The organism is bacterium, assembly GCA_035380285.1.
In the GTDB taxonomy this organism is placed as follows: Bacteria; Auribacterota; Erginobacteria; order Erginobacterales; family DAOSXE01; genus DAOSXE01.
On record DAOSXE010000018.1, the window covers coordinates 1 to 57,671 of the forward strand.

45 protein-coding genes (1 of these 45 running past the window's edge) are annotated in these 57,671 nt (G+C 68.2%); 18 read left to right on the forward strand and 27 right to left on the reverse strand.

Annotation, left to right across the window (positions count from 1 at the left end):
- On the forward strand, window positions 1-260 hold a 260-nt coding region (locus PLZ73_08035; GenBank protein HOO77821.1), incomplete at its 5' end, for a VCBS repeat-containing protein.
- A 7-nt stretch (window positions 261-267) separates the two neighbouring features.
- Window positions 268-1,743 carry a hypothetical protein gene (locus PLZ73_08040; GenBank protein ID HOO77822.1) on the forward strand — a complete coding sequence of 492 codons (1,476 nt, stop codon included), beginning with the start codon at window positions 268-270 and terminating at the stop codon, window positions 1,741-1,743.
- A 10-nt stretch (window positions 1,744-1,753) separates the two neighbouring features.
- On the opposite strand, the gene PLZ73_08045 is transcribed toward PLZ73_08040, so the two are convergent.
- Window positions 1,754-3,244 carry an amidohydrolase family protein gene (locus tag PLZ73_08045; protein ID HOO77823.1) on the reverse strand — a complete coding sequence of 497 codons (1,491 nt, stop codon included), beginning with the start codon at window positions 3,242-3,244 and terminating at the stop codon, window positions 1,754-1,756.
- A gap of 166 nt (window positions 3,245-3,410) precedes the next feature.
- Between PLZ73_08045 and PLZ73_08050 the strand changes: the two genes are divergently transcribed.
- On the forward strand, window positions 3,411-4,568 hold the full coding sequence (locus PLZ73_08050; protein ID HOO77824.1) for a hypothetical protein: 1,158 nt from the start codon (window positions 3,411-3,413) through the stop codon (window positions 4,566-4,568).
- Between the two features lie 549 nt (window positions 4,569-5,117).
- Here PLZ73_08050 and PLZ73_08055 read toward each other — a convergent pair.
- From PLZ73_08055 to PLZ73_08070, 4 genes are all read right to left on the reverse strand, one after another.
- Window positions 5,118-6,242, reverse strand: coding sequence for an NAD(P)/FAD-dependent oxidoreductase (locus tag PLZ73_08055; protein HOO77825.1), 1,125 nt, complete (start codon window positions 6,240-6,242; stop codon window positions 5,118-5,120).
- On the reverse strand, window positions 6,229-6,762 hold the full coding sequence (locus tag PLZ73_08060) for a cupin domain-containing protein (GenBank protein ID HOO77826.1): 534 nt from the start codon (window positions 6,760-6,762) through the stop codon (window positions 6,229-6,231). The genes PLZ73_08055 and PLZ73_08060 overlap by 14 nt, the downstream gene beginning before the upstream one ends.
- Before the next feature lie 98 nt (window positions 6,763-6,860).
- Complete coding sequence (locus PLZ73_08065; protein ID HOO77827.1) at window positions 6,861-7,481, reverse strand: hypothetical protein; 621 nt, start codon at window positions 7,479-7,481, stop codon at window positions 6,861-6,863.
- Window positions 7,478-8,917 (reverse strand): radical SAM protein, encoded by a 1,440-nt coding sequence (locus PLZ73_08070; protein ID HOO77828.1) that lies wholly within the window; start codon window positions 8,915-8,917, stop codon window positions 7,478-7,480. The genes PLZ73_08065 and PLZ73_08070 overlap by 4 nt, the downstream gene beginning before the upstream one ends.
- 99 nt (window positions 8,918-9,016) lie before the next feature.
- Between PLZ73_08070 and galE the strand changes: the two genes are divergently transcribed.
- Both galE and PLZ73_08080 read left to right on the forward strand, forming a co-directional pair.
- Complete coding sequence (gene galE, locus PLZ73_08075; GenBank protein ID HOO77829.1) at window positions 9,017-10,042, forward strand: UDP-glucose 4-epimerase GalE; 1,026 nt, start codon at window positions 9,017-9,019, stop codon at window positions 10,040-10,042.
- Window positions 10,039-11,073 carry a DHH family phosphoesterase gene (locus tag PLZ73_08080; GenBank protein ID HOO77830.1) on the forward strand — a complete coding sequence of 345 codons (1,035 nt, stop codon included), beginning with the start codon at window positions 10,039-10,041 and terminating at the stop codon, window positions 11,071-11,073. Before galE ends, PLZ73_08080 begins: the two co-directional genes overlap by 4 nt.
- 37 nt (window positions 11,074-11,110) lie before the next feature.
- On the opposite strand, the gene PLZ73_08085 is transcribed toward PLZ73_08080, so the two are convergent.
- Entirely contained in the window at window positions 11,111-12,208 is a 1,098-nt protein-coding gene (locus PLZ73_08085) for an MBL fold metallo-hydrolase (GenBank protein ID HOO77831.1), read from the reverse strand.
- Between the two features lie 99 nt (window positions 12,209-12,307).
- Here PLZ73_08085 and PLZ73_08090 point away from each other — a divergent pair, with 99 nt between their 5' ends.
- Complete coding sequence (locus PLZ73_08090; GenBank protein ID HOO77832.1) at window positions 12,308-13,534, forward strand: M28 family peptidase; 1,227 nt, start codon at window positions 12,308-12,310, stop codon at window positions 13,532-13,534.
- 15 nt (window positions 13,535-13,549) lie between these two features.
- On the opposite strand, the gene PLZ73_08095 is transcribed toward PLZ73_08090, so the two are convergent.
- From PLZ73_08095 to PLZ73_08105, 3 genes are read right to left on the reverse strand one after another with little or no spacing between them, the layout of a single operon-like run.
- Window positions 13,550-15,805: an ATP-dependent RecD-like DNA helicase gene (locus PLZ73_08095; protein ID HOO77833.1), complete on the reverse strand. Its 2,256-nt coding sequence runs from the start codon at window positions 15,803-15,805 to the stop codon at window positions 13,550-13,552.
- Between the two features lie 4 nt (window positions 15,806-15,809).
- Complete coding sequence (locus PLZ73_08100) at window positions 15,810-16,691, reverse strand: ABC transporter ATP-binding protein (GenBank protein HOO77834.1); 882 nt, start codon at window positions 16,689-16,691, stop codon at window positions 15,810-15,812.
- The gene (locus tag PLZ73_08105) at window positions 16,688-17,527 is read right to left on the reverse strand and encodes an ABC transporter permease subunit (GenBank protein HOO77835.1); all 840 of its coding nucleotides are present in this window, start codon (window positions 17,525-17,527) and stop codon (window positions 16,688-16,690) included. The genes PLZ73_08100 and PLZ73_08105 overlap by 4 nt, the downstream gene beginning before the upstream one ends.
- Before the next feature lie 114 nt (window positions 17,528-17,641).
- On the opposite strand from PLZ73_08105, the gene PLZ73_08110 reads away from it, so the two are divergent.
- The 8 genes from PLZ73_08110 (at window position 17,642) to fabD (ending at window position 26,312) form a co-directional block, all read left to right on the forward strand.
- Window positions 17,642-18,847, forward strand: coding sequence for an amidohydrolase family protein (locus tag PLZ73_08110; GenBank protein ID HOO77836.1), 1,206 nt, complete (start codon window positions 17,642-17,644; stop codon window positions 18,845-18,847).
- 28 nt (window positions 18,848-18,875) lie between these two features.
- Window positions 18,876-20,264 carry a tetratricopeptide repeat protein gene (locus tag PLZ73_08115; protein HOO77837.1) on the forward strand — a complete coding sequence of 463 codons (1,389 nt, stop codon included), beginning with the start codon at window positions 18,876-18,878 and terminating at the stop codon, window positions 20,262-20,264.
- Between the two features lies 1 nt (window position 20,265).
- Complete coding sequence (locus tag PLZ73_08120) at window positions 20,266-21,237, forward strand: omptin family outer membrane protease (GenBank protein ID HOO77838.1); 972 nt, start codon at window positions 20,266-20,268, stop codon at window positions 21,235-21,237.
- A gap of 98 nt (window positions 21,238-21,335) precedes the next feature.
- The gene (locus PLZ73_08125; GenBank protein HOO77839.1) at window positions 21,336-22,160 is read left to right on the forward strand and encodes a cyclase family protein; all 825 of its coding nucleotides are present in this window, start codon (window positions 21,336-21,338) and stop codon (window positions 22,158-22,160) included.
- A 49-nt stretch (window positions 22,161-22,209) separates the two neighbouring features.
- Entirely contained in the window at window positions 22,210-24,000 is a 1,791-nt protein-coding gene (locus PLZ73_08130) for a tetratricopeptide repeat protein (GenBank protein HOO77840.1), read from the forward strand.
- Between the two features lie 69 nt (window positions 24,001-24,069).
- Window positions 24,070-24,813 carry a nucleoside phosphorylase gene (locus PLZ73_08135; protein ID HOO77841.1) on the forward strand — a complete coding sequence of 248 codons (744 nt, stop codon included), beginning with the start codon at window positions 24,070-24,072 and terminating at the stop codon, window positions 24,811-24,813.
- A 2-nt stretch (window positions 24,814-24,815) separates the two neighbouring features.
- The gene (locus tag PLZ73_08140; GenBank protein HOO77842.1) at window positions 24,816-25,286 is read left to right on the forward strand and encodes a hypothetical protein; all 471 of its coding nucleotides are present in this window, start codon (window positions 24,816-24,818) and stop codon (window positions 25,284-25,286) included.
- Window positions 25,287-25,379: 93 nt separating this feature from the next.
- Window positions 25,380-26,312, forward strand: a complete 933-nt coding sequence (gene fabD, locus PLZ73_08145) for an ACP S-malonyltransferase (protein ID HOO77843.1) — start codon at window positions 25,380-25,382, stop codon at window positions 26,310-26,312.
- 4 nt (window positions 26,313-26,316) lie between these two features.
- Here fabD and PLZ73_08150 read toward each other — a convergent pair whose 3' ends face one another.
- The 14 genes from PLZ73_08150 to PLZ73_08215 form a co-directional block, all read right to left on the reverse strand.
- Window positions 26,317-28,377: an ATP-dependent DNA helicase gene (locus PLZ73_08150; GenBank protein HOO77844.1), complete on the reverse strand. Its 2,061-nt coding sequence runs from the start codon at window positions 28,375-28,377 to the stop codon at window positions 26,317-26,319.
- A 3-nt stretch (window positions 28,378-28,380) separates the two neighbouring features.
- Window positions 28,381-30,030, reverse strand: a complete 1,650-nt coding sequence (locus tag PLZ73_08155; protein ID HOO77845.1) for an AarF/UbiB family protein — start codon at window positions 30,028-30,030, stop codon at window positions 28,381-28,383.
- 155 nt (window positions 30,031-30,185) lie between these two features.
- A complete protein-coding gene (locus tag PLZ73_08160; protein HOO77846.1) occupies window positions 30,186-31,652 on the reverse strand; it encodes a pyridoxal-phosphate dependent enzyme in 1,467 nt (488 codons plus the stop codon).
- A gap of 123 nt (window positions 31,653-31,775) precedes the next feature.
- Window positions 31,776-32,780 carry a BMP family ABC transporter substrate-binding protein gene (locus PLZ73_08165; protein ID HOO77847.1) on the reverse strand — a complete coding sequence of 335 codons (1,005 nt, stop codon included), beginning with the start codon at window positions 32,778-32,780 and terminating at the stop codon, window positions 31,776-31,778.
- A complete protein-coding gene (locus PLZ73_08170) occupies window positions 32,777-33,916 on the reverse strand; it encodes a glycosyltransferase family 1 protein (GenBank protein ID HOO77848.1) in 1,140 nt (379 codons plus the stop codon). Before PLZ73_08170 ends, PLZ73_08165 begins: the two co-directional genes overlap by 4 nt.
- Window positions 33,917-33,927: 11 nt before the next feature.
- Window positions 33,928-34,968: a glycosyltransferase family 2 protein gene (locus PLZ73_08175; GenBank protein HOO77849.1), complete on the reverse strand. Its 1,041-nt coding sequence runs from the start codon at window positions 34,966-34,968 to the stop codon at window positions 33,928-33,930.
- Window positions 34,969-35,061: 93 nt separating this feature from the next.
- The gene (locus PLZ73_08180) at window positions 35,062-36,390 is read right to left on the reverse strand and encodes a hypothetical protein (GenBank protein HOO77850.1); all 1,329 of its coding nucleotides are present in this window, start codon (window positions 36,388-36,390) and stop codon (window positions 35,062-35,064) included.
- 10 nt (window positions 36,391-36,400) lie between these two features.
- Window positions 36,401-37,984, reverse strand: a complete 1,584-nt coding sequence (locus PLZ73_08185) for a bacterial transcriptional activator domain-containing protein (protein ID HOO77851.1) — start codon at window positions 37,982-37,984, stop codon at window positions 36,401-36,403.
- A gap of 8 nt (window positions 37,985-37,992) precedes the next feature.
- The gene (locus PLZ73_08190; GenBank protein HOO77852.1) at window positions 37,993-39,429 is read right to left on the reverse strand and encodes a sugar transferase; all 1,437 of its coding nucleotides are present in this window, start codon (window positions 39,427-39,429) and stop codon (window positions 37,993-37,995) included.
- Entirely contained in the window at window positions 39,426-40,760 is a 1,335-nt protein-coding gene (locus tag PLZ73_08195) for an O-antigen ligase family protein (protein ID HOO77853.1), read from the reverse strand. Before PLZ73_08195 ends, PLZ73_08190 begins: the two co-directional genes overlap by 4 nt.
- Window positions 40,741-41,505: a WecB/TagA/CpsF family glycosyltransferase gene (locus tag PLZ73_08200; protein ID HOO77854.1), complete on the reverse strand. Its 765-nt coding sequence runs from the start codon at window positions 41,503-41,505 to the stop codon at window positions 40,741-40,743. Before PLZ73_08200 ends, PLZ73_08195 begins: the two co-directional genes overlap by 20 nt.
- Complete coding sequence (locus tag PLZ73_08205) at window positions 41,502-42,632, reverse strand: glycosyltransferase (protein HOO77855.1); 1,131 nt, start codon at window positions 42,630-42,632, stop codon at window positions 41,502-41,504. Before PLZ73_08205 ends, PLZ73_08200 begins: the two co-directional genes overlap by 4 nt.
- A gap of 19 nt (window positions 42,633-42,651) precedes the next feature.
- Window positions 42,652-44,151 carry an oligosaccharide flippase family protein gene (locus PLZ73_08210; GenBank protein HOO77856.1) on the reverse strand — a complete coding sequence of 500 codons (1,500 nt, stop codon included), beginning with the start codon at window positions 44,149-44,151 and terminating at the stop codon, window positions 42,652-42,654.
- Between the two features lie 22 nt (window positions 44,152-44,173).
- Window positions 44,174-45,736, reverse strand: coding sequence for an alkaline phosphatase family protein (locus PLZ73_08215; protein ID HOO77857.1), 1,563 nt, complete (start codon window positions 45,734-45,736; stop codon window positions 44,174-44,176).
- Window positions 45,737-45,852: 116 nt separating this feature from the next.
- Between PLZ73_08215 and PLZ73_08220 the strand changes: the two genes are divergently transcribed.
- From PLZ73_08220 to PLZ73_08235, 4 genes are all read left to right on the forward strand, one after another.
- Window positions 45,853-47,274 (forward strand): sulfatase, encoded by a 1,422-nt coding sequence (locus PLZ73_08220; protein ID HOO77858.1) that lies wholly within the window; start codon window positions 45,853-45,855, stop codon window positions 47,272-47,274.
- Between the two features lie 155 nt (window positions 47,275-47,429).
- Window positions 47,430-48,209 carry a class I SAM-dependent methyltransferase gene (locus PLZ73_08225; protein ID HOO77859.1) on the forward strand — a complete coding sequence of 260 codons (780 nt, stop codon included), beginning with the start codon at window positions 47,430-47,432 and terminating at the stop codon, window positions 48,207-48,209.
- On the forward strand, window positions 48,206-50,272 hold the full coding sequence (locus PLZ73_08230; GenBank protein ID HOO77860.1) for a tetratricopeptide repeat protein: 2,067 nt from the start codon (window positions 48,206-48,208) through the stop codon (window positions 50,270-50,272). The genes PLZ73_08225 and PLZ73_08230 overlap by 4 nt, the downstream gene beginning before the upstream one ends.
- Window positions 50,262-52,631 carry a sulfatase gene (locus PLZ73_08235; protein ID HOO77861.1) on the forward strand — a complete coding sequence of 790 codons (2,370 nt, stop codon included), beginning with the start codon at window positions 50,262-50,264 and terminating at the stop codon, window positions 52,629-52,631. Before PLZ73_08230 ends, PLZ73_08235 begins: the two co-directional genes overlap by 11 nt.
- Window positions 52,632-52,644: 13 nt before the next feature.
- On the opposite strand, the gene PLZ73_08240 is transcribed toward PLZ73_08235, so the two are convergent.
- The 4 genes in view from PLZ73_08240 to PLZ73_08255 are tightly spaced (at most 60 nt apart) and all read right to left on the reverse strand, a layout consistent with a single transcriptional unit that may run on beyond the window.
- Window positions 52,645-54,264 (reverse strand): glycosyltransferase family 39 protein, encoded by a 1,620-nt coding sequence (locus PLZ73_08240; GenBank protein HOO77862.1) that lies wholly within the window; start codon window positions 54,262-54,264, stop codon window positions 52,645-52,647.
- Window positions 54,265-54,323: 59 nt separating this feature from the next.
- Window positions 54,324-56,075, reverse strand: coding sequence for a tetratricopeptide repeat protein (locus tag PLZ73_08245; GenBank protein ID HOO77863.1), 1,752 nt, complete (start codon window positions 56,073-56,075; stop codon window positions 54,324-54,326).
- Between the two features lie 60 nt (window positions 56,076-56,135).
- A complete protein-coding gene (locus tag PLZ73_08250) occupies window positions 56,136-57,659 on the reverse strand; it encodes a glycosyltransferase family 39 protein (GenBank protein HOO77864.1) in 1,524 nt (507 codons plus the stop codon).
- On the reverse strand, window positions 57,656-57,671 hold the final stretch of the coding sequence (locus tag PLZ73_08255) for a class I SAM-dependent methyltransferase (protein ID HOO77865.1). It continues 710 nt past the right edge of the window; 16 of the gene's 726 nt are visible here — the last part of the coding sequence; the start codon falls outside the window, past its right edge — the gene reads right to left on this strand; it ends in the stop codon at window positions 57,656-57,658. The genes PLZ73_08250 and PLZ73_08255 overlap by 4 nt, the downstream gene beginning before the upstream one ends.

Here is a 57,671-nt window from a genome sequence, read left to right on the forward strand (position 1 = left end):
ACGGCGACGGCACCACCGACCTCACCGTCTACCGCTCCTCCCTGGCCCGCTGGCTTATCTTCGGCGCCGGGTTCGTCCGCTGGGGCGTGGTCGGAGGCACCGACATCCCGGCCACCGGCGACTTCTTCCTGGACGGCAGCAACGACCCCACCATCTTCCGGCAGGGCCGCGGCCGCTGGTTCATCTACGACCCCGCCTCCCCCGAGCGCTACGACATCGGCGCCCCCGGCGACATCCCCATGACCGGGAAGAGCTACTGACCGGCTGATGGGAAGAACCGGAGCCCTGCTGCTGGGGGCCGCGCTTGTGGCCTGGGCCGGATGCACGTCCGGCCCGGGCCCCGGCTCGGAGTTGAATTTCTCGAGCGTCATCGGCGGAAGCGCCGATGACGGGGCCTTGGGAGTCGCCCGCGGGCCCGGAAATCTGGTCTGCCTGGTCGGGGCCACGGCTTCGCTCGACTTTCCCACCCTGAACAGCCTGTCCGGGTTCGGATCCGACGAGGGGCGGATCTCCAAGAACGGGTTCGTCACGCTCCTCGATCCCGCCTCCGGACGGATCATTTTTTCCTCGGCCCTGGGCGGCCGGAGGATCGACGAAGTCCAGGACTGCGTTTTCGCCCCCGACGGTTCGATCTATGTCACCGGCAAGACCATCTCCACCGATTTTCCCACCCTGGAGCCGTTTCAGGCGGCTCAGGCCGGGCGCGGGGACGCGTTCCTGGCCCGGTTCGCCGGCGACGGGACCCTCCTCGCTTCTTCGTACCTGGGGGGGACCCGCTGCGAAAACCTCCGTTCACCGGGAAGCATCGACCTGGGGCCCGACGGGACCGTCTATATCGCCGGGACCACGGCCTCGGGCGATTTCCCCACCGTCAACCCGGGCGATCTCGACGGACGCGGTTCCGACGCTTTTCTCGCCCTCGTCTCGGTCGACGGGCGACGCCTTCTCCGCTCCGGCCGCATCGGGGGAAAAGCCATGGATTTCTGCTTCGACATGGCCCTGGACCCCGAAGGGAGACCGTGCCTGGTCGGGCAGACCGCTTCCACGGATTTTCCCACCGCCGGCGGAGGAATGCCCTTTACCGGCACATCCGGCTATACCGACGCTTTCGTCATCCTCCTCGACTCCCGGGGCGAACATGCGCTCTACTCCGGGTTCCTGGGGGGGAGCGCCTGGGACTTCGGCCACGCCGTCGGCTTCGACGGCCGGGGGGACGTCTACGTCGGCGGTCTCACCACCTCGCCCGATTTCCCCACCCGAAACGCCTTCGACGGAAGCTACGGCGGGGGCGAATACGCCGGGGACGTCTTCCTGACCCGCATCCGCCCCTCGACCGGGGAGATCCTCTCCTCCACCTTTTTCGGGGGGACCAAGAGCGAACCCGCGGAGGCGCCGCTGCGGCTGGACGTGACTCCCGAAGGCCGGACGGTCCTGGCCGCCGCCACCGACTCGGACGATATCCCCATCCGCCGGCCGCTCCAGGCCCGGTTGGCGGGCGCGTCCGACCTGGTGGTCGCGGTCTTCGCCCCCGGAGCCGAAACCCTGGAGTTTTCCACTTACCTGGGGGGGGAAAGCTACGACTTTCCCCGGGCGGTGCGGTGGGACGGCCCCAATCTGCTGGTGGCCGGGAATACGCTCTCTCCCGACTTCCCCACCCGGGGGCCGCTGCAGCGGGGCCCGGGCGCCGACGGAGAGATCGGCGACGCTTTCATAAGCGGAATAACCGTGCCCCCCGGAGAATAACGCCCCCCGGTCAGGCCTCCTCGCCCGCGCCCCTGACGCCGGTGGCCTTGATTTCGGGACGGGTACCGGCGTACTCCATGAGCAGGCGGGACAGGAGCATCACTTCGGCCTTGATCTTCTCCTCGTCCTGGACCACGAACCGGTAATCGTCCTTGAGCAGGCGCCCGTTGGCGATCACCCAGCGGACCTCGCTCCCGTCCGCCGCCCAGATCAGGTTCTCGACCACGTTGTCGACCCGGGTCGGAGTCAGGTTGGGGCGGTCGAGGTCGACGAGGACCACGTCGGCGTCGCGACCGGGTTCGAGGGAGCCGGCGTTGATCCCCAGGAAACGGGCGGGTAGAACCGTGATCATTTCCAAGACCTGCTGGGCGGGCAGGAGACGGGCGTTCTGGTTGAGCGCTTTTTGGTACTGCGACGCCAGTTTGGCGGCGGAGAGGATGTTCTGGTTGTCGGCGGAGCCGGAGCCGTCGGTCGAGATCACCACCGGGATGCCCTTGGCCATCATCTCGATCACCGGGGGCATCCCCGAGCCCAGGATGGTGTTGGCCAGGGGGTTGTGCACGACCTTGGTCCCGGTCCCCGCCAATATCTCCAGGTCCACGGGGGTGCAGTTGACCTGATGGGCGAGAATAGTGTTGGGATCGAGGACGCCCGCTTCGTGGAGGTACTGGACCGGGCTGGCCAGGTACTGGGAGTAAAACCAGCGGGTGGTGTTGGGTTCTTCCGAACTGTGCATGTGAAAAATGGTGTCGTGGGCGTCGGCCCACTCTTTCTGCGCCCGTACCATCTCGGCGCTGTTGGAAAACGCCTGGTCGGGACCGGGGCAGACGCGGACCCGGGGCCGGTCCCCCAGAAATTCCAGGTATTCGTCCAAACGGCGCACGGCGGTTTCGGGTGTGTCCAGAATCCGGGGATCGTAGTTGCGGTCCTGGCTCCCCACCGCGACGGTGAGCTTGGTTCCCACCGCGTCCGCCGCCAGGACCATGTCCCTGACGTGGTACTTGCTGAAGTTGCACTGGTGGTTCATGGCGCTGGTGATGCCGTAATAGACGTCGTCGAGGAGGGCCTTGTTGAAGGTGACCAGGTTGGCCGATTTGCCGAAGGTCTTGGCCAGGCCTTCGGCTTCCTCGGTCAGAAACCCGGTGAAGAGGTTGACGGCGTGGTCCAGCCAGGAAGTCAGGGGCTGGTCCTTGGCCAGGCCGATGATGGGGGGTTCGTGGTTGTGTCCGTGGGCCTTGACGAAACCGGGAAGAAGCACTCCGTCGATGCAGGGGATGTCCTTCTCCCGGTAATCCCGCTCCTTTTTGGCCCCGACCACCTGAAGCTCCCGGCCGCACTCTTCGATGATCCGCTCTCCGATGCCTTCGTAATACTTCCCTACCTCCCGGATCCGGTCCCCCTCGATCAGGACATAGCCGTCCTGGTAGCGGGTCTCGAACCCGATCTCTTCGCTCAAGGGCACCAGAAGCCGGGCCCGCAGCAGTTTGAAACGTTTTTCCATGGTCGTCCTCCGAAGCGTGCGATTTTTCGGATACTGTACCATTCCCGGCGGTCTCCTTCCATCCCCAACCGCTCCCGACCGCCCCGGCGGATTGACAACCGCGGACCCGCCCGTGTAACCTCGTTGGCGGTAGTTGCAACGGGGTCGAGCGCCCGGGAGGTCGACGATGAAGATATCGAGGACAGCGGGTTTCATCCTGGCGGCGGCGCTGGGAACGGCCGGAACCGCGGCCGCGAATTTCGACGGAGAGGACGACTTCGCCGGACCCCAGATCGATGCGGGAAAATGGCAGGGGTGGAACTCGGATACCGACTACGGAGCTTTTTATATCCAGACCGGCCGCTTGGCCCTGAATATGGACTGGGACGGGGGCGGTTCCTCGGAAGTGGCCGGGGGCATGCTCTGGAAGCTCAACCACGGTTCGGTCGGCGAAGACTGGGAACTCGTGCTCACGGCCGAGGTCCCCGAATTCACGGTGGTGACCGATTCCGAGGACTACGACATGGAAATGTCGCTTAACGTCATCGGCTCCGACGTTCCGGTTACCCAGAGTTACTACCCGCGGCTGTCGGCGACGATGCGGAGGAGGTGGGACGGGGTCGACCGGGCGTTCAGTCAGGAGATCACCGGCTATATCGAACTGAGCGACGAGGATGTGCGCGGCATCGCCCACGAGATCCCCGCCGAAGTCGCCCAAACCGAGATCAAGGTGAGCTGGAATGCCGACAGCGCCCTTCTCTGCGCCCTGTACCGGCTCGACGACGGCAATGCCTGGTGGAACCTTCTGGGTTCATGGACCGTGTATTCCGGAGTGATCCACGAACCTGGAGCGGTCTTCACCACCACGGTCCAGGGAGAGTTGGACGGCTTCCGCGGGCTGCCGGGAATATATACTCCCGGCGCCCGGGGTTTTGCTGCCCGGCCGTACCGGTCGACGACCGGAACCGGCGCCGTCACCGGCGATTTCACCGGGGACGGCTTCGCCGATATAGCCCTTTTCCGTCCCTCTTCGGGGCTCTGGCTGGTGAGGGGAACGACCCGAGTCTACTTCGGGACCTCCGGAGACGAGGTGGTTTCCCACGATTACGACGGGGACGGGACCTGGGACATGGCGGTCTACCGCCCTTCCACCGGAAAGTGGATGGTGAGAGGAGGACTCAGCTCCTACTACGGAAATTCCACCGATGTCCCGGTTCCGGGGGATTACGACGGGGACGGGACCGCCCAACCCGCGGTTTATCGGCCGGCGTCGGGGAAATGGATGATCCGCGGAAGCACCGCGGCTTACTACGGGAATTCCACCGACCTCCCCGTCTCCTACTGAGCCCCCAGAGGGTTCAGGGGAAGACAGAATACAGGAGTCAGTATTCAGAATTCAGTAGCCCCCCGCCTCAGACCCTGGAGAACTTTGCACCTGATTACTCTGATTAACTCTGATGGGGGAAGGAATGCAGGGTTCAGGGTTCGGGGTTCGGGGGAGAGAAGCAGAGGGCATAGAGCATGGAGCATAGCTTTCATCCCTCTTCATGAACTTCATGTCCTTCATGGTGAAACTAAGATTACGCAGATTTGGGAAGAGGGAAGTCCACAGATCTGCCTGCCGGTAGGCAGGTTACGCAGATTGAGAGATAGGACGGTGTTCTTACTGTCTCTTTCAAGACATTTTCACCCCGTATTCAATTCTCTAAAATCCTCTTGTGCCCCCTTGTGCCTCTTGTGGCTAACCCTCTCCCCTTCATGAACTTCATGTCCTTCATGGTCGAGAAAAGCGAAGAGCAGAGCATGGAGCATAGAGTAAAATAAATTTTGAATCCCCTTTCTCTACTATCTGTGAAATCTGTGGTTGATCCCTCTTCCTGAACCCTGCCTCCCTTCAGGAGGAAAGGGCTTCTTCAACCAGGTCGGCGACGTGGCGGCCGATGGCGGGAGCGGCGGTCAGGCCCGGGGATTCGATTCCGACCAGGTTGACCAGGCCGGGGAAACCGCGGGCGGCCTCGTGCCTGATCTCGAAATCGCGTTCCGGTTCCCCCTTGCGGTAGAGCTTGGGCCTGATCCCGGCCATGTCGGGGGCGAGGTCTTCCCGTTTCAGTTCGGGGAGGTAGCCCCGAGCCCCTTGGTAGAACTCCTCCCGGTGCGCTTCGTCCACCCCGTGATCGATCTCGTCCACGTAAAAAGCGTTGGGCCCGATCTTGAGCCCTCCTCCCAAGTCGACCACGGTGTGCAGGCCCAGGCTGATCCCGGTCGGAGGCGGGTAAACCAGCCGGGAGGTGAGGCGGGCGCTGGAACCGGAAAGACGGAAGTACTCCCCCTTGCAGGGGTAGACGGTGTACCCGGAGCCGGCCGTATCCATCCCCGCCAGCGCCGCCACCGCCGAGGCCCCGAGACCGGCGGCGTTGACGACGACCCGGCTCGACAGCTCCATCTCGTCCCCGTCGGCGTCCCGCACCCGCAGGCGCCAGTCTCCCCCGACCCGATCGAGCCCGATCAATTCGCAGTTGTAGGCCACCGTCCCCGCCTGGTTGACCCGGTGCTCGTAATGCGCCATCAGCCGGTGGCTGTCGACGATCCCGGTTCCCGGGGACAGGAGGCCGCCGACGGCGCGGACCCGCGGCTCCAGTTTCCGGACTTCCCCGGCCTCGATCAGCCGCAGCCCCTCCACTCCGTTGGCCTCGCCCCGGCGCCGGAGATCTTCGAGCACGGGGAGGTCGTCCTCGGCCAGGGCGATGATGATCTTCCCCGGCAGGCGGAAGGGGATGGAATGCGCCTCCGCCAGTCGGAGAAGTTCGCGCCGCCCCTCCACGCAGAACCGCGCCCTTAAGGAACCGGCCGGGTAGTAGATCCCGGCATGGATGACTTCGCTGTTGCGGCTCGAGGTCTCGCGGCCGAAAGAATCGTGCCGCTCCAGCACCAGCACCTCGCGTCCCCGGGCGGCGGCGGCGGCGGCGGCGGCCAGCCCCACCACCCCGGCTCCGATCACCACGACTTCAACCGCTTCCACCGTTTCCCCCTTCTCGGGTCAGCCGCAGTATCAGCTCCCGGTGGCGCGGGAACCTCAGCAGCAGGGAACTGCGGGAGGAAAGCTCGAAGTCGCCGAACTCGAACCCGGGCGCCACCGTGCAGCCGACCAGGAAAAAATCTCCCGGGCCTTCGGCCGGTTCGGCGGCGAAGAACTCCCCCGCCCCGACCGCCGCCAGAGGCCGCTCCCCCCGTTCGGCCGCTTTTCCCAGGCGGACGTTCCGGTACTCCCCGTTCTCTGCGATGACGTGGATAACCGCCGAGGCGCCGTCGTAATGGTGCCAGATCTCGTCCGAACGGAGGCGGTGAAACGCGGAGAATTCCCCGCGGGTAAGCATGAAATAGATCGCGGTGGAGATGCGGTGGGCGACGGGACACCGCCCCGGCAAAACCTCGGGAGGGAGGCATTCCCGCGAACGATAGGCTTCCCGATAAAACCCGCCCTCGGGATGGGGCCGCAGACCGAGCAGTTCCTTCCATTTTTGACCATCGGGCATCGCCATCGACTCCTCGCCGCCCGCGGACGCCGCGGCGGCGGTAGTAATAGTAGCGGTTGCGGGCTCCCGGGCACAAGTTCTTGCTGCCGGGCGGGGGGCGGTTTTCAGCCCGACGGTCCCGCCACCTGCTCGATCAGGGCGCGGGTCCGCGAGGAAGCGTCCGGAGGGGTGGACACGGGATAGACGACCCGGATCCGGAGAAGACGCTCCGGGAAGGGGATCAGGTAGAGAACGACGGTAACCGGTTGCCGGCGCCCGGCGAACCCCATCCGGCGCTCGATCACGGTCTTCAACCCCGCTGTATCTCCCAGTTCGACCGCGGCGGTGTACAGCCGGCGCCCGGAGGCGTCGGCGGCCAGTTCCTCGCGGGACAGGGCCTCGAGGTGCTCCCCCTCCCCTCCGGCCCGGACCGGGGGGACCAGGAAGAATTCGACCGTGGCCGGAACGTCTTCCCGTTCGCTGTCGTAGGCGAGCAGGGTGGCGTCCTCGCTGCCGCCGTAGTGGTAGACCATCCGGCGCACGAACCCGCACGCCCGCGGGGGGAAAACCAACCCCGAGCGCTCGTCGCGGAAATCGCCCCGCGCGTTCACTTCCCCCGAGAAAGAACTGTCGGCGGGGGGCGGAGCGGAGGCGCACCCCGCCGCCGCCGCAACCGGGAGAACCCACCACCAGCGCGCCGGCGACCGGCGCACAGGGGCAACGGAACCCGCCGGCGCCGCTTTCACCCCGGTCTCCGGGAACGTCCGGCGGCTCCCAATATCCGGCAGCCCCTGACCAGGTATTCCCGGCCCTCCCTCCAGTTCCGGATACCCGCCAGGGTGCGGACGACATAGGACGGGCGGCAGTAGAGCTTGCGCAGGAATTCCGTGCGCAGGGCCGACAGGCGCTCCCGGGCGAGGTGCTCGGTCCCGGCGGGAGGAGCCAGAAAATAGTCGTAACCGGGTTCCGGAGTCGAGATCAGACCCGCCGCCGCCGCTTCCCGGAAGAGGGCCGTTCCCGGGTAGGGGACCGCGATGTGGACTTCGGCGAAATCGCAGTCCACTTCCAAGGCGTAGGCCATGGTGGCGCGGATAGCGCTCTCCGTCTCCCAGGGGAACCCGATCATGAAGAAGCCCAGGGTCTTCAAACCGGCGGCGCGCGCCAGGGCCACCGCCCGCCGGCCCTGCCCGGTCGTCGTCCCCTTGCCCGCCCGGGCCAGCGTCCGGTCCGAACCGGACTCCAGACCCAGCGCCACCAGCCAGCAACCGGCCCGCCTCATCCAGGCCAACATTTCCGCGTCGAGGGTGTCGACCCGGCTGTTGGCCACCCAGCGGACCTTCAGGCCGGAGGCGACGATCCCCCGGCAGAGGCCGATGACGAACTCCCGGTCCAGGGTGAACGTGTCGGCCCGAAAGAAAAAATCCCCGATCCCGAACCGACGGACGCATTCCTCCAGTTCCCCCAGGATGTTTTCCCGGCCGCGGCTGCGGAGCTTGCTTCCCGACAAGACCGGCGTCAGGCAGAAGCTGCAGGAGCAGGGGCAACCCCGCGCCGTCTGCACCGTGGCCAGGGGGCGTCCGGAAGGGAGCGTGTAGAGCCGGTTGTCCATCAGGCTTCGGTCCGGGTAGGGCAGCCGGTCGAGGTCCGCCACCAGGCCCGGCTCGCCCCGGGCGATCATTCGCTCCCCCCTCCGGAGCATGATCCCGTCCACGGACTCGAGCGGCCCGCCCGCGCTCAAAGCCCGGGCGAGGCCGGGAACGACGGCCTCGGCCTCGCCCCGGATCCCGGCGTCCAGGCCCCGGTAGGCGGGAGTGCCGAAGAATTCGTCGGTATAGACGCTGAAGGGGGCCCCCTTGGCCGCCAGGAAGGTGCCGGGAAGCCGGCGCTTGAATTCGGCCAGGACCGCGGCGTCGGCGGGAAGCGACCCGACCGTGGTGCTGAGGAGGGCGAGGTCGGGCCCGAACGATTCCGCCTCGCTCCACAGCGTCTGCGCCCCTTCCCCTCGCGCGGGGTAGTCGCGGAGCCTGACTTCCCACCCCTCGGCCCGCAGCAGCGCCGCCAGATAGCCGAGGTCGTTGGGGGGGCGCAGGGTGACGGTGGCGCCGGCTTCGACGTCCGCCTGGCAACGGTCCTCTCCCCGCTGGAACTTCGTGCCGGGAGGGTTGAAGAGGAATGCCTTCACGGTTTCTTTGCGGTAGCCTCGAGGTGGCGATTGCGGTAGATTTACCTTCCGGCCGATTATGGTACGGTGTTGATCTGGGAGCAAGAAAGGACTTCGACGATGAAGATACTCGTCACCGGCGGCGCCGGCTATATCGGCAGCCATACCTGCGTGGAACTGCTCGGCGCCGGCTACGAACTGGCGGTGGTGGACAACCTCGACAACAGCTCCGAGACCGCCGTGAAGCGGGTCGAGGAGCTGGGGGGGCGCCCCCTGAACTTCCACAAGATCGACCTGCTCGATCGGGAGGGCCTGGACCGGGTCTTTTCCCGGGAGAAGCCGGAGGCGGTCGTTCACTTCGCCGGGCTCAAGGCGGTGGGAGAATCCGTGGAATTCCCCTTGCGCTACTACCGCAACAACGTCACCGGCACGATCGTCCTGTGCGAAACAATGCGCGAACATGGGGTCAAAAAACTGGTATTCAGCTCGTCCGCCACCGTATACGGCGATCCGGAGCGGGTGCCCATCACCGAGGACTTCCCCCTGAAGGCGACCAACCCCTACGGGCGGACCAAGCTTTTCATCGAGGAAATCCTGCGCGATCTTCACGTCTCCGATCCCTCCTGGGAAATCGTCCTGCTGCGCTACTTCAACCCCATCGGCGCCCACGAAAGCGGAAGGATCGGAGAAGATCCGAACGGCATCCCCAACAACCTCCTTCCCTATATCGCCCAGGTGGCGGTGGGGCGGCTGCCTTTCCTGCGGGTTTTCGGAAACGACTACCCCACTCCCGACGGAACCGGGGTCCGGGATTACATCCACGTGACCGACCTCGCCCTGGGCCACGTCCGGGCCCTGGAAAAACTCGACGGCGACCTCGGCCTGGCCGTCTACAACCTGGGGACCGGCAGGGGCTACAGCGTTCTCGAGGTCCTGAGCGCCTTCGAAAAGGCCAGCGGCCGGAAAATCCCCTACCGGATACTCCCCCGGCGCTCCGGGGACATCGCCGCCTGCTACGCCGACCCCGCGCGCGCGGCCGCGGAACTGGGATGGGAGGCCCGGCGCGGGATCGACCTGATGTGTTCCGATTCCTGGCGCTGGCAGTCGAGCAACCCCCACGGCTACGGAGACCGCCCGCAACCATGAGCCAATGGGAAAAGTGCGTGGAGGCGGCCCGGGGGAAGGACCCCTTCCTCATCCTGACCCACAACAACCCCGATCCCGACGCCCTGGCCAGCGGCGCCGCCTTGAAGCTGCTCCTGGAGGAGAAAGCCGGCGTCCGCTGCCGGATCGCCTACGGGGGAATGCTCGGCCGCGACGAGAACCGCGCCTTCAACCGCCTGTTGAGAATCGGGGCGGTCCCGGTCCGGCCGGGAATGTTCCGGAAACACCGGGGCGTGGCGCTGGTGGACTGCCAGCCCGGAGCGCGCAACACCGTGCTTCCCCTGGAGATCGTTCCGGCGGTGGTCATCGACCACCACCCCCGTCTCAAGTCGACGCGGTCGGAATTCGCCGATATTCAGCCCGATTGCGGGGCCACCACCACCATCCTGGTCGGCTATCTGCGGGAGGCGGGGATCGAGATCCCGGCGGAGCTGGCCACGGCCCTGTACTACGGCCTGACCTCCGAGACCCAGCACCTGGGCCGGGACGTCACCCGCAGCGATATCGAGGCCTCGGTCTTTCTTTTTCCCAAGGTCCGGCATCGGCTGATTTCCAGGATCGAGCACCCGGTTCACGACCGGATCTTTTTTCAACAGCTTCACGGAGCTCTGGAAAAAGCCTATACCTATAAAAAGTTCGTGGGAGCCCGGCTCGACGAACTCGAATACCCCGACTTCGTGGCCCAGTTCGCCGACCTCCTGGTCTCCCTGCGCCGGGCGACCTGGTGTTTCGTCACCGGGCGCTACGCGGGGGCCATCTACTGTTCGCTCCGCACCACCCACACCAATGCCCGGGCGGGCAAGCTTCTGCGCCGGGCGATCGGGAAACGCGGCAGCGCGGGCGGCCACGACATGATCGCGGGGGGGCAGATTCCGGTCGCGGACCTGAGCGAGCCGGAAATCGCCGCCATCGAGGACGCGGTCTATCGGGCCCTCTATAAGGCGATCCGTCTCCCGGAAGACTTGAGCCCATCCCCCCTGGTGATTCCCCGGGTCGTTCATCCGCGCGCGTAACGGGGGAAACCCGCCCCGCCGAGCGGGGACCGGCCCTTTAGAAACCGGCGGCGGCGGCCGTCGGCGGCACGGGGAGAACCCCGCCCGGGTCCGGATTCAGGTAGCGGATCTCGTAGGACCGCCCGTCGCTGCTGATGACGATGTCGTCGTCGCCGTGGCAGTCGGACGCCGGCCGGCCCCGGTCGCCGCGATCGGTCGACCAGACCCGGCAGCCGGCGCTCCGGTAGCGCTCGACCACCGACCGGTCGGGCAGTCCGTAGCGGTTGCCGGCGCAGATCACCGCCTCCTTCGCCCCCACCGCCTCGATGAACGGGACCGTCGAGGACGTCTCGCTCCCGTGGTGGGGGACCTTGACCACGGTTGCGGCCAGACCGTTCTCCCCTTCCCGGCAATAGCGGTCGAGCAGAAACGCTTCCACCAGGGACGCCGACGAGGCCGGGCCGTCCCGGTATTTTCCTTCCTCGTCGCCGGTGAAAAGGATGCTGAAATCCCCGTAACGCAGACGCAGGACGATGGAACTCAGGTTCTCGTTCCCTTCGGAGACGGCCGGGTTGCTGTGGAGGATGACGGCGTCGAGTTCTCCGCCCCAATCGAGCGGGCACGGGACCGAAGGAGAGAGGGATCTCAGACCGGGAATGGCGGGGATGCCGACCGCGGGGGAATAGAAGACGCTCGCCGGCTCCACCAGAGACAGCCAGCAGAAGGCGCTGAAGGCCTGTCCCCGAGAACGGAACCCGGGTTCGACGATGTTCCTGACCCGGTACTCGTCGAGCACCCCGATCAAGCCCCGGTAATGATCGTTGTGGGCGTGGGTGCAGATCATCCACTCGATCTCGGCGCCGGGCTTCAATCCGGCTTCGGTGAGGAGCGGGACGATCCTCTGCGAACTCGGCCCCCCGTCGATGACGATGTCGTACCCCTCGCAGACCCCGTTGCCGGGGATGCCGTCGTCGGGAGTGGTGATCCAGACGCAATCCCCGTGGCCGACGTCGACGAAAACGATCCGCAGCGGCGTCGGTTCCTCCGGCGCCGCAACCGCCGACGGCGGCGATTCCCCGGAAGCGACGGCGGCGAACGTCGACAGCGACAACCATACCGCGACCGCCGCCGTCCTGCGGTGGCGCTTCGTCTTCATGCCCGAGGAGCATACCCGGGCCGGCGGCATCTGGCAATCCTTCCTCCGGCCCCAAATCAGGGCTTGTCGGCCTCTCCGGCGCCGGGATAAAGTCTGGGCATGGGCAACGCGGAACAACCCGAACGGGCCGCCCCCGGCGCCGGAGCGGACGCCGTGGTCGAAGAGATCAAAACCCATATCCGGGCCCTGGCTTCCGAAATCGGGCCTCGCCCCACGGGTTCGGCCGCCAACCGGGCCGCCGGCGATTACATCGCCGGCGCTCTCGCCCAGAAGGGCTACGAACCACGGAAACAGGAATTTCCCTGCCTGGACTGGATCCCGGGGGTTTCTTCCCTCTCCCGGGACGGCCGGACCGTGGCCCTGTGCTCCCATCCTTTTTCGCCGCCGGCGGAAGTCACGGCCCCGGCGGTGATGGTCGGCGACCTCCCGGCCCTGGAGAGAGCCTCGCTGCGGGACCGCATCTGCTTCCTGCACGGCGAACTCGCCTCCGAGCCCCTTTTTCCCAAGCGGTTCCCGTTCTTCAACCTTCCCCACCATCAGAAGATCATCGGGTTGCTGGAAGCGAAACGGCCGCTGGCGGCGGTCTTCGTCCATCAGGGGGACACGATCCCCGCCCCCCTGATGGAGGACGGAGATTTTTTCATTCCCTCGGCGACCGCCCCGGCGGCCGCGCTCGCCCTGCTCAAGGAAGCCGACGGAACCGAAACCACGGTGAAGATCGCCGGCAGGACCTCCCCGGCGTCCGGATTCAACGTCGTCGCCCGCCGGCCGGGCCAGGGGCGGGCGGTCGTCTGCGCCCACTACGACACCAAGCCCGACACCCCCGGGGCGGTCGACAACGCCGGGGGGGTGGCCGCGGTGCTGGCCCTGGCCGGCATCGTCGCCCGGGACGAACCGGAGACGGGCGTCGAATTCGTCGCCTTCAACGGGGAGGATTACTACGCCGCCAGCGGCGAAGTCGCCTACCTGGCCTCGGCCGACATCCGGGACGTGTCCCTGGTCTTCAACATCGACGGGGTCGGAGCCGCCCGCAGAGCGGCCCTGGCCTCCTTCAACCTCGGCGACGCCGGCGCCCGGAGGCTGAAGACCCTCCTGCCGGAACATTCCGCCCTGGTCGAAACCGGCCTCTGGCCCGAAGGGGACCATATGCTCTTCGCCGCGGCCGGAGTCCCCGGAATGACGTTTACCTCGGAGGGGATCCACTCCCTCCTCGGGAGTTTGATCCATACCCCGGCCGACCGGGCGGAACGGGTCCGGGTGCCCGTTCTCGCCGCCGTCGTCGCTTTCATCGCCTCCTTCCTCGGCGAGGGCGGCGGCAGGGAGTAAGCGACCGCGCCGGCTTCAGTTCCCGGTTGCGTCTTCGAAGAAATCGACGAAACGCGGCGGGGAGGGGGGAGGCGCGGCCTGCTCGAGCCGTTCCCGGAGCGTCGTGAAGCGGCGGTGGGAATCCCGGCGGCGGACGGCCAGGGCCAGGGCGTCCCTGGTCCCGACGACCACGGCCAGGGACCGGGCGCGGGTCAGGGCCGTGTAGAGAAGGTTGCGCTGCAGCATTATATAGTGCTGCGGGTGGATCGGGATCACCACCGCCGGATACTCGCTTCCCTGGCTTTTGTGGATGCTGACCGCGTAGGAGAGCGAAAGCTCCTCCAGGTCCCGGGACTCGTAGACGACGGTCCGCCCGTCGAAATCCACGGCCACGCGGCCCAGGGCGGCGTCGATCTCGAGAACGCGGCCGATGTCTCCGTTGAAGACGTCCCGGTCGTAATCGTTCTCCGTCTGCATCACCCGGTCCCCGGCCCGGTACCGGACTCCGAGGGAAGCAATCCCCCCTTCCCCGGGGTTGAGTGCCGATTGGAGCAGCCGGTTGAGGTTGAGCACTCCCAGTTCCCCGCGCTTCATCGGGGAGAGGACCTGGATGTCCGCGATCGGGTCCAGGCCGAGGTGGCGGGGAATGCGCCGGGCCGCCAATTCGCAGATCGTATCCGCCGCCTTGGCCGGGTCGGCGCACTCCACGAAGACGAAGTCGCTGGCGGCGGCAGCCCGGCCCCGGGGGATGACGGGGAGTTTCCCCAGGTTGATCCGATGGGCGTTGGTGACGATGGAGCTTCCTTCCGATTGCCGGAAGACCAGCTGCAGGCGGGTGACGGGAACGACTCCGGATGCGATCAGGTCGCGCAGGACCGTGCCCGGCCCGACCGAGGGGAGTTGGTCGACGTCGCCGACGAGGATCAACAGCGCCCGGTCGGGGACGGCCCGAACCAGTTGCCAGGCGAGCGGGAGATCGACCATGCTGAACTCGTCGACGATGACCGCGTCCGCCGCCAGCGGCCGGCTCTGGTCGCGGGTGAACGCGCCCCGGGCGGGGTCGTATTCGAGGAGGCGGTGGATGGTCCGGGCCGGGAACCCCGTGCTTTCGCTCAGGCGCTTGGCCGCCCGACCGGTGGGGGCGCAGAGGGAGACCCTGAGGCCCTTGACCGCAAAGATCCTGACCAGGGCGTCGACCAGGGTCGTCTTCCCCACCCCCGGCCCCCCGGTAACGACGCTGACCGGAGCTTCCAACGCCCGGCGGACCGCTTCCCGCTGGCCCGCGGAAAGGTCGATTCCGGTTTTCCCCTCCACCCAGGCCGTGGCGCGGTCCGCCGCGATCCCCGGGCAGGGATGGCCGGACGCCGCCAGCCGCACGATCCGCTCGGCCAGCCGGCGTTCGGCGTCGTCCAATCCGGGCAGGTAGACCAGGTCCCGGCCCTCCCCGTCCCGCCGTGCCGTCAGCCTCCCGGAACGGGCATTCTCCTCCAGCGCCGCCTCCGCCAGGGAAACCGGCACCCGCAGCAGCTCTGCGGCCCGGGAACAGAGGACGTCCCGCGGGGCGGCGCAGTCGCCCTGCTCCGTCATTTCCAGAAGGACGTGTTCCAGCCCGGCGCGGACCCGGATCTCGGACCGGGGCTCGATACCGATGCTGGCGGCGATCCGGTCCGCGAGGAGAAACCCCATCCCCCTGATGTCGCGGGCCAGGCGGTAGGGATCTTCACGGATCGCCTCCACCGCGTTTTCCCCGTAGGTTCTGAAGATGCTCAACGCCCTCCCGGTCGAGACCCCGTGGCTGTGGAGAAACACCATGATCTCCCGGATCCGGCGCTGATCGGCCCAGGCCGCGACGATCGCCTTCCGGCGCCCGGCCCCGATTCCGGGGACTTCGGACAGGCGCGCGGGGGTTTCCTCGATCACCCGGAATACATCGGCTCCGAAAGCCGCGACCAGGCGGGAGGCCAGGGCCGGCCCGATGCCCCGTATCATCCCCGAACCCAGATACCGCTTCATCCCCTCGGAAGTCCCCGGCGGGACGGCCGAGAGGCGGACCGCGGAAAACTGGCGGCCGTGGCGGGGGCTGACCTCCCAGCGTCCCGAAGCCTCCAGCATCTCCCCGGGCACGGCCGAGGGCAGATTCCCCACGACGGCGACCGGTTCTCTCTGGCCCCTCACCCGGACGCGCAGGACGGTATAGCCGTTTTCCGGGTTATGGAAGGTGACGCGCTCGATGAACCCGTAGAGCCGTTCTTCGCCGGGGCCGGAGCCGTGTTCTGTGCGGGGCTCCTCCATCGGGTCATCTCAGCAGTTCCAGAAACCCCGCTTCCAGCCCCCGTCCCCGGACGATCTCCCGGACCCCCGCGCCGGCGGTGAAGCACAGCTCCAGGACGCGGCGGTTGAGGTCCTCCAGGGAACAGACGCCGGGCTCGAAGCGGACCGTCATCTCCTCTCCGTCGGCCCGAACTTCCCTGACCCCGGGCAACCCCTCCAGGAGGCGGGGAGGAGGAGAGCGGTCGAAACGGTAGACGACCGTATCGCGGGCGCCGGTCAATCCCTCCACCGGTCCCTCGTAGATCATCTTCCCCCCATGAATGACCCCCACCTGGTCGCACATCTGCTCCACTTCGGAGAGGAGGTGGGAACTGACGACCACCGTCTTGCGCCCCCCCCAGCCGGCCACCAGGGACCGGAGCCGCGCGGACTGGTCGGGGTCGAGGCCGGCGGTAGGTTCGTCGAGTAAAAGTACGTCGGGGTCGCCGAGCAGCGCCTGGGCCAGGGCCAGGCGGCGGCGCATCCCGTGCGAAAGCTTGGGGGGCTTGTGCCGGGCCCGGTCCGCCAGCCCCACCGCCGCCAGGCATGACTCCGCGGCCGCGCAGGCGCGGCCGCGGTCGAGCCCCTCCAGGCGCCCCAGGAAGAACAGTTGGCGGAACAGGCGCCGGTCGGGATACAAGGAGGCGTCCTGGGGCAGCAGCCCCAGGCGCCCCCCGAACTCGAACTCGCCGCCATGCCGGGCAATAATACCGGCCAGGACCCCGAACGTCGTGGTCTTGCCCGCCCCGTTCACCCCCAGAAAACCGTAGACGGAGCCGGCGGGCACGTTCATGTTCAGCCCCCGCAGCACCGGCGTTTTCCCATAGGACTTGGTCAGGCCCCGTGCCCTCAGAGCCGGGCCGTTCACAGGTCTTTCCTCGAAAAACGCGCCTGCGCCGCCGCGTAAACCGCCGCGGCGAACCCGCAGTAGAACAGAACCGAGCGCCACATCGGCCAGGACCCGGCGGAGGCGAAGAGCCCCGCCAGGTTGCGGCCGGAAAAGGGAGAAAGATACGCGCCCGCCTCGAAGACCGTGCCGAAGAGGAGCAGGAAAAAACCCAGACAGCAGTAGAGCAACGCCCGGCGGCTGCGGGCGGCGAGCACGGAAAAGAAAAGCGCCAGCGCCACCGCCGCCGCCGTGTAGGGGAGCAGGCGTACCCAGAGAACCGAAGCCGACGCCAGGACCTTGAAGACGGGAATCCCCGGGATCTCGATCAGGGCGTACACCAGCACCAGGAGGAAGGAGCCCAGGGTGACGACGGCGATTTCGGCCACGCCCCCCAGAAACCGGGAGAGGAGCAGGGGGAACCGTTTCACCCTCCAGACCAGGAACCGCAGCGTCCCCGCTTCCATCTCCCGGGAAGGGATGTCGTGGCGGAAGACGACGATGAGCAGGGGGAGCAGCGCCAGGGAGATGACCGCCAGGGAGAGGTTGATGGCGGGGGTGGAAAGCACGAATTCGACTACCCCCGACGAGCCCTCGTCTGCGGCCAGGCTCCGGAGAAAGCCCGCGATGGGGGCGCCGCGCTCGCTCAGGTCGAGGGCCTCCCCCACCGGTATCCCGGCGACCCGGTGCAGTTTGATGACGACGGAACTGACCAGGAGAAACCCGAGCAGGTAGGTCCCCGCCAGAACCAGGCTCCGGCGGGAACGGAAGCCGCCGACGAAGTGATCGCAGAACAGTATCGGAAATCTCGACCTCACTGACGGGCCCTTTCCGCTCGGCGCGGGGCGGTGGACAGAAGCTTCGGTTGAGAGTACACTTTATTTTCGAAGACATCGAGGCAATTTCTCGAACCCCGAAAAGAGGAGCAAACCATGGACATCGTGATCAGGAACGCGGCCCTGCGCCGGAAATCGGGGCGCTGGGAAATCGGCATCAAGGACGGCAAAATCGCCGGAATCGGGCGCCGGATCGGAGGCCGACCCCGAAAAGCGATCGATGCCCGGGGGGGCCTGGTTACCGAATCCTTCGTCAACGCCCACCTTCACCTCTGCAAGGTCTATACCCTGCTCAAGATCAGCGAAAAAGCCCTGGCGGACTACCACGGGGGAGGCATGGGCAAGGCCATGACCGCCATCGAGGAAGCGGCGGAAGCCAAGGCCGATTACAACGCTTCCTGGATCCTGCCCAACGTCCGCCGGGCCCTCAAATCCGCGGTCCGCTTCGGGAACACCCATATCCGCGCTTTCGCCGACGTCGACAACAAAGCCAAACTGGAAGGGATCAAGGCCCTGCTCCAGGCCAAAAAGGAGTTCCGGGGGGTGATCGACCTTCAGATCGTGGCCTTCCCCCAGGACGGGGTGGCCCGGGAGCCGGGCGCCTTCGAACTGGTCCGGGAAGCCATGCGCATGGGCGCGGACGTGGTCGGAGGCATTCCCTGGATCGAATACACCGAAGCCGACGAACGGGACCATATCGATAAGATGTTCCAAATCGCCCGGGAGTTCGACGCCCCGATCTCCATGCTCGTCGACGACGCCGGCGACCCGGGATTGAGAACCCTGGAGATGCTCGCCCTGGCCACCATCCGCGAGGGCTGGGAAGGACGGGTGCTGGCCCACCATGCCCGGGCCATGTGCCTGTACCCCGATCCCTATTTCATGAAGCTGGTGGCGCTGCTCAAACGCGCCCGGCTGGGAGTGATCAGCGATCCCCATACCGGGCCGCTTCACGCCCGGGTCCAGGACCTGAGAGCCGAAGGGGCCCTGGTCGCCCTGGGCCAGGACGATATCTCCGACGCCTACTATCCCTTCGGGCGCAACAACATGCTCGAAGTCGCCTTCCTCAATGCCCACCTGCTCTGGATGACCACCGCCGAAGCCATGGAAGAACTCTACGACATGGTGACGGTGGACGTGGCCCGGTGCATGGGCCTGAAGGGGTTCGGGCTGAAGAAAGGGGCCGTCGCCAACCTGGTGGTTCTCCACGAAGGCACGGTCCTCGAAGCCCTCAGAAACCACGGCGAACCGGCCGCCGTCGTCAGCCACGGACGCCTGGTGGAGACGAAGAAATACCGGTAGGCGCCCGCCCGGCCGCCGGACGGAGACGATGAAAAGATACGCGACGGTTGTATTGCTCGTTCTGGCCGGAGCGGGCTGCGGGCCGTCGACGGACCGGCTTCCGGAAAAAAACACCGCCCGCCTTTCCCAGGCCCGCCGGTTGGATCGGGCCGAACGGTTGTTCGAAACCGGCCACCTGGCCGAAGCCGAAGCCCTCTACCTGCAGGCGGCCGAGCCTCCCTCCGCCCGGGCGGCCGCGGGCCTCTGCCGGGTTCTCCTGGCCAAGGGGGATTACGCGGGCGCCGTCGCATGGGGCCGGCGGGCGGTGGAACTGAACCCGGCCCTGCCCCGGACCTGGAAGGACCTCGGGCAGGCCCGGCTGGGCCTGGGGGCGCTCGACGAAGCCGCCCTGGATTTCCGGGAAGCCGTCCGGCTCGCTCCCGAGGACCCGGCCCCCCGGATCGACCTCGGCGTCACCCTGGCCCGTCTCAACATCCTGGAGGACGCCGAGACGGCTCTGCGGGAAGCCCTGGCCCTGGCGCCCAGGGAACCCCGGGCTCTCTACAACCTGGGGCTGGTCTACGAGAAGATGGGACGGATGGAAGAAGCGGAAAACAGCCTCCGCCAATCGGCGGCGCTGCGGCCGGGTTTCGCCCCGGCCTACCTGGCCCTGGGCAACGTGCGCGAGGATCTCGGCGACGACGAAGGCGCCCTGGCCGAGTACCGGAACGCGGCCGCGATGAACCGGGAACTGGACGAGGCCTGGCTCCGGGCGGCCGCCATCTGTCTCCGGCAGAACCGCCTGAACGAGGCCGAGCACCTCTACGGGAAACTTCTGGAAATGCGCCCGGGCCACCCGGAGGCCTCCCTGCGCCTGGGAGAGATCGCGGTCAGGAAGGGGGAGTATCCCCGCGCCCGGGAATTTCTCCTGGCGGTCGTCGGGAGCGGCACCGCCGACGCCCGCGTCTACGACCTGCTCGGCCTGACCCAGGAGCGAAGCGGGGAACCCGAGACCGCCGCCAAGTCGTTCCAGCTGGCGGTCGACCAGGAACCGGGGAACCCCGACTATCTCCTCCACCGGGGGAGAAACCTCCTCGATCTGGAAAACTCCAACCAGGCCCTGGAGTACCTGGAGAAAGCTTCCGCCGCCCGGGAGGGCGATCCGGAAATTCTCTACTTCCTGGGCCGGGCGCGTTTTCTGGAGGAGGATCTGCCCGGGGCCAGGAAAGCCCTGGAGGAAGCCGAAGACCGGGGCGCGGGCAGCGAATTCGGGGTCAAGGCCCGCACCCTTCTTCTCCGGCTCAAAGGGAAGACCCCTCCGCCCTCCCCCCCCGACCAGGACGAGAACCTTCCCTTTCACCAGCTGTTCATGCGCGATATCCTCAACAACCCCGGCGACGGCGGGGACGCCCCGGAGACGGGGACGCAAGGAGGTTGACATGAAGACCGGACTCGTTCTCTTCTGGGGAGCGGCGGCGATGGCCGCGGCCGCTCCGGCCCAAACCGTGGTTTCCTCCTCCGAGACCGCCGTGACGGCGATCGGGCCGGAAACGGTGCTGGAGGTGGCAGTGGAGGGGGGTTACCTTTACGGGTATTCCCAGTACGAGATCAAGGGAGACGATTGGTTCTGGGGTTCGTGGAAAAGCCGTTTGAAGTGGCCCCTGGATACCGTGATGACCGGGGGGAGCGCCCGGTTGGCGCTCAAGGACGACACGTTCGAGATCGGCGTTTCCTTTCTCTTCAACGTCACCGACGACCCCGGCGAGCTGGAGGATTGGGACTGGGTCGGGGGCGAGATGATCTCCAAAGGCGTGGTCGATACCAGCCTGACGGCCTACCTGCTCGATTGCTCCGCGTACTGGAACATGGTCAAGAAGGAGCGGTTCACCCTGGGACTCGGCCTCGGGTTCGCCTGGCAGCATTTTTCCTGGGACGGAGAGGGGGAGCTGACCCAAACCGAATACGACTGCGCCTTCAACCGCTACTACGGAATCACGCCGGGGACCTACCGTTACCCCGACGCGGAGTGGATCACCTACAAGATCGACTACTACCTCCCCTACCTGGGGGTGAAGGGAAGCTACCGCTTCGACCCCCGGCTCGAAGCCGACGCCTACGGGAAACTCCTGCTTTTGATCGCCCGCGACGAGGACGACCACGTCCAACGGATGAAAAAATCCAACGCCGATTATTATGGAGCGGGCATGGAGTACGGAGTCGAGGGGATCTTCCGTCCGGCCCCCTGGGCCCGGATCGCCCTCAGCCTCAAGGCCACCTTCCTTTCCGGAAGCGGCGACCAGGACCAGGAGTTCTACGGTGGGATCTACGAGGGGGAAAAATACTCGAACATCGACGCCGAAACCACCTCGATCCAGTGGTATGCCGGGCTGCGGGCCGGCGTCGTTTTCTGAGAGCCGGCCGGGCCCCCGGTTGATTTCGACTCCGAAGGAGCCTACAATACGAACCGGCGCCGGAACGCAACTCGAACTCGGGAAAAGGAGAACCCCGGATGAAACAAAAGGATTTTCTGGCTTTCATGGATTCGGTGCGGATCTACGACCTGACCCAGCCGCTCAGCGTCCATACCCCGCCCTGGCCCAGCTATATGCCCCTGCAGCTGCAGTATTTCAAGCGCATCGGGGGTTGCTTCGGCGGCGGACCGGGGGCCAACGGCCAAATCATCAAGACCAGCAACCACGTCGGCACCCACATGGACGGAGAGATCCACTTCTGCGCCTCGGGGCGCCCGATCGGGACGGTGCCCATCGGGGAATGGGTCGGCCAGGGGGTGGTCGTCGACATCTCCAAGGAAGTCTCCGATTACGGTCTCTACACGCCCGAGATGCTCATGAGCAAGGTCGAGATCAAAAAGGGGGATATCCTGGTCATCAACACCGGCTACCACAGATACGATTGGACCCATAAAACCGCGGATGAAATCAGGTACATGATCATGCATCCGGGCCCCAGCCCCGACTTCGATAAATGGGCGGCGAAGATGAAGTTCAAGTGGATCGGCGTCGATTGCGGAAGCGCCGACCACCCCATGAACACCATCATCCGCCAATGGCAGCCCGCCCATTTTGCCGCCGCCGAAGCCAAGCTGCTCGCCGAATACGGAAAAACCTGGGACGAGATGTTTCCCCCCGACTATTTCTACCAGGTCATGCACCTGAAACTTTTCCCCAAGAAAATCGTCCACGCCGAATGCCTGGGCGGAGATATCGACAAGTGCGGGAACAAACGCCTCTGGATCGGAGCCTTCCCCTGGAGGGCGATCGAGATGGAATCCTGCATCTGCCGTATCCTCGCCTTCGACGCTCCCGTCGGCTGAAGAGGGCAAGCCGGGGGCGGACCGTCCCGCTCCCCGGCGGGGACCATTCATGTCGATCAGACTCAGATTCGGCGCTGCGCTGCTGCTGGTGCTGGCGGCCGCGGTCCTGGTCTACGCCGACACTTTTCCCAACAGTTTCGTCTACGACGATCTGGTCACGGTGGAGGAAAACCTCTTCATCCGGGACTGGGGCAATCTCGGCCTCTTCTTCTCCCCCGAATACTACCTCCTCTCCGAGGAATACTCCTTTCGGCCCCTGGTCACCCTGACCTACTTCATCGACTACTATTTCTGGGGGCTCAACCCCTGGGGCTACCACCTGAGCAACCTGCTCTGGCACCTGGCGGCGACGGCGGCGTTCGCCCTGATCGTCCGCAGTCTCTGGCCGCGCCGCCCCGCGGCGATGGTGGGAGCGCTCGTCTTCGCCGTCCACCCCGTCCAGGTGGAAGCCGTCGCCGGCATCTCCTTCCGCGAGGACCTGCTCTGCGCCTGCTTTTACTTCCTGGCCCTCCTCGGCTTTCTCCGGGCCGGGAACCGCCGGGGCGCGGCGGCCGCCGCGCTCAAGGGCGCGGCTCTGCTGGCGTTCGCCGCCGCCCTCTTCTCCAAGGAAATGGCCGTCACCTTCCCCCTGGTCCTGGCGGCCGCGCGCCTGATCCGCGCCGCGCCGGGAAACGGCCGGCGGCGCGTTTTTTCCGATCCCTGGCTCTGGGCCTCGTTCCTGATCGCCGCCGCCTACGGAGCCGGGCGGTTTTCCCTGTTCTACCAACGGGGGACGCTTCCCTCCACCCCGGAGTTCGGGGACCTTCCCACCCGGGCCCTGCTGGCGGCCAAAAGCCTGGCTCTCTACGGTAGCCGCCTGCTCTTCCCGGTCAACCTCACGGTGGAATACCCCGACCCCAACCGGGCCGCCGCCTGGGGACGGTACCTGCTGGCCGGAATCCCGCTGGCGGCGGCGGCGGGGCTGGGGGCCTGGAGAACCGGGGGAGAGAAAGCGCGCTTCGGACTGGCCTGGCTGCTCCTGGCCCTGCTCCCGGTCTGCAACCTCTTCCCCAGCCCGCGCCTGGGCGCGGAACGGTTCCTCTATCTTCCCCTGGGGGGGTTCTGCATCTGGACGGCGGCGACGCTGGAAGCCGCCGGCGGGGCCGTCTCCGGAACCCGGCGGAAGATTCTGGCCGCGGCCGTCGTCGCCGTCGTCGTCGCCCTGGCGGCGGGGACGGTCGCCCGGACCCGGGTCTGGAGAAACAACCTCACCTTGTTCGAAGCCGCGGTGCGGGCGGCCCCGGACAGTTCCAAGGCCCGCCACGGCCTGGGCAACGAATACTTCCGGAGGGGCCGGCTGCGGGAAGCCGTCGAAGAATTTCACCGGGCGATCGCCATTCTTCCCCGGGAACCTTTTTACTACAACAGCCTGGGAGTGGCCTACGGGGAGGCGGGGGACCTGGCCCGGGCCCGGGAACAGTTCGAGATCAGCCGGCGGCTCAACCCCGGCGACCCCCTGATCCTGATCAACTTGGCCGTTCTGGAATTGAAAGCCGGGCGTCCGGACCGGGCCGAACGGACGATCCGGGAATACACCCAAGCCCGACCCCGCGACCCCCACGGGTTCCTCATCCTGGGCGAAGCCGCCCTGGACGGGGGGAACTGGGAAACCGCCCGGGAAGCCTACCGGTCGGCTCTCGACCTCGACCCCGGTTCGGCGGACGCCTGGAGCGGTCTGGCCTACTGCCTGTACCGGGAAGGGAAACCGGAGGAAGCGCAATGGGCCTGGCGCCGGGCCCTGGCGCTCGACCCCGGCAACCCCGACGTCCGCCGGGCCCTGGAAAGCCTGCGGGAACGGTAATTCCCTTTTCTCGGCGGGGGACGGGGGCTATACTTTGTCTCCGGGGCTTTCCCGGAAAGGAGCGGATTCATGAGCGAACGCCAGTACCATATTCAGGTGGCCCCCGGCGAAGTCGGCCGCTACGTCATTCTTCCCGGAGATCCGGGCCGCGCCGAAAAAATCGCGGCTTATTTCGACGATCCCCGCGAAATCGCCTTCAACCGGGAGTACCGGACCTTTACCGGAACCGTCGACGGGATCACGATTTCGGTCACCTCCACCGGAATCGGCTGCCCGTCGACCGCGATCGCGTTGGAGGAACTGATCCACGTCGGCGCCGACACCTTCATCCGGGTGGGAACCGCCGGGTCCCTGCAGGAGCGGGTCGACCTCGGCGACCTGGCCATCTCCACCGGTGCCGTCAGGGACGAAGGCACCACCCGGCAGTACATCCCCCTGGAGTACCCGGCGGTGGCTCACCCCGAAATCGTGGGCGCCCTCAGACGGGCGGCCGAGAACCTCGACTACCCCCACCACCTCGGGATCACCCACTGCAAGGACTCGTTCTACTCGGAGGAGGAAGGGTACAGCGCCCAGCCGGAGGTCAACAGCCAACGCTGGAAGACCTGGATGCGGGGCGACGTCATCGCCACCTCCATGGAAGAAGCCGCCCTCTTCGTGGTCGGCTCGCTGCGGCGCGTGCGCGCCGGTTCCGTTCTGGCCGTGATCGGCCGAACCTGGGCCGGGGAACCGGTGATTCACGGAGTCGGGCCGGAAAAAGCGATCGAAACCGCGATCGAAGCTTTCCGCATCCTGGAGCGGGAGCGGCGGTAGGCATGGATTCCGGCCCCGAACGCCGTCGGATTCTGGATTGGCTGGAGAAGCGCCTGGATGCCGACCGGAACTTCTGCCTCCCCCTGGAGAAACTCGTCCGGGAACTGCGGCGGGGGCTGTCCGTCGCGCCCCCGGCCGTCGACGCGGTCCGGGAGTGGGTGGCGGACGATCCCAGGTTCGATCTCATCCCTCCCCCCGAAACCCCCGAGGGCATGACCGCGGAGGAACTGGAGGTCGCCGGCGTCGAAACCGGCCACCGGATCGGGCTCCGGTCCCGGCGCCCTTCGCCCCGGGATCTGGCGGAAAGGATGGAAACCGAGACCGGAAGGCTGATCGAGGCCTTGAGCATGGCTTACGAGAACCGGCCCCGGGACGGGGCCGAGGCCGGGGAACTCGAGGACCGGATACTGGACCTGCTGCGCAAGACCCGCGATCTGCAAAGCCGGGTACGCCAAGCGCGAGGAGCAACGTAAGGGCGGCGCGGCCGGCGGTTCCGCCGGGCGCCGTCGTCAACCCGTATCCGCCGCCGGGGCGGCGGGAACATAACCCAGGGGAGTACGGTTCCGATGGGGAAACTGGCTTTTATCTTTCCGGGACAAGGTTCGCAGTACGTGGGGATGGGCGCGGAAGCGGCCGCTGCCAAAACCGGGGGGGACCTCTTCGCCCTTGCCGACGAGATCCTGGGGTTCCCCCTCAGCGACCTTTGCTTCCACGGACCGGAGGAAGAACTGAAACAGACCTACAACACCCAGCCCGCCGTGCTCACGGTCAGCTTGATCGCGGCCGCGCTCCTGGCCGAAAAAGGAATACGCCCGGCGCTGACGGCCGGGCACAGCCTGGGCGAATACAGCGCCCTGGCAGCCGCCGGGGCCCTTTCCTTCGCCGAAGCCGTGGCCCTGGTCCGCAAGCGCGGGGAGATCATGGCCGCGACCACGGAGAAGATCACCGGTGCGGGGATGGCCGCGATCATCGGGCTCGGAGCCGAGGCGGTGGTCGACATCTGCGCCCGGGCGTCCGAGGCCGGGGTGGTGGAGGCGGTCAACTTCAACTCCCCGGTCCAGACCATCATCTCCGGCGAGCGGTCGGGGTTGGAACGGGCCATGGAACTGGCCAAATCCGAGGGAGCCAAACGGGCGATGGAACTCCCGGTGAGCGCGCCCTTTCATTCCTCCCTGATGGATCCGGCGGCCGAACTATTCCGGCCGGCCCTGGAGGCGGCCCGGATCGGCGACGCCGCCGTGGCGGTGGTGGCCAACGTCAGCGCCCGGCCCGAAACCGCCGCCGAGGAGATCCGCGCCAACCTTATCGGCCAGGTCAACGGGCCGGTGCGCTGGACCGAGTCCGTCGAATACATGCTTTCGCAGGGGGTCGATACCTTCGTCGAGGTGGGGCCGGGCAAGGTGCTGCTGGGGCTGATGAAGAAGATCGCCCCGGACGCCGCCGCTTACGCGGTGGAAACCCCCGCTCAGATCGACGAGCTGGCGGCGGCCCTGGCCTGAAGCTTCAGGCGGAAGGCGTCCCCGGGACCGGCACGGGAGCAGCTCCCGCTTCCGGGGAGGTCGGCCCCGGGGCCGCGCCGCCCCCCTCCCTCCGGACCCGGGTGACGAACGCGTTCAGCTGTTCGAAGTCGGTGGTGACCCGGCAGCGCGGCAGCGCCCCCAGGAATTTGCGGCCGTAGGGGCGGGTGCGGATCCGGGGATCGAGGAAAGCCACCACCCCGTAGTCGTCGCGGTGGCGCATCAGGCGCCCGAACCCCTGCCGGAGCATGATCACGGCCCGGGGCACCTGGTAATCGTTGAAGGGGTCGCCGCCGCCTTCGGCTATCAGTTCCAGGCGCGATTCGGTCAGGGGCTCGTCGGGGACTCCGAAGGGGAGCTTGACGATGACGACGCAGCGCAGGCTCTCCCCGGGGACGTCGACCCCCTGCCAGAAACTGGCGGTCCCGAACAGCACCGAAGCCGGGCGGCGCCGGAACTCCTCCAGGAGCAGGTAGCGTTCCTTTTCCCCCTGGCGCAGGCACCCGAAGCCGGCCAGGGGCTGGTTGAGTTCATCCCAGGCCCGGCGGAGCATCCGGTGGCTGGTGAAGAGCACGAAAGCCCCTCCCCCGACCGCGCGCACGATCCGGTCGATGTCGGCCACGATCCGGGCCTCGTACCCTTGAGGGTCGCGGCGCGGGTCGGGGATGGTGGGGTCGGTGTAGACCAGGACCCGGTTCTGATAATCGAAGGGGGAGGCCTGGACGGTTTCGGCGCAGTCCTCCAGCCCCAGGCTTTTTTTCAGGTATTCGAAGTTCCCCCCGGTGGAGAGCGTGGCCGAGGTCAGAACCGCCGGGGCCAGCTCCGACCAAAGGCGCTCCCGCAGATAGTTCCCGACCTCCACCGGGGCCATCTGCAGCGACTGGAAGAGGCGGCGGCGCGACCCTTCCTGCTCGTACCAGTACACCCGGTCCTCTCCCCCCAGGCCGGTCAGCTCCTCCAGGTGGCGGCGCAGTTCCTGGACCCAGAACTGGTACCCGACGGCTTCGACCTTATCCGCTTCGGGCAGTTCCTTCCGAAGTTTCCGCAGCCGGTCCTCCAGGGCTTCCAGGGGGGCGTCCAGAAGGTTGTCGACGTACCCGGGCACGCGCAGCCTCAGGGTCTGCTTCCCCCCCTTCCCCAGGGCCTGGAGCCTTTCGAAAAAATCGTCGTTGGCGCGGCGCACGACCTCGATCGACTCCTGCCAAAGGGCCCGTTCCCCGGCATCGGCGACCGTGGCGGGAATGAACCCCTTGCCGCCGCGGGCGCTGTAGAGGTTGCCGAGAAGGTTGGGGACGGTCCGGTTGGATACCCGGAAGCCGAGAAAGGAGGTGGCGACGTCCTCCAGGGTATGGGCCTCGTCGAAGACCGCGGCCCCGAAGGGGGGCAGGACCGCCCCGCCCACGGCGAGGTTGGCGAAAAAAAGATGGTGGTTCATGACCAGGACCTGGGCCGAGCGGGCTTGCTCGCGGGCCGAGAAATACCAGCACTCCCGGTAGTGGGGGCATTTCCGCCGGGGACAGACCTGCTCGACGCTGACGGCTCCCCAGACGTCGGGCGACGGGGGGGGGGCGAGTTCCTGGACCATCCCGGTGGCGGTGGCGGCGGCCCATTCGCTTACGGCTTGAAACCCGGCGGCGGCGGCGCGGGTTTCGAAAAGCCCCCGCTCCCGGGCCCGATCCAGGCGCAGCCGGCAGAGATAATTGCCCGCTCCCAGACAGAGCGCGGCCCGGATCTTCTCGCCGGTCAGGCGCTCCAGGAGGGGGAGGTCCTGTTCCAGGAGCTGGCGCTGCAGGGTCTTGGTGTGGGTGGAGACCGCGAAGGGCAGCTCGGCACGGCGCTGCCAGAGGAGCAGCGGGTACAGGTAGGCCAGGCTTTTCCCCACTCCGGTCCCGGCTTCTGCCAAGAGCACGTTCCCTTCCGCCAGCGCCTTCCAGACCTCCGCGGCCATCGCTTCCTGCTGCGGGCGATAGTCGTAGCGGGGATGAAGGCGCTCCAGCGGGCCGCCGGGGCGGAAAAAGGAGCGGATCGTATCTTCGCCCGAGTCCATCGCTCAGCGGCGCCGGGACCGCGAGGCCCACAGCAGCCAGACCCCGAGCACGGCCGCGATCCCGAAGGCCAGGTGGCCCAGCACCGGGATTCCGAAGAGGCGCGGCGGGATGCCGGCATGAACCAGGATCGCCCCCCCCAAGATCAGCGAAGCCATGATCATTCCCAGCACCAGCCGGTCGATGGCCCGGCGGATGGGCACGACGACGTCTTCCATGCCGGTGTGGCGGTGAACGACGGTGAGTTTCCCCTCGTCCAGCTTGCGGAGGATATCCTGGAGACGGGTCGGGAGCACGTCGAGCAGGGCCGCCACCTGGAAGAGCCGGCGAACCGCCCAGCTCCGGAAGCGGTCGGGCTTCAGGGCCTCCCGGCCCACGCGGGGAAGATAGGCCCTGATCCTCCCCATGATATCGAACTCCGGATCGAGCTCCCGGACCAGGCCTTCCAGCAGCATCAGGGCCCGGGCGACCAGCATATAGCCGGAGCGGACCCGGATCCGGTACCGGGCCAGGACCTGGAAGACCCCGATCAGAAAATGCCCGACGTTGATCCGGGAGAGAGGCTTGCCCCGGATCTCGTCCAACAGGCGCAAAAGATCGCTCTCCAGCCGGTCGCGGTTTTCGACGCTTTCGTTTTCGGAGAGGGCCAGGCCGCATTCGACCGTCCAGGAAGGATCGCCGCTCAGAACCGCCTGGAGGAGTTCCACCAGCTGCAGCCGCATCTTCCAGGAAAGTCGGCCGACCAGGCCCCAGTCCAGGAGGACGACTTCCCCCGAGGGGCGGAAGAAGACGTTGCCGCCGTGCGGATCCCCGTGGAAAAATCCGTCGAGCAGGACCTGATTGAAAAACGAACCGGCCAGGCGCTCGGCCGCGCGCCGGCGGGCCTCGGAGCCGGCCAGATCCGCGGCGCGTAGACCGTCCAACCGCTCCAGGACCAGAAACGCCGGGGAGGAATACTCGGTCAGGACCCGGGGAGCCAGGACCCCCTCGACCCGGTTGAGCTTGCCGAAGACGAGCAGGTTGTTCTTCTCGTTTTCGAAATCCGTTTCCTCCAGCAGCCAGCTCTTGGCTTCCTCGATCAAAGCGGGAAGGTCGAGGTAGCGGATTTCGGGAATATTCTCGTGCGCCAGCCGGGCCAGCAGCCCGATGATGTCGAAATCGGACCGGACCTGGCGGCGGGCGCCGGGCCGGCGCACCTTGCAGGCGACCGGGACTTCCCCTTCCCGGAGTACGGCCAGATGGACCTGCCCGATCGAACCCGAAGCCACGGGAACGGGCTCGAAAGCGGAAAAGACCCGGCCGATGTCGCACCCCAGCGCCCCCACGATCTCCTCCCGGATCCGCGCGAAATCGACGGGAGGGACGTCGTCCTGGAGCGACCTCAATTCCCGGCAGATTTCCTCGGGGATGATGTCGGGGCGCATGCTGAAGAACTGTCCCAGCTTGACGAAGGTCGTCCCCAGGGCCTCCAGAACCAGGCGCACCCGCTCCCCGAGAGGGAGTTGCGCCTCGGGGCCCACCAGGCGGTGAAGAAAAGGTTTGTCGCTCAGGTGCAGCCGCCCGACCAGGTCCTCGAAGCCGAAACGGGCCAGGACCGTGACGATCTGCCGCCCGCGCTTGATATCGGCGAACGACCGCCAACTCATGGAAATCATGGGTTCCTCCCCGGGTTGCGTGCCTGATCGGCCCCGATTATACAGGATGAAATACGGCCGGGGACAGGAAGCAATGGTTGAGGCGCCCGGGAGGCGAAAAAACGGCCCTCCCGGGAAAACCCGGGAGGGCCGCTCGGTGCCGGGGCGACGAGTCTTTACCGGTACTGCTTGAGCAGCCCCGTGCGCTCGTTGAACTCCCGGATCAGCTCGTCCCATTCGCGGACGGCGTGGAACTGCTTGGTCCAGTAGTCCTTCTGGTACCACTGGGCGTTGAGCTCCTCGACCGTCTTGCCCTGCTGCTCGATCCAGGTGAAGTACTTGAGGTTGTGCATGCGGCGGCGGTCCCAGTACCCGCACTCCAGCATCCAATCGGTGGACAGGCCCATCAGGCACCGATCGTAGTCCTTGGCCGCCTGTTCGGAACCGTAAGCGCCGCGGGCCTCGGTCATCTCGGCCAGACGGGATTTGTACATCTCGACCGAATCCGTGGAAACGGTGAAGACGACGTCGTTCTCGTCCATTTCGTAGAACTTGGCGGTCTTGATCGATCCCAGCAGGTTGGCGATCGAGGAGATCCCCAGCAGGGGCAGGCTCTCGACCAGCTCGGCGGGAACGCCGGTTTTGATCAGGTATTCCTGCCCTTCGGGTTCGTTGAAGAGGCGCAGGATCCGCATGCAGTCCTCGTCGGCGATATCCACCACCAGGTCGGTGTTGCGCAGGTTGTGGATCCAGGGAACGTGCTTGTCCCCGATCCCCTCGATCCGGTGCCCGCCGTAGCCGTTATAGAGCAGGGTCGGGCATTCCAGCGCCTCCATCGCCGCCACCTTCACCCGGGGGAACGCTTCCTTGAGGTATTCCCCGCTGCCCAGCGTCCCGGCCGAACCCTGGGTGAGGCAGAGCGCGCTCAGGGTGTCGCCGTCGCGCTTGATCTGGTTGAAGACCTCTTCCATGGAAGGACCGGTGACGGCATAGTGCCAGACCGCGTTGCCGATCTGCTCGAACTGGTTGAGGTTGACGACCGTATCCGGATTTTCCGCCAGCAGTTCCTTGACCTTGTCGTAGATTTCCTTGACGTTGGATTCGCAACCGGGGGTGGCGTAGATTTCGGCCCCGACTTTTTCCAGCCATTCGAAGCGTTCCCGGGACATCTCCTCGGGGAGAACCGCTATCGATTCGCAGGCCAGCAGGTAGGCGTCGAAGGCGCCCCCGCGGCAGTAGTTGCCGGTCGAGGGCCAGAGCGCCTTTTGGGTGGTGGGGTCGAACTCTCCGCGCACCAGCTTTTCCACCAAGGGCCCGAAGGTGGCTCCGACCTTGTGGGCGCCCGTGGGGAACCACTTTCCGACCAGCTGGACGATCCGGGCCTTGACCCCGGTCAGGGAGGAGGGAAGTTCGATGAAATTGACCCCGTTGAATCCGCCGCCGAAGGGGACCGGTTCGTTTTTCCAGGTGATTCTGAACAGGTTGCGGGAATTCAGGTCCCAGAGCCCGATGTTCTTCAGTTCGTCCTTGATCCCCTGCGGAACTTTCCCGGGATCGAGCATCTGCTCGTAGGTCGGGATGATGATGTTGCGCTCCCGACACCGTCGGACGGTATTTTCAAGCACTTGTTCCCTGTTCTTCATCGGGCGGTTCCTCCTTCTGACCCGGGGTTTTGTTTCTGCCGATGTGCAGGCGGCTACTCTAGCACAGTTGAAGGTTTTGACAAGAGCGATTTGGGCGCGCGCGCCTGCGCCCGGAACGGCCGCTTACTCGGAAAGCCGGGCCGCCGGATCGGTTTCGTCGACCGGGACCCGCAGCCGCCCGTCCAGGATCAGGTCGCGGGTTTTTTCCACCCGGGACCGGACTTCGTCGCCCGGTTTCCGAGTCAACCCCCGAAAAGGGGCCAGGTAGGCGCCCCCCACCGACATGGTCCCCCAGCACCCGAGGTCGAGGGGGGCGAAACGGTCCTCCTTGACCATGGCCACCGCCCCCCGGACCAGAGGTGCCGGGTCCCACACCGCCCCGGTGACGACGACGTCGGGGCTGTACTGGATCAGGTCCTGGTAACAGGAAAAGGCTCCCAGCCGCAGGCGCTCGCAGGCCTCGATCCCCCAGGGCCGCTCGCAGAAAACCATGTCCGCTCCGGCGTCGGCCAGAGCCTCCACCGCCCGGGCCTCAGGGCCGTGGTCCCGGCTGTGGCGGAAACCGGTGAACCGCAGCCGCACCGAAACGGCGGGATCGACGCTCTCCACCCCGTTCCGGAAGGCGTTGATCAGACCGTTCACCGACGGGGAGGGAAGTCCGGCGAGGACTCCGACCTCCCGGGTCCGGCTCATCCGGGCGGCGACGATGCCGCAGAGGAACGCCGGCTCCTCCAGGCGCGGCCCGATAACCGCCAGGTTGGGGGCGGCGGGGCCGGCGTCGGAGCCGAGGAAAAAATACACCTCGGGAAATTCCCGGGCCGTGGCCAGGGCCGCCGCTTCGGCTCCGCGGCAGTCGCCGAAGACCACCCGGTACCCCCGGGCGACGAACTCGCGGACCGCCCGCTCGTACCCGGCGGCCCCGACCCCGGCTCGATAGGCGTAGCCGTAGCCTCCCTCGGACTGGTTCTGCTCCAGGGCTTGGTGGAGGGCGGCCGTCCAGGGGTCGTCGAGGGGGTTGATGAACACTCCGGCGACGTTCGTCGGCTCTCCGTCGTCGGGGACGCCGCAGCCGCAGAGCAGCGCCGTAAACAGCACGCCGAGCAACCGGCGGCGGGTCGTCCTTCTCATCGCTTCCTCCCTTCCCCGATTCGACGGTAGATTTCCAAGGTCTGGGCCGCGGTCCGCTCCCAGGAAAAAGTCCCGGCGTGGGCGATGCCGGCTTCGACCAGCCGACGGCGCGGCTCTTCGTTGTAGATGCACTCTTCCAGGGCCGAGGCCATCTCCCCGGTCGAATAGGGGTCGAAGCGCAAAGCGGCATCGCCCGCGACCTCGTTCAGGGAAGGAACGTCGGAGCAGCAGACCGGGACCCGGGCCCGCATCGCCTCCAGGACCGGCAGGCCGAACCCCTCCAGGAGGGAGGGATAGATGAAAACCGCCGCTTCCCGGTAGAGAGCGAGCTTGGCCTCGTCGTCGATCCAGCCGGTGAAGACGACGTCCGCGTCCAACTCCAGGCGTTCGACGATACGGCGCAGGCGCTGGTAGTGGCGGCTGTGGCGGACTCCGACCACGACCAGCTGATGAAGCCCCCCTTCGCGGCGGAAACGGAAAAACGCTTCCAGCAGGCGCCCCAGGTTCTTGTGCGGATGGGCGGCGGAAACGGTGAGGATGTAGGGGGAAACGATCCCCATATCCCGCAGAAGACGCACCCGGGCCGGGCGCTCCAGCTCCCGCCCTTCCAGGCTGCCGGCCCCCAGGGGCACGGAAAAGATCCGGTCCCAGGAGACGTCCAGACCCCACATGATCTCGTCCCGGGAGTAATCGGAGAGGGCGATCACCGCCGCCGCCCGGGAGGCCGCCCGGGCGGTGAAGTAGCGGACCGTCGCCCGGGTCCACCAGGGGAAGGTTTCCGGGAAGCGCAGGTAGATGAGGTCGAGCACGGTGACCACGGAAGGACAGGAGAGGCGCAGCGGTGCGGACGAGCCCAGGGAGTGCAGCAGGTCCACCCCCTCGCGGCGGCAGCGGCGGGGAAGCGCCGTCTGTTCCCAGAGCGCCCGGGCGGGGCGGTTGACCGCCCGCACGCCCAGGGGGGCCTCCCGGAAATTTTCTCCCAGGGCCAGGCGCCCCGCGCTCTCCCGGTTGGTGAAGACGACGTATTCGTTCTCGGAATCGACCCGGGCCAGCGCGGCCAGGAGACAGCGCAGGTAGATTTCGCTGCCCCCGACTTTTCCGGGGATGGCGTACAGGGCGTTGATGCCGATTCTCATGCCGTCGTCCCCTACTTGGTCAGCGCCAGTTCCCGGAGGGAGAGCCCGTATTCCCTCAGCCACCGGTAGAATTCGGAGACGGGGACTTTCCGCTCCCGCCGCAGCCGGCGGCGTTTTTTCCACATCTTCGGGATCCCTCCGAGGGCCGCCAGGTGGGCCCTGACGAGAATGAGCAGCAGCAGACCGGCCGAATACTGGCGGACGAATTCTCCGGAAGCCCCCCGTCCGGCCACCACCCCGTAGGCCTGCAGCGCCATCCGGCCGAGACTGAAAAAGGGCGCGGCCGCCAGGGCCGGGAGGGGAAAATACTTGACGGTCAGCCAGATCCGGTTGCGCTCGACCAGGAAGGCCTTCTCCCGGGAGTAAGCCCCGGTGGAGGCCGAATATTTGTGCAGGACCACGGCGCCGGGCGCGTAGTAGGTCTTCCAGCCGCCCAGGCGGATCCGCAGCGAGAGTTCGGCGTCGTCGCCGTAGATGAAGAAATCCTCGTCGAACCCGCCGCACTGCCGGAGAGCCTCGATCCGCACCATCATCGCGCAGCCGCTGGGAGAGAGGATCTCCTCCACCCGGTCGTACTGGCCGCGGTCCTTTTCCAGGCGCCCGCGCCCGCGGAAGGTCCCGTCGCGGCAGATGATATGCCCCACGTTGTCGATGGTCCCGGGATCGAAGTAGGAAAGGATCTTGCCCGCGACCATACCGCATCCGGGCGCGGCCTCCATGACCGCCGCCATCTCCTCCAGCCAGCGGGAGTCGGCGCGGGTATCGTCGTTGATGAGGGCGATGTAGCGCCCGCGGGCGGCCGCAATCCCCCGGTTGTTGCCCCCGGTGTAGCCCAGGTTTTTCTCCAGGCGGACGATCCTGACCCGGCCGGGAAAACGTTCTTCGACGAACCGCGCGGACCCGTCCCGGGAACCGTTGACGACCAGGATCACCTCCAGCCGGGGCCAGGTCTGGGCGAGGAGGGAGGAGATGCACTCCTCCAGGTGGGGCCTCCCGTTGCAGGTCAGGACCACCACCGAGATCAGGGGGCTCTTGTCGTTCTCTTCAGGCATAAGCTCCGATTGTACCGCGGCCGGAACGCTCCGGCCCTTTCATGGTAGCGCGGCCGGGGCGGAAGTTGAAGTTCCGGCGGCGCCGCCTGCTCCTCAGGAGAAGGTGGGAATGATATACCCGAATAACGCCGCGGCGTCGAGCAGAAGCATCCCCGCGAATATCGCCGCGCCCACCAGGCGCTTGCGCTCGGGCCACAGCCCCCCGAGTCCCGCCGCCAGCAGGATGCCCCAGGCGGGCATGGCCATGAACAGATGACGGCCCTGGGCGCTGGTCTCCGCTTCCCGGGGCCCCCAGAACAGGTAGAACCCCGCCGTGACCGCGAGGGCGTACCCGGCGGCGAGGGCTATTCCCCGGGAAACGCCGCGGAACCGGTCCCGGAACCAGGCGCAGGCCAGACCGGCCAGGGCCCCGAGGCAGACGATCCTGAGCGCGCGGTAGTAGTCCGGGGGCAGCGGAAAAGCCGACCAGCCGTACCTGATCCAGAAACTTTCGAAGACCCGCGCGTTGAACCAGTTCCAATACCCTCCGGGCAGACTCCCGGATGCGGCCCCCCAGGAAAAAACGGTGTCGTACAGTTCCCGCAGCCGCGCCACCGCCAGCCCCAGGGAACGGGGATCGACCGCGGCCAGCCCCCAGAAAATCCCCGCCGCCAGCAGGGCCCCGGCCGCCGCCCGGCGCCAGGCCGCACCGGGGAAACGGGACCGGCCGGCGCACGCCAGGGCCGGGGGAACGACGGGCAGCAGGACCAGGAACTTGTAACTGACCATGAGCCCCAGGGCGTACGCCGCCCCGAGGCCGAGAACCCGGCGGAGGGTCGGGCCCGCTTCCAGAGTCCCGAGCAGTTCGAGAAAAAACAGGGCCGAGCAGAGGTTGATCGCCGGTTCCACGCTGACGGAGGTGCCGATGAGAAGATACTGGGGAACCAGTACCGCCGACGCCGCCCCCAGGGCCAGCTCCCGCTCGGGGAACACCCGGGAAACCGCCGCCCACGCGGCCGCGGCCGAGAGCAGGGTCAGGCCCAGCGAAAAAAACCGGAGCAGGTACAGCCCCCCCTCGAGAGACGCACCCCCGGGGAGGAAGAGTACGCGGGACGCCAGCAGGTAGTAGAGACGGGGGTTCTTGCGCATCTGGGAGGGCGCGGCCCGGAGAAAGGGGGCGTCGAAAAAACGGCCGGGCAGGACCGCGGGCCTCCGCGCCCCCACCAGCTCCCACCAGCGGTAGCCGTCCATGGAGCGGATGATCTCCTCCTCGAGGCGGGCGGGGTCGAAGTCCCCTCCCCCCCGTTGCGCCCGGATATACACGAAGTGAGTCGGTTCGTCCGGGGCCTGCCAGGGGGGAACCGCCAGGATCAGGGCACAGCCCCACCCCGCCGCCGCCAGCAGGAGCAGACCCGGCAGCTTCCGTTCGGGCCGAGCGGTCATCGGATCCGCCTCACCGGCCCGGCCCCGGGGCGGCGCCGTCAAGCAGCACCAGATCGGCGATTTTCAGCCCGCTCGCACGGGAGACGTTCTCGACGTTCACGGCGGCGATCTCCATCGGCTCCGGGAACCGGACCGAGGTCCGGTAGTCGTAGAGCCCGCGGGGGCCGCTCCCCTGCCGGATTCCGGAGACGGGAACGCCGGACGCCGGGCCTTCCGTGGTGCCCGCGGTTTCGCGGCCCAGCCGCAGCGGCACTTCCGCCGCCGGGCCGGCGGCGGTTTCGATCCCGACCGTTCCCACCCGGTCCCCGGCGCGGCCGGGGCCCCGGGAACGGACCGAGGAGATCACCGCCAGTCCCCGCGCCCGCACCGGGACCGGAAATTCCCAACGGATCCGGTCCCCGGGCCCCAGGAAGACGGCCCGGTTCAGCCGCGCCGCGCCGGGACCGCAAGCCTCGACCTCGGAAGCGGCGGCCGGGCTCGGGGTCCAGGCGGGGTCCAGGCAAAGGCGCCCGAGACCGACGTAGCCCCCCCGCCCGGCGGACGCCGGGAGCCGTTCCCTGCCGGGAAGGGACTCGAAGGCGACCCCCAGATCGACGTCTCCGGGAAAAACCTCCAGGGGCCAGACCCACTCCAGATTCACTTCCCGCAGCGCTCCCGGGCCCGGGGGCGAAAACGCCTCCCCCCCCTGGTACCAGGGGAACGTTCCCGCCTCCGAGATCATTCCCGCCAGGGGAAGCACTTCGCTCCCTTCCGGGCCCGGCGACCAGCCCAGAAGCGTGAGCGCGATCCGGCTCCGGGCCCCGGCGGGCATCGGTCCGGGGGGTAGATCGGCGCCCAGCAGCAGAAACCGGTCCCCCACCGCTACCCGCAGGGGAAGCGAGCGGGAAAAGAAGCCCAGGGTCCGCGCCGCCGCCGCGGCCTCGGGGCCGTCCCCGATCCGGGCCAGGCCCTCCAGGGCGCATCGGTCGAGAGGATCGAGCTCGAGCGCGCGCCGGTAGAACGCCAGGGAGCGCTCCCGGTCCCCCCCCCGTTCGCAAAGAGTGCCGGACCGGGCGGCCGCGTCCGCCCGGAAAGGGCCTTCCCCGACCCGGCTCAGTTCCTCCAGGGCTATGGCCGGATCGGCGGTCTCCTCCAGCGCCCGGCCCCGCCAGTACGCGCCCGCGGGGCCGCGGAGCGCCGCCGCGGTTTCCAGGACCCGGTTCCAGTCTTCCAGCGCCGCCAGGTAGGCGGCGGCGGAAGCGGCGAAGGACGGATCCCGGGCGGCCGCCGCCGTGAACAGTTCGGCGGCTTCGGCGCTCAGCCCCAGGGAAAAATAACGGCGGGCCAGGGCCGGGAGGTCCCCGGGGGGGACGCCCAGCAGCTCCCGGGCCATTCCCGGCCGGTGCCACGCCGCCCGGGCGGCCAGGACCGGGTCCGGGGTCCGGGCCCAGCCTTCCCGGGACCAGGCCGCGCGGGCGTACCACCAGCCGAAAGCCCCGATGTCGTAGATCCGCCCGACCGGGCCGCCGCCGATCAGGGGGGGGCGGTAGGCGAGCGCTCCCCAGACCGCGAGCGCGGTCAGAACCAGGGCGATCGGGACCGTCCGCGCCTTCATCGGCCGCCCTAGTAGGCCCCCTCCCCCCGGAAGACGGCCAGGCAGGTCCGCAGCAGTATCTTCAAGTCGAGCCAGAACGACCAGTTGTCGATGTAGTAGAGGTCGAGCTTCATCCACTGGGAGAAGGAAAGGTTGCTCCGGCCGCTGACCTGCCAGAGACAGGTCAGGCCCGGTCTGATCTCCAGCCGGCGCAGCTGCCATTCTTCGTACCGATCAACTTCCTCCGGGGTGGGGGGGCGGGGACCGACCAGGCTCATGTCCCCCCGGAGGACGTTCCAGAGCTGGGGCAGTTCGTCCAGGCTGTAGCGGCGGAGGAAGCGGCCGCAGCGGGTCACCCGGGGATCGTTGCGGATCTTGAAGACCGGTCCGTCGGTCTCGTCGAGGTGGCGCAGTTCTTCCAGCATCGCGTCCGCCCCCGGGAGCATGGTTCTGAACTTGAAGAAACGGAACACCCGGCCCTTGCGGCCGCAGCGGCGGGAAGCGTAGATGACCGGGCCGGGCGACCCCATCCGGACCGCGGCCGCGATCGCCAGGAAGAGGGGGGAGAGGAGCACGAGCCCGGCCAGGGAACCGGCGATATCGAACCCCCGCTTCAGGAAAAGATCGGCGCCGTGGAGCCCTTTTTCCTGGTATTCGAGCAGGGGGACCCGGCCCAGGTAGTTCACGCGCACGTCGGCGGGGTCCGCCCCCAGAACTCCCGGGGTCACCATCACTCCGACCCCCAGCCGACGGGCGCGGTGCACCAGCTCGGGGAAGCGCTCCTCGCGGGGGTCCAGCGCCACCAGGACCTCGTCCACGAAATATTTCCGGATCACCGACTCCACCTCGTCCAGCCTGCCGAGCACGGGGGCGGGGAGGGCCGCCGCCGGCGCGCCGTCGCCGAGGTAGCCGACCAGCTCCAACCCCAGGTGCCGGTTGGCGGCCACCAGCCGCGCCAACTCCACGCCCAGGCGCCCCGAACCCGCGATGAGGACGTTGCGGTTGTTGAACCCCCGGCTCACCCGACGGCGCACGAGCCAGCGCTTCGCCCAGCGCCAGCCGGCCAGGGTGGCGAAGAGAAGGGCGACGTTCAGGCCGAAGACCATCCGGGAGTAGATCTTGACCTGCAGCAGGAAGATCGCCCCGGCGGCCGAAAGGCTGGCCAGGAGAACCGCCCGGGCCACCAGGAGCAGTTCGTCCAGGTAGCCGAGGCCGCGGTCGGTCCGGTAGAGCCGGTAGTGGTTGAGGAAGAGGACGCAGAGCACCGCCCAGATGAAGAAAACCAGGGTGTAGGGGCCCAGGGCCCAGTCCCCCAGCCGGAGCCATTTGTCGGGCAGGGAGAGGGAGCGGACGTAGGGGTTGTCGGCGTAGCGCAGAAGGTAGGGGAGATAAAAGGAGAAGAATATGCAGACCAGGTCCACCAGACCGTAGACCAGAACGATTCCGGTTTTACGGGAGTCCCTCATTCGTCCCCCCCGGCCTCGGCGCCGGCGATGCTTCCCATCCTGAACACCAGGGCCGCCAACGCCCAAAAATACCACTGGAGAGCGGGGCGGAAAAAGATATTCCCGGTCAGGCTGGCCAGGATGAACACCGCCAGGCTGGAAACCGCCGCCCGGGCGAGGGCGTTCCCGACCGGGCCCAGGTCGCGGCGGAAGAGCCGCCAGAGCCGCGCCGTCAGTTCGACCCCCAACGCCACGTAGACCAGCACCCCGACGATCCCCAGCTCGAAGAGGATGCGCAGGGCGTCGTTGTGGGCGGGCTCGCCGTAGGGGTCGAGCAGCTCGAAACTGGCCAGGCCGCGGCCCAGGACCGGGTACCGGGGGAGTTTTTCCAGGCCCGACTTCCAGATATAGAAGCGGTGGGTGACGGAATTGAACGAGGTCATGAGATCGGAAAAGCGCTGGCGGAGCGGCCCCGCGGCGAAAAACACCAGCCCCAGCGCCCCGAACCCCCAGAGCAGGCGCCGGTCGCGGGCGACGACGATGAAGAAGAAGAGGATGAAGATCCCGATCCAGGCGGTGCGGGTGTAGGTGAAGACCAGGCAGACCGCGGCCGGCAGCGCCAGCAGCGCCATCCTTCCGCGGAAGCGGGAAAAGGGGTTGGCCGCGCCGGCGAAGAGAAAGTTCAACAGCAGCGACAGGACGATGATCAGGTAGAAGGCGAAGGGGTTGGGATGAACGAAGGTGCCGTTGGCCCGGACGAACCCGGTTATGTACTGGCCGGCGTTTTCGAGGATCTGATAGAGCCCCACCGCCACCGGCACCAGCGCGGAAAGCATGATCGCGGACGCCACCCGGACCGCGTCGTCACGGGTCCGGACCAGTTCGCTGACCAGGATATAAAGGACGAAGGTGCTCAGAAACCGCATCCACTCCATCAGGCTGGAGAGAAGGTCCTCGGTCGCGAGGCAGTTGAGCAGGGAGACCGCCAGGAAAACCGACAGGACCGGGACCAGGGGAATGCGCCAGACCCGGACCCGGTGGGCGAGGATATGGAATATGCCCAGGACGACGACCAGAAGGCTGAGCAGGAGCGCGGCGGTTATCTGGATCGATTCGCTCAGGTAGATCGCGCCGCCGTCCTTGGTGATGTCCAGGGAAGCGCGCAGAAAGAGGCAGGCCAGGACGAAAAACCGGGGGCGGAAAACGAAAACGCCGACGGCGCCCGTCAGCAGCACCAGTACCAGCGGGGCCAGGGGGTTGGGGTAGAGGTTGAGCAGCGCCGCGAACACGACCGCGGCCGCGGCCAGCCCCGCCGCGGCCGGGAGACGACCCTTATCTCGTCCTGTTTCCATGAAGCCACTGCCTGAAAACGATGGGGAGAAACCGCGCGTCCCGGACCAGGTACCTCCGGCCCAGGCGCCGGGGCTCCCGGAGCAGCCGCCAGCACCATTCCATTCCGGCGCGGCGCATCCAGCGGGGCGCGCGGGGGACTTGGCCGGAAAGGAAATCGAACCCGGCCCCGCAGGGGACGCTGAAGGCGGGGTGGTAGTCCCGGCGGTAGCGGCTGATCCACCGCTCCTGCTTGGGGGTCCCCAGCCCCACGAAGACCAGGTCGGCCCCTGAGCGGCGGATGGCTTCCGTCACGGCCCGGTTCCGCTCCGGATCGAGCTCGAAGCCGAAGGGGGGGCATTCGACCCCGGCCACCTCCAGCCCCGGGTTTTCTTCCCGCAGACGCCGGGCGGCGGCGGCGGCGGCCCCGGGTCGGCCGCCGAGGAAAAACAGCCGGAAACGCCGGGCGGCCGCCGGGGCGGCGAACCGGACCAGGAAATCGGACCCGGAAATTTTGGCCCGAAGCGGCGTGCCCAAAAGCCGCGCCACCCACAGCAGCGGCATCCCGTCGGCGAAGACCAGGTCCGCTTCCCGGTTGATCTCCCGGAAACCGGGGTCGGAGTCCGCCAGGACCACGTGGTCGACGTTGGGGGTGGTGACGTAGCCGCCGCGGCGACGGGCCGCCAGCTCCGCCACCTTCTCCAGGGCTTCGCTCCAGTCGAGGTCGTCGATCTCGAGGCTCCCGATCCTGACCCGCGGCCGTTTCACCCTTCCCTTCCTTCCCGCCGCGCCAGCAGGTCCCGGTAGAGGCGCTCGTAGTTGCGGACCATGATCTGTACGTCGAAACGTTCGCGGGCGCGGGCGCGGCCGGCCTCCCCCAGGGCCCGGCGGCGCCCCGGGTCGCGGAGCAGGCGGACGATCTCCCGGGCCAACGCGCCGGCGTCGGCGCTGGGGACGCCTTCCCCGCGCTCCCGGCCCCCGGTGACCTCGAGGTTGCCGTCGACGTCGGTGGCCACGATCGGCAGCCCCGCCGCCATGGCTTCGATCAACACCACCGGCAGCCCTTCCCAGAGGGAGGGGAGCACGAAGAGGTCGAACGCGCTCAGCACCTCGGGGATGTCCTCGCGGAACCCGGGGAACCGGAAGCGGTCCCCCAACCCCCGATCCCGGACGCGCGCCTCGAGTTCGCCCCCGAGCTCGCCCTCCCCGAAGACCAGGAAGCGGGCCTCGGGCACCTCGCGGACGACGTCCGGGGCGGCGTCGACCAGATAGCGAAACCCTTTCTGGCGGGTCAGGTGCCCCAGGCTGCCCACCAGCAGCTCGTCCGGCCCGACCCCCATCCGCTTTCGGACCTCCTCCCTGGTCCCCGGGGGGACGCGGTAGCGGGAGGTTTCGATCCCGTTGTGAAGAACCGTGACTTTATCCGCCGGCATCCCCTCGCGCTCGACCGCGAACCGCCGCACCGCTTCGGAAACTGCCGTGATCCGGTCGGCCCACCGGGCGGTGGCCCGGTCGAGCCAGAGCTGGGAGCGGGGCCGCCAGACGTAGCTGTTGTGCAGGGTGGAGACGACGGCGGCGCCGGCGCGCTTGCCCAGGATCCTCCCGTAGACGGCGTCGCGGTAGAGGTGGGTGTGGACCAGATCGATGCGGCGGTCGCGGATCAGCCGCCGGAACGCCCGGAGCGCCCGGTACTCGAAGTAGGCCCTCATCCCCAGAACCGCCACCTCCACCCCGGCCCGGGCGAAGTCCTCGGCCATGTCGGTCTGGGGGCGGAGACAGAGAACCAGGGGTTGGAACCGGTCCCGGTCGAGCCGGCTCGCCAGTTCCAGGATCATCTTTTCCGCCCCCCGGCGGTCGAGGACGGACGTCGTGATCAGTATATTCGATCGCCTCATGGATTCTCCGGAGCGGCTGTCACCGGCGGCCGAGCAGGCGCCGGAGTTGATTATTAAATCCGGCGAGGGAACGGTCGTCAAGGAGTATGCGGGAGCCGAGGAGGAGGTAGACCGCGGCGAAGACCGCCACGGCGACCAGGGCGGCTCCCGGGGAAGGGAGCTCCGTGAAGCAGGCCCGGTAAACCCCGGCGCCGACCGCGGCCGCCAGGGCGCAGAGGACCGTCCCCGCGTACCGGGAAGAAAACGGGCCGACTCCGAGAATCGCCCCGACCTCGATCAGCCGGAGCAGGTTGATCCCCGCCAGCGAAACCCCCGTGGCCAGGGCCGCCCCGGCGCCCCCGTAGACGGGGATCAGGGCCAGGTTGAGGGCGACGTTCACTCCCACCATCGCCGCCGCGTTGTAGAATTCGACCCGGGAATGGCCGGTCATGCTCAGGAGAACCCCGGCCGAGCCCACGCCCAGGTTGACCAGCTGGCCCCAGCCGAGGATGGCGAGTATCCCCCACCCCGGAGAGAAGGAGGGGCCGAACGAGGAGAAGACCGCCGGCGACCCCCAGAACAGCACGCCGAACAATCCCACCCCGCCGTAGAGGACCCAGGGGGTCGACGCCCGGTAGATCGCCGACAGCGCCGCCTTGTCCTCCCTGCCGATCTCGGCCACGGTCGGCTCCATGATCGCGTTCACCGCTTCCATGGGCAGGGCGATAAGCATGGCCAGGCGGGCGGCCAAGCCGTAAACCCCGACCTCGGAGGCGGTCCGGAAATGGCCGAGCATGATCAGGTCGATCCTGGTGAAGACGTAGTAGAGCAGCCCCACCGCCAGCAGGGGCAGCGAATAGCCCAGGAGCCCGGGAAACCCTTCCCGGGGAAACGCGCCGGCCGGGGTCCCGGCCCCGGAGGCCAGCAAGGGCCGCAGGAGCAGCCAGGCCCCGGCCGCGGCCAGGGGAATGGAGACGCACCAGGCCAGGACCACGGCGTCGAATCCCAACCCCGCCAGGAAGGCGCCCCCGATCAGGATCAGGGCCGCCGCCGGCTGGGCGATGTTTTCCAGAAAAACCTTCTTGCCGATCTCCTTGAAAGCCTGGAGCCCGGAAACGAGCACGGTCATGACCGCGAAGGCGGGGACGGCGGCCGCGACGATCTTCAGCGCGGTTTCCAGGCCGGGGGAGCGGAAGAAACCGCGGGCCAGGGGAACGGCCCAGAACCAGAGCGCCGCGACCAGGAGCGCCCCCGCCGCCAGGGAAAAAGCGACCGACGAACCGATCGTGGCGCGCGCGCCGGAAAGATCGCCCCGGGCCAGGGCGCGGGCGGCGGACCGAACCACCCCGAATTTGAGGCCTCCGGTGGCGGCGAAACCGGCCAGGTTGAGGATGGTCACCGCCAGCATGTAGTCGCCCAGGGCGCCGCTGCCCGCCGCCCGGTTGATCAGGAACGCAGTCGCGAAGAACAGCAGATACTGGCAGCCGACGCCGGCGAACCGGCAGGCGGCGTTGCCCGCGAACCCGCGCCCTCGCTTCATGGTTGTCCGGCTCCCGGCGCCATCAGAGATAACCGAGGCCGCTCAGGCGTTCCCGAAGGGCGGCCGCTTCTCCGGGCGTGTATTCCGGGTCCTCCCCGGCGCTTCTCCCCCGGGGTCCGGCGGAAACGGCCGCCGCCGGAGCGGATCCGGGCCCGAGGGCCGCTCCTTCCATCTCCGGGGCAGCCGCCAGACCCAGCGCCGCCAGCACCGTGGGAGCGATGTCGAGGATGTCGGCGTCGCGGCGGACCGCCGGCCACCCCGGGCCCCGGCCGGCCCAGAATCCGTGGGGGTGGTGAACGCCGAAGGGATACTTCTCCCAGTCGCGCCACAGGGAGGCGCCCACGCAGCTCGAGGACATGTTCCAGCCGCTCCGGGCGAAATCGAGGAGCAGGTCGGGGGCCCGGTCGAGAAATTCCCCCCGGTAGACTTCTTCGCGGGGAAGCACCCCCCGGAAGATCGGACCCGGAAGGGCCGAAAGGCCGGAGCGGATCTCAGCCAGCGTCCGCTCCCGATCTTCCCCGGGGAGGACGTTACCCTCGGGCTCGCGCCCGGCCTGGTTGAGATAACACCCTTCCTCCATCCCCGGCGAGGCGTAGGCCCGGGTGCGGCTCCAGTCCACCAGGTCTTCCCCGGCGCGGCGGCGCACCCGTTCCACCAGTTTTCGGGGAACCAGCCGTTTGCAGGCGGTGCGGTTGAACGCGCCCAGCAGCTTCGAGACCTTCTTCCCCCCCCCTTTCCAGGCCAGGAAACCTTCGGCGCTCAACCAGTTGTTGAGGTAGAAGGTGCTCCTCAGGCCGGCGAAGCCGTGGTCCGAGGCGATCAGGAGCGTGTCCTTCTCCCCCATCCGCCCGGCCAGGCCCCCGACCGCGTCGTCCAGCGCCGCGAACAGGCGCAAGACCCCCTCCTCCACCCCCGCCGGGAAAGGAGCTTCCCCCAGCACCGCCTTCCCCCAGAGGTGCTGGATCCGGTCGGGGGTGACGAAGACCGCCATCAGGAATTCCGGGTCGGCCGAGGCTAAAAGTTCCTCCAGCAGGTTGCGTTTGCATTCCAGTTCGCTCCCGATCGCTTTCAGGGCCCGGTCCCCGACGAAATCCCGCTCGGGGTCGATGGCGAAGTCGAAGATGTAGCCGGGGTGGCGGCGGCGGATCTTTTCGGCCAGGGGAGCCGGAGCGGCGAAATCCGCTTCCAGGGAGGGGGTGAGCATCCCGCTGACCAGCCGGCCCGGCGCCGCCCCCGCCGGGAACGTGAAGGGGACGTTGAAGATCAGCGAATCCCGCCCCGCGGCCGCCGCGTAGTCCCAGATCCGCGGCGCCCCCACCCGGGAAGCGGTGAGCACTTCGTGGTCGTAGCCGCCGGGGCGGCGACGGGTGAAACCGAAAATTCCGTGGTGCCCGGGGTTGACCCCGGTGGTCATGCTTACCCAGGCCGGCCCGGTGTAGGGGGGGCGGGTCGACAGGAGCGTCCCCCGGGACCCGGAGGAGACGATCCTGACCAGATTGGGGATCGCGCCGCGGGCGGCCAGGTATTCGTAGGCCCCGGAATTGAACCCGTCGAGGCCGATCAGGGTTGTCTTCCCGCGCTCCATGGGGGGTAATCTACCCCCGGTTCCGAAACCTTGGCCATAATTTTATTGCCAGACGCCGCCGAATTAGCCACCCTCGGTCGTCAACCGGTCCGGAAGAGCGGAAGGAAGCCGGAGCCATGCCTGAAAATCGCAGATCCCGTTTGCTCCCCCGGCGCGGAATGTCCCTGTTTTTGCTCCCCGCCCTGCTGGCGGCGGGGGGGTGTTCCGGAAAAGGGGACGCGCTTTCCGGGAGGTACGAAGGGTCCAACCTGGTCGTTCTGATCGTCGACACCCTCCGCGCCGACCACCTGGGTTGCTACGGCTACCCGCGCCCCACCACGCCCCGGATCGACGGCCTGGCCGGAGAAAGCCTTGTTTTCGACAACGCCACCGTCCCCATCGGCATCACCCTGCCCTCCCACGCTTCGATCCTCACCGGCCTCTACCCCCAGAACACCGGGAGTTTCAGAAACTACGGGCGCCTCGACGACCGCCTGCTCACCCTGGCCGAAGTCCTGAAAGACCGCGGGTACCGGACCGGGGCGGTGGTCGGCACCGCCGTGCTCAAAAGTTCCAAGAACCTGGGCCAGGGGTTCGACGCCTACCTGGAAAACTTCGCCAGCCGGGAGTGGGTTCCCGGGAGCAAGAACCAGGTGAAACGGCGCAAGGGCACGGCCGAGGACGGTCTGCGCCTGGCGCGGGAATGGATCGAGGAGGACCCCGGCCGGCCTTTCTTCCTCATGGTCAACCTCTACGACGTCCACGCGCCCTTTATCCTCCCCCCCGAATTCCAGGGGCGCTTCCGCAGCCGCGGCGACGACCCGGAGATGGCGGCGCGGTTCGGAGAGGAAGGCTGGAGGAGCGTGGCCGGCGACCCGGACAAAGCCGCATTGATCGACGACTACGACGCCGCCCTGGCCTATACCGACGCGGAGATCGGGAAGTTCCTGGACGCGCTGGAACGGGAGGGACTGGACGGCGAGACCATCGTGGTCGTCACCGCCGACCACGGCGAAGAGCTCTACCAGCACCGCGACTACGCCAGCCACGGGATGTATCTCTACGACGGGGAGACCCGGGTTCCCCTCCTCATCCGTCTCCCGGACCGGACCCGAACCGGGCGGGTCGAAACCGTGGCGGAATCGGTCGACCTTTTCCCTTCCCTTCTCGATCTGTTGGGAATCAGGACGGAGGCGGCGGTGGACGGGGTGAGCATGATCCCGGCCCTGGAAGGGGCCGGGACGGGAAAGCGCCGGGCGTTCGCCATGCGCCTGCCCGAGGACGAGCGGGGCCGCCCCCTCCCCCGCCAGTTCATGGTCAGGGACGGCGACACCAAGCTCATCCACACCCTCGGGGGAGAAACCGAACTCTACCGGCTCGACCGCGACCCCTGGGAACGGAACGACCTCGCCGCCGGGGGGGGTGCCGACGCCCGGACGCGCGGCCTGATCCGGTCCGGACGGGAGTGGTACCGGGAGGAGGCGGTCGACAACGCCGCGGCGGCGACGTTGGACGGGGAAACCGCCGAAGACCTGCGCGCCCTGGGCTACCTGCAGTAGCGGGAACGGGCGCGCCGGGCGTGTACCCCCGGTTCCCGTTCGTGGTATAGTCCCCCCATCGTCCGGCGCCGCCGCGGAACGGAAACGGCCGCGAAAAAAGGCGGCGGGGCGGCTTTCGAGAGATCATGCTTGGCGTCTACGGTACCACAACTGCGTTGAGATCGTTGGCGGGGGGCGACCTGGCGGCCGGCAACCTGAAAACGCTGGTCCACCCGGTCAACTGCTGGAGACACGCCGCCTTCCGCTTCGTCCGCGACCGCCTGAAGATCGAACCGGGCGAGCGGGTCTTCGACCTGGGCAGCCCCAAGCTTTTCTCGCTCTACGCCGCCGACCGCCTGCGGGCGGAAGTCTGGGCCGCCGACCTCAGCGGCTATTTTCTCCGGCGGTTGCGCCGTTACCGGCGCGTCCGGAACGTTCCCGAAAACCGTCTCCCTTTTCTCCTGCTCGACGGGCGCCGCCTTCCCCTGACGGAGCGCTTTCACAAGTTCTTCAGCATCTCCGTGGTCGAACACATTCCCGGAGACGGCGACCGCGAATGCATGCGCGAACTGGGCCGGATTCTTCTCCCCGGCGGCCGGGGCGCGGTCACCGTCCCCTTCTCCCCCCGGGGGGAGATCCAGTACCGGCGGGACGATTTCTACTGGTCCGGCTGTTACCGGGGGGCGGAGCCGGGCGCGCACGGGCGGGTCTTCTATCAGCGGGTCTACTCCGAGCGCGACCTGGAGGAACGGCTGGCCGCGCCCTCGGGACTGAAGCTGGTCGAGCTGGCGTTTCTCGGGACCCGGGCGCCCGGGGCGGCGGTGAACCGGTTCGCCTCCGTTCCCGGCCCGGTTCAGGGGCTGGGGCGGCGGCTCTTCATCTCCGGCCCCAAGGCGGATTGGCGGGAAACGGGGAGACCGTCGGCGGCCTTCCTCGTCCTGGAGAAAGCGAGGTGATCTTTCCCGTGACGGAACGGGCGCGGCGGGCCGGAGCGTGGGGCCTTCTCCTGCTCCTGATCGCCGCCCACGTCGGGTTCAACTTCCTCTGGATCGAGCGGGACCAATCCTACCCCAAGGGAGACGAGCCCCAGTATCTGAGCAAGAGCTATGCCATCTACCGCGCTCTGGCCTCCCCCGGCCCGGAGACGGTCCGGGAAATCCTCTTCGCCCGTCCCCTCCACCGACTCCCCCTCTTCGCCCTGCCGGCCGTGGCCGTCTACGCGGTCTCCTCGCCCGGCTACGACCGCGCCTGCCTGAGCAACGGCTTCTACTTCGCCCTGCTTTTGGCCGCGGTCTACCTGACGGGAACGCGGCTGGAGGGGAGAAAAGCCGGCCTGCTGGCGGCGTGGACGGTCTCCTTCTATCCCTTCTTCAACGACTACTCCCGGAAATACTGGAGCGAAATCGGCATCGCCGCCTGGTTCGCCCTCACCTTTTTCATCCTGCTGCGCAGCGGCTTTTTCCGGAGGCGGGGAGACTCGGCGCTCCTGGGGCTCGTCGGGGGGGCGGGGGTCCTGATCAAGCAGTTTTACGCCTTTTATTTCCTGGCCGTCGTCGGCCCTTTGGCCGGGGCCGTCTGGCTCCGGGAGTTCGCGCGCCTGCGCCGGGGCGGTCTCGGCCGCGTGCGCTCCTTCCTGGAACCGACCTCCCGGCGGAGCCATCTGCTCGCCTGCGCGGGCCTGGTTCTGATCCTGGGGCTCCCCTACTACCTCGTCCACGGCCGCGAGCTGCGGGTGGTCTTCGATTACGGGGAGATCACCGGATATTGGACCCCGGTCGCTTCCCGCTGGAGCCTCCCTTTCTGGACCTGGTACCTGGAAGCCGTCCGGGGTTTGATCGGCTGGTTCCTGAGCGGAGCCTTCCTGGCGGCCCTGGCGGTCCTTTTGGCCCGTTTCCGGGTCCGCTACCTGCCCCTCCTGGTCTGGATCCTGGGGGGCTACCTCGCCGTCTCCTGGTTCGAGGCGAAACTGCCCCGGTACGCTTCCGCCCTGCTGCCGGCCCTGGCCCTGGTCACGGCGGTCGGGATCGTCCGTATCCCCCGGCGGAGCTGGCGCCGGGCCGCGATCGGCCTCCTGGCCGCCGGCCAGGTCGCGGGTTTCCTCTGGAGCAGCTGGGGCATCCGCCTCGCCCCCGCGCCCGCCTGGCTGCGGGGGGAACTGACCGACGAACGGTTTTACGAATCGATGTTCTACTGGGACAAGCCGCCGGAGCGGGCCGGAGACTGGCGGGTGGAGGAAATTCTCGCCGCCGTCGAACGCAACGCGTCCGGAAGGAACGTCAAGGTGATGGTCGTTCCCTACCTGAAGAACTTCTTTCCGGAAACCTTCGCCGCCGCCGCCGCCGGGAGAGGCCTCGACTACAAGTTCGACGGTCCCGGGAGCCCTTTCCGCGGCTTCAACTTCCGGTTTCTCCTCGACGCCGACTACATCGTCAGCAAGGACGGGGAAACGACCCGGGACGACCTGGAACGCCTGGAATACGTGGCCCCGGCCGCGGAACTGGTAGCCGCGCCGCCCCCCGCCTTCGCCGCCCGCCACGAACTCATGGGGGTCTTCCCGCTCCCCGACGGCACCGACGCCCGGCTCTACCGGAGGTGCGCGCCTCTCGCCCCGGAGGAACAGGCCGAAACGGTGCGGGCGGTCCTGGCCGTCGACCCCGACCACGTCTGGGCCTGGAACGCCCTGGGGGAGGCGCTGGTGGAGGCGGGCGACGGGGCCGGCGCCCGGGAGGCTTTCGCGGAAGTGGTCCGCCTCGATCCGGAGTGGACCGGGGGCTACCTGGGCCTGGGGAGGGCGGAGTTGGAGGCGGGGAACCTGGAGGAAGCCCGTCGCTGGATCGATTCCAGCCTGGAGCGGACGCCGGAGTGGCCGTACGCCCGCTTCGTCCTGGGCCTGCTCCTGGAACGGGAAGGAAAGCCGGCCGAGGCCGCCCGCGAATTCCGGTTCGCCCGCGATCAGGGGAAGTGGGGGCTGCCCGAAAAAGCGGAAGCGGCCCTGCGGAGGATGGGTTATGCGGATTGACGCCGGCTGGCTGGTCCTGGCGGCGCTGGCGGCCGGCTGTTCCCGGGGCGCCCCCGAGCCCCGGGCCGGGCGCCCCGCGGCCACGGCCGACAAACTGCGGGGGTACTCCCAGCGGGCGGTTCTGGATAAGCTGGGAGGCAACTCCCGGAACGGATTCTGTTTCCGCTGCGACGACCGTCTGGCGACAGCGCGGATCAGTTACGACCCCGCTACCGGGGTGGCCGGGCGCTCCGCCCTGCCCGCCTTCGAGTTCGAGGGGGCGGACGAGCCGGCCCTGGCGCACCGCGGCCTCGAGGCCGGGGTCGAAGGCGGCCGCCTCGGATTCGTTTCCGCCGGGCACGGCTACCTGGTCACCGAAGGCGACCTCGATCTGCCCCGGGACCTCCTGGCCGAAGTCGAAATCCGGATGAAAACCGCTCTGGGAAAAGAACTCCGCCTGGGCTGGTCCACTCAGACCGGAAAGGCCTGGGTCGACGAGGAGCTGGGGGTGACGGCGGTCCCCCTGGAATCGGAAGAAGGGTTCCACGTCTACCGGATCGCCCTGGACAAGGTCCTCAAGACCAGGGCCGGGGCCGAGGACCGCATCCGCACCCTCTTTTTCGCCCCCGCCAACCGTTGCGGGGACCGGGTCGAAATCGATTACATCCGTCTGCTCGACGGGCGCGAACGCTACCGGCGCCGGGCGGTGGGGAGCGGGCGCGTCGCCGCGGGCGGCGTTTCCCGGCCGGCGATCTGGACCCCGGCGGCGGCTTCGCTTGCCTGGGACCTGCGGCTTCCGGAGGAAGAGTGCTCTTTCCGGGGGGCGGCCGGATTCCTCTTCGGCGGGGAGGCGGCGGCCGAGTTCAGGGTTCTGGTCGACGGGGAAACCGTCCGTTCGCTGCGCGTCGAGGGCGGCGGGGGATGGACGGAGATCCCCCCCCTTTCCCTGGGCCGGTGGCGGGGGAAAACCGTCACGCTGGCCCTGGAGACCTCGGGGGACGCCCCCGGCGTCGCCGTCTGGGCCAACCCCGCCGTCGCCGCGGCCCCCCGGAGCCGGTTCAACGTCGTCATCTTCCTGGAAGACGCCCTCCGCGCCGACCGGCTCGGCTGCTACGGCTACGGGACCCCGACTTCCCCGCGAAAATCGGAACTGCTGGCCGGCGGCGGGGTCGTCTTCGCCTCCGCCGTCTCCCAGGCGACCATGACCCGGCCCTCCTGCCCTTCCCTCATGACCTCCCTCTACCCCAACGCCACCGGGGTCCTCACCTTCCGGGACCGGCTCCCCCCGGAATACCTCACCCTGGCCGAGATCATGCGCGAGCAGGGTTTCGCCACCGGAGCCTTCGTCCAGAACGTCGCCGCCGGCACCGCGGCGGGCCTCGACCAGGGGTACTGCGAGTTCTACGATTCCGAGCGGGTCTTCTCCCGCCCCCGGGACCTCTTCGGGGCAGCCTTGGAAAGCTGGCTCGACCGCCACGCCGACTCCAACTTCTTCCTCTACCTCCACCTTCTCGACCCCCACGGCCCCTATAATCCGCCCCCTCCGTTCGACGCCGCTTGGCGGGAGTACACCGGCCCGCGGACCCCCGTCGCCGGAAACCGCCCCGGTCTCGTCCTCGACCCCCCCGGCGTGGTCGCGCCCTCCCGGGAGGGCCGGAACCTCCGCTACGACGGCGAGGTCGCCGACAACGACTACTGGTTCGGCGTTTTCACGGAGATGCTCAAAACCAGGGGGCTCTGGAACGACACCCTGATCGTCTGCCTGGCCGACCACGGCGAGTTCCTGGGCGAACGGGGCCGCTGGGGGCACCACCCTCCGGGCCTGGCGCCCGTCATCCACGTGCCCCTGCTCTTGTTCTACCCCGCGCGCTGGCGGGAAAAGATCGAGGTCGAAACCCCCGTCCAGCTCCTGGACGTCATGCCCACCGTCCTGGAACTGGCGCGGGTGGCCTCGGCCCCCCTGGTCATGCAGGGGGATTCGCTCCTTTCCCTGATCGACGGAGACGCCGCCGAGAAGGAGCGCTGGGCCCGGCGCCCGGCGATCTCGGAAGAAGTCAGCGGGCTGGGCGGCCGGGTCCCCGACGATCCCCTGGGTTCGGTGGTGACGGGCGGGCGGCACTATATCTTCTCCCGGCGGCTCGGCGCCGGCGATGAGGAGCGGCGGACGATCCGCACGCTGGCCTGGCCCGGCGACGCGCCGGCGCCGGGCGCCGACGGAGGCGGTGCGGCGCGGGCCGAGAGCGTGCTGCGCGACCTGGCCCGGGCCAACCGCATGATCCGGGAAAGCATCCGCGGGGGGGCGCCGGCGAAAACCGAAGCCGTCTCGCGCCGGGACCCGGAAACCGACCGCCGGCTGCAGGCGCTCGGCTATCTCCAGTAGGATCCGCCCCGCCTCAATGTTCCGGCGGAGGCGGGAGCCGGTAGATGTCGACGACCCGGCCCAGCCGGCCGCTCGGGCTCGCGATCAGCTCGCCCTCCCGGTCGATCCGGGAGTAGCGCTCCCGGGCGTGGGGCCAGCGCCGGGAATTGCGCTCGATCGCCCGGCGCTGGTCGCGGCTCAGGACCAGGTAGCCGCAGCCGCGGCGCGAATAATACTCCAGCGGCTTGGAGACGATCCGGTTCCAGGAGGTGTCGAGGAGCCGGTATCTCCCCCCGTCCAGCTGGTGCAGCGGCGGGCAGAAAGCCTCGTAGGCGATGCACGACCCGGCGGGGACGTTCTCTTCGATCCACTCCCGGGCCGTGGTGCGCGCGTCGGGCTCGTTCAGCTCCAGGGCGGTCCTCAGCGATCGGGCCGCCGGGAGCGCCGCGACCGCCGCCGTCGCCGCCCAGAAAAAGAAACGGGCGCGGGCCGGTCGGCGGCGGAAGAGGATCTCGGCCAGCTTCTCCAGGAAGCGGGCCGCCAGCAGCGCGGCGAACGGCAGCAGGTAAAACATGTAGCGGGGGAAGCGGAGCGAGTGGGAAAGAATCCCCAGGACGTAGAGGAGGGGAAAGAGGAGGAGGAGGACGGTCTCGCGCCGGCGCTTCCGGGAGAGCGCCCCCAGGCCGGCGACGGCCAGGAGGGGAACGGCCGCCCCCCCGCAGGCGGTGGGGAGAACCCGGCCGAAATACCAGCCGATCTTGGCGGGGACGACCAGCCCCGGATAGCCCGCGGTCACGAAGCTGCTCTGTTCCGCGAAGTCCCGCGCCGCCGTCCCGACGTCGAGAAAGAGATAGGGCGAACCGGCGAACATCCCCGCGGCGAAGAGCACCGGGGCCAGCAGGTAGAGGGGAAGGCGTCGGGGCGCGGCGGAGACGCTCCAGATCCAGGCGAGGAAGGCGGGAACGGCGGCGGCCAGGGCGACGTATTTCGTCGCCGTGGCCAGACCCGCCAGGAACAGGGCCGCCGCACCCCAGGCCGGGCCGGCGCGGCGGGAGCGCAGGGCGCAGTAGATCGTCCCCAGGACCAGGGCCAGGGCCATGGCGTCGGTCCGGGCCAGTCGGCACTGCTGGGCGAACATGGGGAAGACGGCCAGGAAGACGGCCGCGGCCAGGGCCCCGGCCGGGCCGTACAGGGACCGGTAGATCCCGTAGAGGGCGAACAGGGACACCGCCCCGAAGATCGAGGAAAGGGTCCGGCCGGCCACGATCGGAAAGGTGGGGTTTCTCCGGTGGACGGCGATGAACTCCGCCCGGTCGGCGTAGCGCCCGGTCCAGGCGCCGATCCGATAATCGGCGTAGAGGGGAAGCCAGACGGCGTACATGAACGGCGTCCCCGGATGGTAGAAGGCGTGGGGGTTGAAATCACCCCGCATGAAATGTTCCAGGGGGGGAACGGTGAAATAGAGTTCGTCCAGGTTGTAGACGAAGGGGAGGTCGACGTCGACCTTCCAGAGCATGAACCCGAAAGCGAGCAGCGCCACGGCGATCAGGCCCCACCGCCGGGGGGGGGCAACTCCGTCGCGCCGGGCCGCGCGCCCGGGGGAGACGCCGGAAACCGGGGAAGCCTCCGTCGGAGTTATCGTTCGCCGGCGCATGAGAGGTAATCTATCGCCCCCGTCGGGCCCGCGCCATATTTTTCCCCGGGGAAGGGCGCTCAGGGGGCGATCAGGGGAAGGATCGCCCGGGCGGCGTTCTCCGCCAGCATCCGGTTCCCCTCCGCCGTGGCGTGGCCGAAGTTGCCCCCGAACTGGTCCCAGAAATAATACTCGAACCCGTGGCGGGCCATTCCTTCCCGGAACGAGGCTTCGTTGTCCACGAAGACCACCCCGGGAGCGGCCCCGCCCACGGCGGCTTCGAGCCGGGAGAGCGGGCGCATGGGGTACTGCATGCAGATCAGGGGGATTCCTCGGCCGCGCACGATCTCGCGGAGCCGGCGGTAGTTCCGGACCATGGCAGCGTTGAGGCCGCCGGAACGGCTCTCCAGGGCCAGGGAGGAACAGGCCCGAGCTTCTTCTTCGTCGCCGAGGGCGGTGTGGCAGGCCGCCAGCAGCCTCAGCACCGCCGGGTTGGCGGGATAGCGGCGGCGCACCTCCTCCAGGACCGCCACCGCTTCGTCTCCGCTGCCGCGGGCGAGGAGGGCGAAAACATAGGCGTGAAGGCTGGAGAAGGGATCGGCCTCGAAGGCCGTCCGGTAGCAGCGCAAGGCTTCTTCCGGCTTCCCCTGGAGTTGGCGGATCCTCCCCATCTCCTTCCAGGCCCGGGGGCAGGCGGGATCGACCGCCAGCGCCCGCCCGACCAGCTCCTCGGCGCCGCCGAGATCGCGGTTGCGCCGGAGCCCCTCAGCCAGAACCAGGAAGGCGTCGGGACGACCGGGGTCGAGAGCCGCCGCCCGTTCCAGGGCCGCCCGTTTCAGCCCGTAGAGCCGGCGCAGCCCCAGCTCATCGGCCGCGGCCAGCAGATGGTCGTACCCCCCGGCGGGGTCGAGCTCCACCCCCCGCTCTCGAACCTCTGCCGCTTCCCGCCACCGGCCCCGCCCGATCAGGAAAAAATCTTTTTGGAACCAGGCCGGGGCCGAGTCCGGCGCCGAAGCCAGCGCCCGGTCGAGGAGGCGTTCCGCCGCTCCGGGGTACCCGCTCTTGTCCGCGGCCTCCGCCGCCCGGAGCAGAACCGAAACCGGGTCGGAAGCGCGGGCCGCCGCCGCCCGGAAAGACCGGGCCGCGCCGGCCCGGTCCCCCGCCGCCGCCAGCGCTGCCCCCCGCTCGGCCAGGATCCCGGGGTCGCCGGGATTCGTTTCCAGCACCCGGGCGTAGGCGGCGGCCGCTTCCGCGGAGCGGCCCATCCGGGCGCACCGGGCGGCGTATTTCTCCCAGTTGCGCGGGCGCCGCCCCCCCGCCGGATTCCCGGGACCGGCCGGGGGCGCGCCGAACATCCGGCACCGGAGCCAACGGCCGAGCTTGACGATCCTGAGATCGGAAAAAAATCCGCTTTCCTCCCCGGGAACCGGGCAGAACACGTCCCCGCGCCCGTCGTTGATCCCCATCATGGCCACCACCAGGTCGGGGCGGTAGCGGTCGAGGTTCTCCTCCAGCTCGGCAAGAATCATGGCCGTGTTCGTCCCCGGCACCCCCTTGTTGACCACGGCCACCCGCCTTCCCTCCAACTCCCGGTCGAGGATCTTTTCCAGTTGGCGCGGGTAGGAATCCTCTCCGCCCAGGGCCGTGGTCGATTCGCCCAGGCAGAGGATGACGAACGATTCCCGGCCGGCCAGGGATTCCCGGTTTTCCCGTTCCTGGAGCCGGACCGCGACCAGGCCGGCGGCCCGCATCCCCAGCTCGATCAGCACCGCTCCCAGGACCAGGCCCAGCAGCACCAGCAGCAAGCGTCCCCACCGCTCCTTCTTCTTCACCAGAGCCTCCTGTTCGGCCCGGGACGGGGCCGAGGCGGGGAGGGCGAACGCGAGCCGAATTTAAAATATGCGGTAGACATCGATCCGATTCTGGCCGGATTCGAAGGAAGCTACCCGGGGGCGACGCTCCAGCTCCCGGTAGCGGCGGGCCGCCTCCGGCCAACGCTCCGGCCTCTCCAGAACCATGGGCTTGTAGAACCCGTTGACGATCAGGTAGCGGAACCCCCGGCGTTCGTAGAACTCCAGGGGCCTCCAGACGATGCGGTTGCACTTCATGTCGAGCAGCCGCCAGCGGCCGCGGTCGAGCTGGTCGAGCGGCGGACAGCCGAACTCGTAGGCGATCCCCTCCCCCGGGGGTACCGTCTCCTCCAGGTAGCGCCGCGCCGCGGTCCGGGCGTCCTCCCCGACGGTCTGCGTCCGGTCGCGGAGCGTCTGGGCGAGGGGAAAGATCCCGACCAAGGCCGTCAGCAAAACGGTGACGGCGGCGGTCCCGCCGCGGCTGCGGCCCAGGATCTCCCCCGCCCGCGCCGTCCCGACCCCGGCCAGAACGGCGACGAAGGGGACGACGTAGACCATGTAGCGGGGGTTGCGCAGGGCGGCGGGGACGAGGGCGAGAAGATACAGGACGGGAAAGACCAGGAGCACGGTCAGGCGGCGGCGCGAGCGTCGCCAGGCCGCGACCGCCCCCGCCAGGGCCGCCGCGGCCACCGCCAGGCCGCCCGCGCCGTAGGGAACGGTCTCTCCTAGGTAGAGAGCGGCCGCCCGCGCCGCCGAGACCGGGGGATACTGGAGGTAGTAGCTGGAAGACTGCACCCGGAACGCCGCCGCCGCCGAACTCCAATCGAGTACGACGTAAGGAGCGCCCAGGAAGAATCCGGCGAAAAAACCGGCCAGGACGGCAGCGGCAGCCGGCAGCCGGCTCCGGCCAAGGGCGGTCGTTTCCCGGAGAAGGGCCGCGGCCAGGGCCGCCGGAAGAACGGCGGCGGAGGTGTATTTGGTCGCCGCCGCCAGGCCCGCCAGGACTCCGGCGGCCGCGCCCCAGCCCCGGGAGCGCCGGAGCAGCGCCAAGGAAGCGAAGACGGCCAGGAGAACCAGGAGGACTCCCAGGGAATCGGTCCGGAAGACGCGGCTGTACTTGACCGGCATCGGCGCCAGGGCGAAAAAGAGCGCGGCCGCCAGGCCGGCGCGGACGCCGGAAAAACCGCGGGCGATGCCGAAAACGGCCGCGATCGCCCCCAGGCCCGCCAGGAGGCTGACGCCGCGGGCCAGGAGCCAGAAGGGGGCCGGGTCACAGTCGAAGGAAGCGATGAAGGCCTCGCGGCCGGGTCCGCCCGCGAGCCGGCGGTAGCCTTCCAGACCCGCCGCGGCCAGGTACATCAGGGGCGAACCGGGGTGGTAGAACCGGTGCGGATTGAGATCGCCGCGCAGGAGATAGTCCAGGACCGGGCGGAGGTTGGCGGTCTCGTCGGGGTTGTAGGCGAAGGGGAGGTCGCGCCCGAACCCGTCCAGGCGCAGCAGGGCGCCGGCGACGACGACCCCCCCCAGCAGCACGGCCGCCGCGGTTCTGTGCCGGATGCCGGTCATTCCCCGATCGTC

Coding starts and splice junctions, on each gene's coding strand:
- PLZ73_08040 (HOO77822.1), top strand. CDS start 268: ATGGGAAGAACCGGAGCCCTGCTGCTGGGGGCCGCGCTTGTGGCCTGG.
- PLZ73_08045 (HOO77823.1), bottom strand. CDS start 3,244: ATGGAAAAACGTTTCAAACTGCTGCGGGCCCGGCTTCTGGTGCCCTTG.
- PLZ73_08050 (HOO77824.1), top strand. CDS start 3,411: ATGAAGATATCGAGGACAGCGGGTTTCATCCTGGCGGCGGCGCTGGGA.
- PLZ73_08060 (HOO77826.1), bottom strand. CDS start 6,762: ATGGCGATGCCCGATGGTCAAAAATGGAAGGAACTGCTCGGTCTGCGG.
- galE (HOO77829.1), top strand. CDS start 9,017: ATGAAGATACTCGTCACCGGCGGCGCCGGCTATATCGGCAGCCATACC.
- PLZ73_08080 (HOO77830.1), top strand. CDS start 10,039: ATGAGCCAATGGGAAAAGTGCGTGGAGGCGGCCCGGGGGAAGGACCCC.
- PLZ73_08085 (HOO77831.1), bottom strand. CDS start 12,208: ATGAAGACGAAGCGCCACCGCAGGACGGCGGCGGTCGCGGTATGGTTG.
- PLZ73_08090 (HOO77832.1), top strand. CDS start 12,308: ATGGGCAACGCGGAACAACCCGAACGGGCCGCCCCCGGCGCCGGAGCG.
- PLZ73_08095 (HOO77833.1), bottom strand. CDS start 15,805: ATGGAGGAGCCCCGCACAGAACACGGCTCCGGCCCCGGCGAAGAACGG.
- PLZ73_08110 (HOO77836.1), top strand. CDS start 17,642: ATGGACATCGTGATCAGGAACGCGGCCCTGCGCCGGAAATCGGGGCGC.
- PLZ73_08115 (HOO77837.1), top strand. CDS start 18,876: ATGAAAAGATACGCGACGGTTGTATTGCTCGTTCTGGCCGGAGCGGGC.
- PLZ73_08120 (HOO77838.1), top strand. CDS start 20,266: ATGAAGACCGGACTCGTTCTCTTCTGGGGAGCGGCGGCGATGGCCGCG.
- PLZ73_08125 (HOO77839.1), top strand. CDS start 21,336: ATGAAACAAAAGGATTTTCTGGCTTTCATGGATTCGGTGCGGATCTAC.
- PLZ73_08130 (HOO77840.1), top strand. CDS start 22,210: ATGTCGATCAGACTCAGATTCGGCGCTGCGCTGCTGCTGGTGCTGGCG.
- PLZ73_08135 (HOO77841.1), top strand. CDS start 24,070: ATGAGCGAACGCCAGTACCATATTCAGGTGGCCCCCGGCGAAGTCGGC.
- PLZ73_08140 (HOO77842.1), top strand. CDS start 24,816: ATGGATTCCGGCCCCGAACGCCGTCGGATTCTGGATTGGCTGGAGAAG.
- fabD (HOO77843.1), top strand. CDS start 25,380: ATGGGGAAACTGGCTTTTATCTTTCCGGGACAAGGTTCGCAGTACGTG.
- PLZ73_08150 (HOO77844.1), bottom strand. CDS start 28,377: ATGGACTCGGGCGAAGATACGATCCGCTCCTTTTTCCGCCCCGGCGGC.
- PLZ73_08155 (HOO77845.1), bottom strand. CDS start 30,030: ATGATTTCCATGAGTTGGCGGTCGTTCGCCGATATCAAGCGCGGGCGG.
- PLZ73_08160 (HOO77846.1), bottom strand. CDS start 31,652: ATGAAGAACAGGGAACAAGTGCTTGAAAATACCGTCCGACGGTGTCGG.
- PLZ73_08165 (HOO77847.1), bottom strand. CDS start 32,780: ATGAGAAGGACGACCCGCCGCCGGTTGCTCGGCGTGCTGTTTACGGCG.
- PLZ73_08170 (HOO77848.1), bottom strand. CDS start 33,916: ATGAGAATCGGCATCAACGCCCTGTACGCCATCCCCGGAAAAGTCGGG.
- PLZ73_08175 (HOO77849.1), bottom strand. CDS start 34,968: ATGCCTGAAGAGAACGACAAGAGCCCCCTGATCTCGGTGGTGGTCCTG.
- PLZ73_08180 (HOO77850.1), bottom strand. CDS start 36,390: ATGACCGCTCGGCCCGAACGGAAGCTGCCGGGTCTGCTCCTGCTGGCG.
- PLZ73_08185 (HOO77851.1), bottom strand. CDS start 37,984: ATGAAGGCGCGGACGGTCCCGATCGCCCTGGTTCTGACCGCGCTCGCG.
- PLZ73_08190 (HOO77852.1), bottom strand. CDS start 39,429: ATGAGGGACTCCCGTAAAACCGGAATCGTTCTGGTCTACGGTCTGGTG.
- PLZ73_08195 (HOO77853.1), bottom strand. CDS start 40,760: ATGGAAACAGGACGAGATAAGGGTCGTCTCCCGGCCGCGGCGGGGCTG.
- PLZ73_08205 (HOO77855.1), bottom strand. CDS start 42,632: ATGAGGCGATCGAATATACTGATCACGACGTCCGTCCTCGACCGCCGG.
- PLZ73_08210 (HOO77856.1), bottom strand. CDS start 44,151: ATGAAGCGAGGGCGCGGGTTCGCGGGCAACGCCGCCTGCCGGTTCGCC.
- PLZ73_08215 (HOO77857.1), bottom strand. CDS start 45,736: ATGGAGCGCGGGAAGACAACCCTGATCGGCCTCGACGGGTTCAATTCC.
- PLZ73_08220 (HOO77858.1), top strand. CDS start 45,853: ATGCCTGAAAATCGCAGATCCCGTTTGCTCCCCCGGCGCGGAATGTCC.
- PLZ73_08235 (HOO77861.1), top strand. CDS start 50,262: ATGCGGATTGACGCCGGCTGGCTGGTCCTGGCGGCGCTGGCGGCCGGC.
- PLZ73_08240 (HOO77862.1), bottom strand. CDS start 54,264: ATGCGCCGGCGAACGATAACTCCGACGGAGGCTTCCCCGGTTTCCGGC.
- PLZ73_08250 (HOO77864.1), bottom strand. CDS start 57,659: ATGACCGGCATCCGGCACAGAACCGCGGCGGCCGTGCTGCTGGGGGGG.